This is a genomic window from Streptomyces cupreus (assembly GCF_014257025.1).
GTDB classification, from domain to species: Bacteria; Actinomycetota; Actinomycetes; order Streptomycetales; family Streptomycetaceae; genus Streptomyces; species Streptomyces cupreus.
In genome coordinates this window covers 115,344-173,014 of the sequence record NZ_JACMSF010000004.1, presented here as the reverse complement: position 1 = coordinate 173,014, position 57,671 = coordinate 115,344, and the positions used below count along the sequence as shown (strand labels likewise).

At 68.3% G+C, this 57,671-nt stretch carries 37 protein-coding genes, 1 tRNA gene and 2 pseudogenes (2 of these 40 cut by a window edge); 21 read left to right on the top strand and 19 right to left on the bottom strand.

What is annotated here, in order from left to right; all coding sequences use genetic code 11:
* Nucleotides 1–289, top strand: the 3' portion of a protein-coding gene (locus H4N64_RS05415; protein ID WP_186280941.1) for a serine hydrolase domain-containing protein. Its footprint begins 884 nt before the window's first position; 289 of the gene's 1,173 nt are visible here — the last part of the coding sequence; its start codon lies off the left edge, out of view; it ends in the stop codon at nt 287–289.
* A 371-nt stretch (nt 290–660) separates the two neighbouring features.
* Here H4N64_RS05415 and H4N64_RS05410 read toward each other — a convergent pair whose 3' ends face one another.
* Nucleotides 661–1,410, bottom strand: a complete 750-nt coding sequence (locus tag H4N64_RS05410) for a phytanoyl-CoA dioxygenase family protein (protein ID WP_186280940.1) — start codon at nt 1,408–1,410, stop codon at nt 661–663.
* Between the two features lie 240 nt (nt 1,411–1,650).
* Nucleotides 1,651–3,018, bottom strand: coding sequence for a glutamate--tRNA ligase (gene gltX, locus H4N64_RS05405; protein WP_222108568.1), 1,368 nt, complete (start codon nt 3,016–3,018; stop codon nt 1,651–1,653).
* 460 nt (nt 3,019–3,478) lie between these two features.
* Here gltX and H4N64_RS05400 point away from each other — a divergent pair, with 460 nt between their 5' ends.
* From H4N64_RS05400 to H4N64_RS44830, 3 genes are all read left to right on the top strand, one after another.
* Nucleotides 3,479–4,711, top strand: coding sequence for a helix-turn-helix domain-containing protein (locus H4N64_RS05400; RefSeq protein ID WP_186280938.1), 1,233 nt, complete (start codon nt 3,479–3,481; stop codon nt 4,709–4,711).
* 5 nt (nt 4,712–4,716) lie between these two features.
* Nucleotides 4,717–5,271, top strand: a complete 555-nt coding sequence (locus H4N64_RS05395) for a flavoprotein (RefSeq protein ID WP_186280937.1) — start codon at nt 4,717–4,719, stop codon at nt 5,269–5,271.
* A gap of 113 nt (nt 5,272–5,384) precedes the next feature.
* Nucleotides 5,385–5,990, top strand: a complete 606-nt coding sequence (locus H4N64_RS44830) for a helix-turn-helix domain-containing protein (RefSeq protein WP_336246637.1) — start codon at nt 5,385–5,387, stop codon at nt 5,988–5,990.
* A 219-nt stretch (nt 5,991–6,209) separates the two neighbouring features.
* On the opposite strand, the gene H4N64_RS05385 is transcribed toward H4N64_RS44830, so the two are convergent.
* Nucleotides 6,210–6,704 carry an L-asparaginase family protein gene (locus tag H4N64_RS05385; RefSeq protein ID WP_418896245.1) on the bottom strand — a complete coding sequence of 165 codons (495 nt, stop codon included), beginning with the start codon at nt 6,702–6,704 and terminating at the stop codon, nt 6,210–6,212.
* Between the two features lie 154 nt (nt 6,705–6,858).
* Here H4N64_RS05385 and H4N64_RS05380 point away from each other — a divergent pair, with 154 nt between their 5' ends.
* Nucleotides 6,859–7,842, top strand: coding sequence for a phosphotransferase family protein (locus tag H4N64_RS05380; RefSeq protein WP_186280936.1), 984 nt, complete (start codon nt 6,859–6,861; stop codon nt 7,840–7,842).
* Between the two features lie 45 nt (nt 7,843–7,887).
* On the opposite strand, the pseudogene serS reads toward H4N64_RS05380, so the two are convergent.
* Both serS and H4N64_RS46695 read right to left on the bottom strand, forming a co-directional pair.
* A pseudogene (gene serS, locus H4N64_RS05375) lies at nt 7,888–9,174 on the bottom strand (serine--tRNA ligase).
* Between the two features lie 553 nt (nt 9,175–9,727).
* Nucleotides 9,728–10,234: an ATP-binding protein gene (locus H4N64_RS46695; RefSeq protein ID WP_186280935.1), complete on the bottom strand. Its 507-nt coding sequence runs from the start codon at nt 10,232–10,234 to the stop codon at nt 9,728–9,730.
* Nucleotides 10,235–10,710: 476 nt separating this feature from the next.
* Between H4N64_RS46695 and H4N64_RS05365 the strand changes: the two genes are divergently transcribed.
* The 6 genes from H4N64_RS05365 (at nt 10,711) to mads8 (ending at nt 28,351) form a co-directional block, all read left to right on the top strand.
* Nucleotides 10,711–12,906, top strand: coding sequence for an AIPR family protein (locus tag H4N64_RS05365; protein WP_336246636.1), 2,196 nt, complete (start codon nt 10,711–10,713; stop codon nt 12,904–12,906).
* A gap of 275 nt (nt 12,907–13,181) precedes the next feature.
* Nucleotides 13,182–15,323: a methylation-associated defense system DNA methyltransferase MAD2 gene (gene mads2 / locus H4N64_RS05360; RefSeq protein ID WP_186280934.1), complete on the top strand. Its 2,142-nt coding sequence runs from the start codon at nt 13,182–13,184 to the stop codon at nt 15,321–15,323.
* Nucleotides 15,320–16,744 carry a methylation-associated defense system restriction endonuclease subunit S MAD5 gene (mads5, locus tag H4N64_RS05355; RefSeq protein WP_186280933.1) on the top strand — a complete coding sequence of 475 codons (1,425 nt, stop codon included), beginning with the start codon at nt 15,320–15,322 and terminating at the stop codon, nt 16,742–16,744. The genes mads2 and mads5 overlap by 4 nt, the downstream gene beginning before the upstream one ends.
* Nucleotides 16,744–21,051 carry a methylation-associated defense system protein kinase MAD6 gene (gene mads6, locus H4N64_RS05350; protein ID WP_186280932.1) on the top strand — a complete coding sequence of 1,436 codons (4,308 nt, stop codon included), beginning with the start codon at nt 16,744–16,746 and terminating at the stop codon, nt 21,049–21,051. The genes mads5 and mads6 overlap by 1 nt, the downstream gene beginning before the upstream one ends.
* The gene (gene mads7 / locus H4N64_RS05345) at nt 21,042–22,709 is read left to right on the top strand and encodes a methylation-associated defense system protein MAD7 (protein WP_186280931.1); all 1,668 of its coding nucleotides are present in this window, start codon (nt 21,042–21,044) and stop codon (nt 22,707–22,709) included. The genes mads6 and mads7 overlap by 10 nt, the downstream gene beginning before the upstream one ends.
* Nucleotides 22,706–28,351 (top strand): methylation-associated defense system ATP-binding protein MAD8, encoded by a 5,646-nt coding sequence (gene mads8, locus H4N64_RS44825; protein WP_186280930.1) that lies wholly within the window; start codon nt 22,706–22,708, stop codon nt 28,349–28,351. Before mads7 ends, mads8 begins: the two co-directional genes overlap by 4 nt.
* Nucleotides 28,352–28,431: 80 nt before the next feature.
* On the opposite strand, the gene H4N64_RS05335 is transcribed toward mads8, so the two are convergent.
* Entirely contained in the window at nt 28,432–29,214 is a 783-nt protein-coding gene (locus tag H4N64_RS05335) for a hypothetical protein (RefSeq protein ID WP_186280929.1), read from the bottom strand.
* A 1,174-nt stretch (nt 29,215–30,388) separates the two neighbouring features.
* On the opposite strand from H4N64_RS05335, the gene H4N64_RS05330 reads away from it, so the two are divergent.
* On the top strand, nt 30,389–30,586 hold the full coding sequence (locus H4N64_RS05330) for a helix-turn-helix transcriptional regulator (RefSeq protein WP_186280928.1): 198 nt from the start codon (nt 30,389–30,391) through the stop codon (nt 30,584–30,586).
* Entirely contained in the window at nt 30,583–31,986 is a 1,404-nt protein-coding gene (locus tag H4N64_RS05325; protein WP_260859542.1) for a tyrosine-type recombinase/integrase, read from the top strand. The genes H4N64_RS05330 and H4N64_RS05325 overlap by 4 nt, the downstream gene beginning before the upstream one ends.
* Before the next feature lie 250 nt (nt 31,987–32,236).
* Here the strand turns inward: H4N64_RS05325 and H4N64_RS05320 are convergent.
* Nucleotides 32,237–32,312 (bottom strand) — tRNA-Arg (locus H4N64_RS05320).
* 323 nt (nt 32,313–32,635) lie between these two features.
* Here H4N64_RS05320 and H4N64_RS05315 point away from each other — a divergent pair.
* The 7 genes and pseudogenes from H4N64_RS05315 (at nt 32,636) to H4N64_RS05285 (ending at nt 41,634) form a co-directional block, all read left to right on the top strand.
* Nucleotides 32,636–34,243, top strand: coding sequence for a dynamin family protein (locus H4N64_RS05315; RefSeq protein ID WP_186280927.1), 1,608 nt, complete (start codon nt 32,636–32,638; stop codon nt 34,241–34,243).
* Between the two features lie 3 nt (nt 34,244–34,246).
* Nucleotides 34,247–36,118 carry a GTPase gene (locus H4N64_RS05310; RefSeq protein WP_186280926.1) on the top strand — a complete coding sequence of 624 codons (1,872 nt, stop codon included), beginning with the start codon at nt 34,247–34,249 and terminating at the stop codon, nt 36,116–36,118.
* A gap of 200 nt (nt 36,119–36,318) precedes the next feature.
* Nucleotides 36,319–36,777 (top strand): annotated as a pseudogene (locus H4N64_RS05305) (single-stranded DNA-binding protein).
* Nucleotides 36,778–37,040: 263 nt separating this feature from the next.
* Entirely contained in the window at nt 37,041–38,468 is a 1,428-nt protein-coding gene (locus H4N64_RS05300) for a Cys-Gln thioester bond-forming surface protein (RefSeq protein WP_186280925.1), read from the top strand.
* 413 nt (nt 38,469–38,881) lie between these two features.
* Nucleotides 38,882–40,546: an energy-dependent translational throttle protein EttA gene (ettA, locus tag H4N64_RS05295; RefSeq protein ID WP_186280924.1), complete on the top strand. Its 1,665-nt coding sequence runs from the start codon at nt 38,882–38,884 to the stop codon at nt 40,544–40,546.
* A 6-nt stretch (nt 40,547–40,552) separates the two neighbouring features.
* A complete protein-coding gene (locus H4N64_RS05290; protein ID WP_186280923.1) occupies nt 40,553–40,966 on the top strand; it encodes an acyl-CoA thioesterase in 414 nt (137 codons plus the stop codon).
* A complete protein-coding gene (locus H4N64_RS05285) occupies nt 40,963–41,634 on the top strand; it encodes a DUF8185 domain-containing protein (protein ID WP_186280922.1) in 672 nt (223 codons plus the stop codon). The genes H4N64_RS05290 and H4N64_RS05285 overlap by 4 nt, the downstream gene beginning before the upstream one ends.
* A 50-nt stretch (nt 41,635–41,684) precedes the next feature.
* Here H4N64_RS05285 and H4N64_RS05280 read toward each other — a convergent pair whose 3' ends face one another.
* The gene (locus H4N64_RS05280; protein WP_186281046.1) at nt 41,685–42,098 is read right to left on the bottom strand and encodes a globin domain-containing protein; all 414 of its coding nucleotides are present in this window, start codon (nt 42,096–42,098) and stop codon (nt 41,685–41,687) included.
* Between the two features lie 84 nt (nt 42,099–42,182).
* Between H4N64_RS05280 and H4N64_RS05275 the strand changes: the two genes are divergently transcribed.
* On the top strand, nt 42,183–43,178 hold the full coding sequence (locus tag H4N64_RS05275; RefSeq protein WP_186280921.1) for a methyltransferase domain-containing protein: 996 nt from the start codon (nt 42,183–42,185) through the stop codon (nt 43,176–43,178).
* A gap of 9 nt (nt 43,179–43,187) precedes the next feature.
* Here H4N64_RS05275 and H4N64_RS05270 read toward each other — a convergent pair whose 3' ends face one another.
* The 11 genes from H4N64_RS05270 to H4N64_RS05220 form a co-directional block, all read right to left on the bottom strand.
* On the bottom strand, nt 43,188–44,687 hold the full coding sequence (locus tag H4N64_RS05270) for an FHA domain-containing protein (RefSeq protein ID WP_186280920.1): 1,500 nt from the start codon (nt 44,685–44,687) through the stop codon (nt 43,188–43,190).
* A gap of 94 nt (nt 44,688–44,781) precedes the next feature.
* The gene (locus tag H4N64_RS05265) at nt 44,782–46,128 is read right to left on the bottom strand and encodes a vWA domain-containing protein (protein ID WP_186280919.1); all 1,347 of its coding nucleotides are present in this window, start codon (nt 46,126–46,128) and stop codon (nt 44,782–44,784) included.
* A 102-nt stretch (nt 46,129–46,230) separates the two neighbouring features.
* Nucleotides 46,231–47,535: a PP2C family protein-serine/threonine phosphatase gene (locus H4N64_RS05260; protein ID WP_418896244.1), complete on the bottom strand. Its 1,305-nt coding sequence runs from the start codon at nt 47,533–47,535 to the stop codon at nt 46,231–46,233.
* Complete coding sequence (locus H4N64_RS05255) at nt 47,536–50,019, bottom strand: serine/threonine-protein kinase (RefSeq protein ID WP_186280917.1); 2,484 nt, start codon at nt 50,017–50,019, stop codon at nt 47,536–47,538.
* On the bottom strand, nt 50,016–51,350 hold the full coding sequence (locus H4N64_RS05250) for a hypothetical protein (RefSeq protein ID WP_186280916.1): 1,335 nt from the start codon (nt 51,348–51,350) through the stop codon (nt 50,016–50,018). The genes H4N64_RS05255 and H4N64_RS05250 overlap by 4 nt, the downstream gene beginning before the upstream one ends.
* Before the next feature lie 77 nt (nt 51,351–51,427).
* Nucleotides 51,428–52,471, bottom strand: a complete 1,044-nt coding sequence (locus H4N64_RS05245) for a glutamate ABC transporter substrate-binding protein (RefSeq protein WP_186280915.1) — start codon at nt 52,469–52,471, stop codon at nt 51,428–51,430.
* A 14-nt stretch (nt 52,472–52,485) separates the two neighbouring features.
* On the bottom strand, nt 52,486–53,856 hold the full coding sequence (locus H4N64_RS05240) for a hypothetical protein (RefSeq protein ID WP_186281045.1): 1,371 nt from the start codon (nt 53,854–53,856) through the stop codon (nt 52,486–52,488).
* A 261-nt stretch (nt 53,857–54,117) separates the two neighbouring features.
* On the bottom strand, nt 54,118–55,089 hold the full coding sequence (locus H4N64_RS05235) for a BadF/BadG/BcrA/BcrD ATPase family protein (RefSeq protein ID WP_186280914.1): 972 nt from the start codon (nt 55,087–55,089) through the stop codon (nt 54,118–54,120).
* Entirely contained in the window at nt 55,080–56,345 is a 1,266-nt protein-coding gene (locus H4N64_RS05230) for a 6-phospho-beta-glucosidase (protein ID WP_186280913.1), read from the bottom strand. The genes H4N64_RS05235 and H4N64_RS05230 overlap by 10 nt, the downstream gene beginning before the upstream one ends.
* Nucleotides 56,346–56,353: 8 nt before the next feature.
* Nucleotides 56,354–57,244: a carbohydrate ABC transporter permease gene (locus tag H4N64_RS05225; RefSeq protein ID WP_186280912.1), complete on the bottom strand. Its 891-nt coding sequence runs from the start codon at nt 57,242–57,244 to the stop codon at nt 56,354–56,356.
* Nucleotides 57,244–57,671, bottom strand: the final stretch of a protein-coding gene (locus H4N64_RS05220; protein ID WP_186280911.1) for a carbohydrate ABC transporter permease. Its footprint extends 508 nt past the window's final position; the window shows 428 of its 936 coding nt (coding positions 509–936); its start codon lies beyond the right edge, outside the window — the gene reads right to left on this strand; its stop codon occupies nt 57,244–57,246. The genes H4N64_RS05225 and H4N64_RS05220 overlap by 1 nt, the downstream gene beginning before the upstream one ends.

The window sequence follows — 57,671 nt, the reverse complement described above, 5'->3', positions numbered from 1 at the left end:
CCTGCTCACTCCGGAGACCCTCGCATCGGCGACCAAGGAGCAGGCAAGCGGTGCGGACCAGGTGATGGTGGCGCCGAGCCGGTTCAGCTCCGGATACATGCTGTCGACCGAGACCAACCCCATGACCGGGCCCAATGCTTTCGGCCACACCGGTCGTGGGGGCTCACTCGGCTTCGCCGACCCGGAGCACGGGATCGCGTTCGGCTACGCGATGAACCACATCATCGGGGGCCCCGACGATGTGCGTGCAACGTCGCTGGTCGACGCGGTGCGAAGGTCGCTGGGGTGAGAGTTACGGGGATCTTCCCCTCAGGAAGGCAGACCCTCAACCCGCCTGAACCTCCGCCACGATAAAGAGAAGGTAGCCAGCTGCCACCGACAGCATTATCACACGCGTGATGTGCCAAGTCCCCTTCTGCTAATGCAGAGTTGGGAAACGACAGGCACTCCTGTGCTCACCATCGCGTAGCCAGCGCGCGACTACCTGCCTCGCCATGGCCTTTCGCGGCTGGCCTGGTGAAGAGCCGCCCTGTCCCTCGGCTCCCCCCGTAGCTGAGGGACAGGGCTTCATCGCGGTTGCTGCCGGACTTGGTGGGTATGGCCGACCGGCCCTGGTCGGTCGATACTATGCACAGACCCGGCTCCTCATGTCGTTCCCTATCAGCGGAATTCGGCGAGCGGATCAGTGACGGCCTCGCGCCACCGATCACGGTGGCCGCTCGCATGGAGCCGGTAGTACACCGTCTCGCGCCGCTCCTCGTCAGCCGCACCGTCGTGGTCACCGATGTTGTGGGCGAGCAGGTAGTGCGCGAACAGCACACTGCCCGCACTGCCGACGGCTTGTCTCGGCTCTCCGAGCTCGATCTTTGGATAGGGCCCCGGATTCATGTCCTCGACGGAAGCCAGGGCGTCTGCGCCGCGTTCGGCGAGGTATTGCCCGAACCGCAGGTGGGTGCCCGGCCAGACCCACAGGTTCCCCCGATGCCGCCGGTCATGATCGGTGAGCCATACGCCAGCCAGCAGCGAGAACGTCCCAGGACGTCCGTCCGCTTCCCCTGGCGTCAGGCCATCGACGTGCGGCCCACCCGGCCGATGCGGCCAGGGCGGGATCGTTGTGGCCACCTGTGCGAAAACGGGGTCCTGCGTGGCCAGATCGGTACGCAGTAGCTGGGTGGCGAGCTCCCCGATGCCCGTCTCCCGATAGAAGTCGAGCAGCGGATGGCCGGTTGAGGGGAAGGACGGCCACAGGAAATACGGTCCGACGTGGTCGTCGGCGGGGGGCTGCCGCTCCAGCATGGCAGCGACCACCCTGCGGCCTGTGTCGATCTGTTCGCCGCGGAGCACGTCGGGAATCACTATGAATCCCTGCTGACCGAACGTGGTCCTCATCTCGCCAGTGATGGACGCCATGCCGTTCAGTGCATCAGGCAGCGTATTCCCGAGCAACCAAATAACTCTTGCGGTCCACGCGCAGATGCCGTCCCAGCAGCACCGGTACGGTTACAAGATCTCCCATAGAGCGTGCAATTCCCGCAGCATCGGAGGGATCGAAGATCGTGCATGAGGCGCTGGCCCGCTTTGTCACGACATACTTCCGCGTCGTCGGGCCCGCCTCCCCACACGGGCGACGGGACCTTGATCGCGAAGTGGTCAGCCAGCGAGCTTCGCCAGGGCCGCGTCGATTCGCGCCAGCGTGCGGTCCTTGCCGAGGACCTCCAGGGACTCGAAGAGGGGCAAGCCGACCGTGCGGCCCGTGACGGCGACACGCACCGGCGCCTGGGCCTTGCCCAACTTCAGGCTGTGCTCCTCGCCGGCGGCCAGGACCGCCTCCTTGAGAGACTCGGGGCTGGTCCAGTCGGCCGTCTCCAGCTTGGCGCGGGCCGTGGCCAGGAGGGCCGCAGGGTCGCCCTTCATTGCTTTGGTCCAGGAGGCCTCGTCCTCCACCGGTTCCTTCAGGAACAGGAAGTCGACGTTGGCCGTGATGTCCGACAGGACGGCCACGCGGGTCTGGGCATGCGGGGCGATCGCCTCCCAGGCCACCTGGTCGAAGTCCTCGGGCGCCCAGATGGCGTACGGGGCCAGCAGCCACAGCTCACAGGCTTCGATGAACTTCCCCACCGGCAGCGCGCGGATGTACTCGCCGTTGAACGCGGTCAGCTTCTTGATGTCGAAGAAGGCCGGGGAGGTGTTCACGTCCTCGACGCGGAACTTCTGCTCCAGCTCCTCGTACGGGCGGAGCTCAACGTCGTCGCCGGGGCCCCAACCGAGCAGCATCAGATAGTTGGTCATTGCCTCCGGCAGGTAGCCCTCGGCGAGGTAGTCCTCAAGAGCGACCTTGTCGCGGCGCTTGGACAGCTTCTGCCGCTTCTCGTTCACGATCACCGGCAGGTGCGCCCACACCGGGGGCTTCGCGCCGAGCGCCTCCCACAGCAGCTGCTGCTTCGGCGTGTTCGACAGGTGCTCGTCGCCACGGATGACCAGGGTGATCCCCTCGTCAAGGTCGTCGACGACGTTGGCGATCAGGAAGACCGGAGAGCCGTCGCCGCGGGCGATGACGAAGTCCTCGATCGCCGAGTTCGGGAAGGACGGCTCACCGCGGACCAGGTCCACGACCACCGTCTCGCCCTGGGTGGGCGTACGGAACCGCAGAGCCCGGCCCTCCAGGTACTCGAGGCCCCGGTCCCGGCAGAAACCGTCGTAGCCGAGGTGCTGCGAACCGGTCCGCTCCTGAACCTGCTCACGGGTGCAGTCGCAGTAGTACGCGCGGCCTTGCGCGTAGAGCTTCTGGGCGGCCTCGCGGTGCCGGTCGGCGTTCTTTGACTGGAAGTAGGGGCCCTCGAACGTGGGATCGTCCTTGGAGATCCCGATGGACGCGAGGGCGCTGATGATGCCGTCGATCCACTCGGGCTTGTTGCGGGCCGCGTCGGTGTCCTCGATACGCAGGACGAACTTGCCCCCAGACTGTCGTGCGACGGCCCAGTTGTAGAGAGCCGACCGAGCCCCGCCAACATGGAACATTCCAGTCGGAGATGGGGCGAAACGCACGCGTGTGGAGGCATCAGACACACAGGCAGCCTACCGATTCCCAGCGGGCGCTCGGGTCACTGTGGACGATCACATTGTTCAACTCTACCGAGAGATCTTGCGATGCCTTCTGGCTGAGGGCAAGGAGCTGTTGTGCGGCGGAGTGCCCAACGAGTTCGCTGGGGGCCTCTTCACGATCCTGCGGCTCGGAGACTCCATTGCGTTGCGCTACCGCGCAAGTAATCCCCGGGGCGTCGAGGCGAAGGCAGGGTGGCGGACATGCAAAGCTCTGGCACCTCTTGGACTCGTGGGTGTAGCCGGACAAAGTGTCCGGCCTGTTATAGGCCTGCGAGCGGATGTTGAACATGGCACTGCAGCCTGAATCGCTGCCTGATCTAGCGGCCTGCTCGGCCGCTACCGTGAATGACGGACCAAAGTTGGGGAGGCAGCGCGCATGCGTGGTCTTGGTGATCACCTCAGCATAGGAGAGCGGATCGCGTTCTACCGCGAGCGCCGGGGCTACACGCAGCCCGTCCTCGCCGGCCTCGTCGGGCACAGCACCGACTGGCTGTCGAAGATTGAGCGAGGAGTACGAAAGCCGCCGAGAATCGACAAGCTCGCTGAGCTCGCTCGCGTACTGCGTGTCCCGCTCGGCGACTTGATGGGGCAGCCCGTCCTCTTGGAGGACGAGGAAAAGCACATGGACGACGTTCCAGCAGTCCGGGATGCGCTGATGAGCCCTCGACGGCTCTCCAAGCAGCTGTTCGGTCCCACGGCGGAGCGGCAGTTGCCGAGGCCGGAGCAGGTGCAGGTCTTCGTCGAGCGCAGCTGGGGTGACTATCAGGCTGGCCTTCTTGGCGACGTCATTGCCGCCCTGCCCGGTCTGCTGAGGGCGGCCCAGGAGCTGGAAGACCTTCCGCCTGGCGATCAGCGGCGATGCGGCCTCGCTGTCTCGGCCCGCACGCATCACCTGGCGGCAACCACCCTCGCCAAGGTGGGCGAGTCCGACTTGTCGTGGCTCGCGGCCGAGCGCGCCATGCGGGCCGCCGACGAATCCGAGGACCCGTTGTCGCTCGTCTCCGCCGCCCGCTCCGGTACGCACGCACTGCTGGCCAACGGACGATACGAGGACGCTCTCGAACTGGGCGATACCGCGGCGGCCTGGCTCGCCAGTCAGGTTCGCGACGACGACCCGGCCGCCTTGAGCCTGCTTGGCATGATTCATCTGCGAGCCGCTGTGGCCGCTGCACGGCACCAGGATCGGCACACCACCAACTCTCTGATGGAGAAGGCGAAGCGCCTCGCTGACCGGCTCGGTTCCGACGAGAACCACTGGCAAACGTGCTTCGGTCCGACGAACGTCGAGCTACACCGCCTGTCGATCGAGCTTGACCTGGAGAACATCCCGTACGTCGTCGAGCATGGCGGCATCGACGTCTCCCACATGCCGGCGGAACGCGCCGTGTCTCATCGCATCGACTATGCCCGCGGCCTCTGTCTCAAGGGTCGCGTCGACGAGTCCTTCAGGGAACTGGAGGAGGCCGAACGCACCTCGCCCCAGCTCGTGCGGAACAATCCACGTGTACGCGAGACCCTTCGCGACCTGAGGAAGCAGTCCCCGGTCACGGGCGGCAGCCACTCGTCCGGGCTGCTGGCCATGGCCCAACGATGCAGGGCGGTGCAGTGACTTCGATGCAGGGCAAGGTATTGGGCGTCATCGGATCGAGCGCCGGCGGGATTGAGGAACTGCGCACAAGGCTCGTGGTCCCGGCGCTCGAGCGGGGCTGGACGGTTGCGGTCACGCTCACACCGACCGCAGGTCAGTGGCTCCGCACGAGCGGGGAAATGGCGGAGATCGAGGGGCTGACCGGCCTTCCCGTACGGTCCGAATCACGTCTGCCCGGTGACTCCCGGCCGCATCCGCCGGTGGACTGCTACGTCGTGGCCCCGGCAAGTGCCAACACCGTCGCCAAGCTCGCCCTGGGGATCTCAGACAACCAGGCGTTGACACAGGTCAACGAAGCCATCGGAACACTGGACCTCCCGGTAGTCGTCTGGCCCCGGGTCAATGCCGCGCACGCTCGCCACCCCGCATGGGAAGGGCACATCAAAGCCCTTCACGATTCAGGGGTGCGGTTGATCTACGGAGACGAGGTATGGCCGCTCGCCGAGCCACGGGCTGGAATGCCGGGGCGCCGGTACCCGTGGGAAGCCGTACTAGGCGAGGCCAACGTGGCAGTCTCCTGACGAACCATCAACAAGGCCTAAAAATAAGAAGAATTGGACCCGGACAGTCTGTCCGGGCTCTTCGTCCTGACTGGCGCCAGTCTGAGGGCATCACCGGCTAACGGAGGAACCGGATGCCCGATCAGGGATTGGGTGCGGCGCTCCCCGGCGCAACGACCTGGGGCGACGCATCCAAGAGCTGCCCGAACGCAGGTACGGATGCGATGGGCGGCAACGACTACTCATCTCGACGCTCGTCTGATGCCGTTCCGACGCCGTCGGGCATGGAGCGCATTGCCGTGAGCACCGCAAGAAGCACCCCCGCGCCAACCAGCCGCACCCGGCTCTGCAGCCTCTGCCGATGTCGCCTCAGTCGGTACAACAGGGAAGACATCTGTTCCGGCTGCGCTCGGAGTGGGACAGCCGTACAGCCTGCGAGCCCCGTTCCATCCCATGTATGGGCTCGCCAGGACGTCAGAGACGCCCTGTTGCACAAGGACTTCGGCAGGCTGTGCCAACTCGTGCGAGAGTACGGCCACCTCCGCCAGGAGGACATGGCCCTCCTCACGGGGCTGAGCCAGGCTTTTCTGTCGATGCTGGAATCTGGGCAGCGACGCCTCACCAACATCGACCGGATCGTCGTGCTCCTAGACGGCTTGAACGCACCCGTCGACATCACGGGGCCGATGCTCCGCCCCGTAGCTGCCGCTCCAGGCCCACCTCTGCGGACAGTCTCCTGATGCTCCACTTCAGCTCGTGATCTTGTCGTCAGCCTGCGGTGGCGAGTAATCGCATCTGCCGCAACGAACTGGGACTTGGCCTGCTCGGTATCGAGTCACCCGATCAGTGGTGATCCCCTAAAAGGTCGGCTGCCGAACTGCTGGACCTCTGGTGCCTTGGTCCTCCTGATCCTCGGGAATGGCACCGTTGGCCCCCTCGGACGGGCTGAGGTGCGCAGGTCAGCGTGCGAAGAGGGAGAATTTCTCCGTGAGCATCTCGCGGTCCGCGTCTTGTGCCAGCAGCCCATGGAGTAGGAGGCGTGCTTGGTAGGGGCCAAGATTGCCAGCTGGGATGAGGCCACGGCTGATCAGATCCTTCTCGGATCCAGGAAAGCCGTACGTCCTGGTCAAGACAGGGCCATTCCCGATGCGCGATGAGAGGACCGCGGGGATCCGTGCGGCGAGCCGTTCGAGGCTCTCGACGAGTCGCTGAGGAACGTGGCCGACACCGAAAGCGGCGACGACGAGCCCATCAGAGCGTCGGCAAGGCGCTGCGGCTCCTGGACCTGCGGGCCGTCGCAGATACCGTGCGGGTGGTGACGGACGGACGACCTGTCGTGGACATCGCGCGGGAGGTGGTGGCCGCCACCGGTTGGAACAAGCCTCATCCCGCCTGCAGTTCGTGATAGTGCCAGCTGGCCGGCTCGCGAGCGGGTGCGGCCCACCGATGATCATCAGAGCGAGGGACAGAGGATCAGGCGGTGGCAGCAGCGACCAGGACGCTCCCCGTCCCGACGCAGCCCACACGGCTCAGTGAGCGCATGGAACGGCACTCGTCCACGCGACAACTGCGTGGCGCCGGAGAATGCGGTTCCCTCATCCTGACGGCATGCCTCACATCATCACCCCCCGCCTTCGGTACGACTCCACGGCGGTACGCCCACACTGGCAGGACCTTCCCCAGGACGTTCGCCAACTCATCGCACAGCATCTCGGGGGCGAGGTACAGGCCGCGCTCAGCAGCGGGAGCGGATTCACCAGCGGCTTCGCCGCAGTACTCCGTGGCACGTCCGGACCTCAGTTCATCAAAGCGGTCAACAGCACGGACAATGCGGTGGTCGCCGACTGCTACCGCCGGGAAGCGTTGATCAACCAGGCGCTCCCCGCACAGATTCCGGCACCACGCCTGCAGTGGATTGAGGAGCACGACGGATGGGTCGTCCTCGGCATCGATGCCGTCGACGGCGGCGGCTTGCCGGCCACGCCATGGAAACCCGACGAGCTCACGGCCGTCCTCGACGCCTACACGATCACTGCAGAGGCACTCGCCACCCCACCCGCACGACTCCAGCACATCGGCCTCAAGCCAGTGGGCGCAGGTGGGGACTTCGCCGACTGGCGCAACGTTGCCCGTGGCGCCACACCCACGAACGTCCTCCCCTCTTGGATGCCACTCGACCTCCTAGACGGGCTGGCCGGCTTGGAGAGCGGATGGCGGGAGGCCGTCGCAGGAAATGCCGTCCTCCACCACGACCTGCGCCAGGACAACGTGCTGATCGACACATACGGCACCGCGTGGATCTGTGACTGGAACTGGCCATGCCTGGGGGCGAGCTGGTTCGACCTGGTGCTGCTCCTAGCCACCGCCTTCGCCGACGGCCACGATGCCACGTCTCTCTTCATCCAGCACCCCACCGCCCGTGGAGTCGCCGACGAACAACTTGATGCGGCGCTGGCCGCACTCTCGGGTTTCTTCCTGACCTCTGGCGGACAGCCCCCAACAGAGTGGTCCCCGCACATTCGCCAGCACCAGACGTGGTGCGGAGAGGTCACCCTGCGATGGCTGGCCGACCGGCGTGGCTGGGCATTCTGACCCGCGGGACATCCGTTCGGTGCTCGACGCACAGCCCGCTCAGCGTCAGGCCAGCACCGGTGCTGCCAGGACACCGCTCGGAATCCATTTCCGCAGGACGTCCGGGACCGCCACGGTGCCGTCGGTCTGCTGGTGCTGTTCCAGCAGCGCGGGCACCAGACGGCTGGTGGCCAGACCTGAGGCGTTCAGCGTGTGCACGTACGCCGACTTGCCCTGCCGGGGCCGGTAGCGGATGTTGCCGCGCCTCGCCTGGTAGTCGCGGGCGTTCGACACCGAGCTGACCTCGACGTAGGCCCCGACACTGGGCAGCCACACCTCGACGTCGTAGGTCTTGGCCATTGCCGGGCTCGTGTCCCCGGCCGCGAGCCGTGTGATCCGATAGTGCAGATCCAACTCCTGCACCAACGCCTAGGCCTTACCGAGGAGTTCTTCATGCGCGGCGTCCGAAGCGTTGGGGTGGGTGAACTGGAACAGTTCGACCTTGTTGAACTGGTGCCCGCGCAGGGTCCCCCGCTCGGCCGTGCGGTAGCCGCCGGCCTCCTTGCGATAGCACGGCGTGTAGGCGACGTACCGCATCGGCAGCTCGGCCTCGGGCAGCGTCTCGTCCCGGTGCAGGTTGACCAGCGCCGTCTCCGCGGTCGGCAGCAGGAACCGTGCCGGGCCTTGCTCGCCCCCCTCCAGGGCGAAGACCTCGTCGGCGAACTTCGGGAACTGGCCCGCCGTGTACCCGGCTGCGAAGGTCAGCACGTGCGGCGGCAGCACGAACTCGTAGCCATCCCGCACGTGGGCCTCGACGAAGTAGTTCAATAGCGCCCACTCAAGGAGCGCGCCGTTTCCCCGGTAGAGCCAGAATCCGCTGCCGCCGAGCTTCGTTCCCCGTTCGTAGTCGACCAGGCCGAGGTGCCGAGCGAGATCCACGTGGTCCTTCGGTGCGAAGCCGAACTCCGGGCGCCGGCCGACTTCGCGGACGACCTCGTTGTTCTCCTTGCCCCCGGCCGGCACCTCCGCGTCGGGCAGGTTCGGCAACGGATCAAGGAAGGCTCGACGCGCTTGTTCCAGTTCGGCCAGCTTCGTCTCGGCGGCGGTCAGATTGTCGCCGACGGCCGTCGCCTCCGAGCGCAGGTCTGCCGCGTCCTCGCCTGCCCGTTGCCGCTTCGCGATCTCGCCCGAGATCCTCTTCCGCTCCCCGCGGAGGCGCTCTGCCTCAGCTCGCGTATGCCGGTAGCCGTCGTCCAGCCGCAGAAACCCATCGAGGTCGACGTGGACGTCCCGCTTGGCCAGTGCCTGCTGGACGTGGGCCGGATTGTCGCGGATCAGAATGACATCGATCATCGTGCCGATGCTCCGTTCGATCAGTCGTTACGACGTGATCCCTTGGGAGCGCGGGCGAGAAGGGGCGACTCGCGGTGCCACCGCGCCTTCGCCACCACAGGGTGGTGGCCTCGTTCACGACCCGGTCACGGGGGTCATCCGGCAGGGCATTGGGCCTTCGCTTAGGCCGTTCCTCCCCGCACTCGGGAGCGGATTCGCCGCAGGGCGCGAGGCTGCCTTCCCAGCTACCGACAGCTCTCTCGGCTCGCGTGGACCCGGGCTACTTGTCTCCGTCATCGCGTTAGTGGAGAGGTTAGGACGAGAGCTCTCGCAGCGACACCGAATATCGCCGAAGACATCCCACACGGTTGGCCGGCTCAGCAGGTGCACCTTGAGTGAGAGGCGTGAGCAGGGCTGGAAGCAGACCTGATCAAGGTGGGACCCGTTCAGTGATGGGGATGGCGGCGCCAGCCAGGTGGAAACCCCGAAAGGCGACGAGACGTGTCCGCTCGTTAGGCCGCAGGCGTGCCAACAGCGGCTCGCAAGGGGGGGATGGCGGCCGGGCGCGAGCAGCTCAGGCCGCTTGATGTTCGATTTGCGCAGGTGCACAGATAATTGGCACGGGCTCCTCTGCAGCGGCGTCAGCATGTGAGGCGGTCACGGCTACGGTGCCCTCTGAGGAAGGGGGGACTGCCAATTCGAACCATGTTTTCTTCCCCGCCGTACAAGGCTGTGAGCCCCACTCGGTTGCCAATGCGTCAACGAGGAAGAGACCTCGCCCGCTTTCGTCCATCGCCTCGGCTTGGGACGGACGCACCAAGGTGGGGTCAACGTCGGTGACTTCCACCCGCAGCCGCTCTCCGGTCCACTGCACGGACACCACGCACGCGGCCTGCGTGTGCGTGACCGAGTTCGCGACTACTTCTCCGGTGAGCAACCGCAAGTCGTTGGTCAGTTCCGCATCCAAGGCCAGCCCAAGCCGCTGGGCACGGTTGACAACACGTTCTCGCGCGGCTGGCACTGCGGCGACCGAGGACAGGACGGTGAACGCATAGGGTGAATCTCCGGGCAACCGGGGCATGGCTGTGACCTCTCGCGGGGCGGGAGCGCTAGGGCATCGACGCGATCTTCCATAACTGAACGGATCGCTCACCGACTTCGCCGGGCGCGTCCACGGGTACCCAAGCAATCCGACAGCAGCCCAGCAGGTGGCGGACGACCACCATGGACCGCAGGCGGCCTGACTCCCTATTCCTGAGGTGATATCACCGCCGCAATTGGAAGCACCCAGGCCCTAACAGGCGAAATGGCTCGCCCGCTTGGGAAGCGCCGGCTCCCCCTCAGCGCGGGGAGCGCCGCGGGTGCCGATCCGGCGTTGGTCGACCCGTCTGCCGTGTGAGGCTCTGGGGCACGAGCCTCGTGAGCCCTACCTGTATCTATGGATGATGCCGCCGTACCGAGCGCTGGTGCGAGCTGCCCTGTTGCGCATGAGCCCAGGTATGTCACCTAATGCCTAATCTTGCTGATTTGGGTGGGGATCATCTACTTGGTCAAGGCGTGAAGCACGAGGAACACCAAGGTTCTTCGCCCGATAGAGTCTCGATAGCCAGGAGCATTGACGGGAGTGGGGGCATGAGCAAACTGCACGTCGGGTACGTCCGTAAGGCGATCGAAGAGCGCTTCACCGGCCTAATCGACATTACGGACCAAGCGCGGTTTTCCGACGAGAAACGCCATCAAGCTTTCCTTAGCCGCGGGTTAGCCGCACTCGCCGTGCAGATCGAGCACCCGTGTAGCGACCGTGCCGCGGCACTCAGTGTCTTCGACGGTCAGGACGACCGCGGCCTGGACTCCATCGCCGTGGAGCTCAGGTCCGCCCAGCCGCGAATCTGCCTGGTGCAGGCCAAGTGGAGCGACCAGGGCAAGGGCGGGTTCGGCGAGGCCGAGGTTCACAAGATGATCCAGGGGCTGAACTTGATGCTCGACCGCCACTTCACGAAGTTCAACAGCCGGTTTCAGCCATTTGTCCCCGATATTGAGCGGGCATACGAGGTCGGGACGCCCAAGATCACACTCGTCCTCGCGTTAATGCGGACCGCTCCGATCAACGAGGACGTCCGCGAGCTCCTGGAGGAGAAGGTCGCGGAGCTGAACCAGGTCGAGGAGATGGTCGAGTACAAGATCCTCGACCTTCGCGACTTCCATCGTGCCATCCTCGGCGACGCCGCGGCGCCGAGGATCGACGCCAAGGTCCGATTGGACGGCTTCGTGCAGGAGTCGACTCCGTACAAGGCCCTGTACGGCACCATGACCGTTCCCGACCTCGCGGACCTCTACGGCGAGCACCGGCGCGGCCTCTTCGCGCGGAACATCCGTGACTCCCTGGATCTGACCGACGTCAACATCAAGATCAGGAACACGCTGCTTGAGCAGCCGGAGCACTTCTGGTACTTCAGCAACGGCATCACCATGCTCTGCGAGACGATCAAGCCGGTCGGCAAGGCGGTGCCCGGCAAGGTGGGGGACTTCCAGCTCACTGGGGCCAGCGTGGTCAACGGTGCCCAGACGGTGAGTGCCATCCACCGGGCGTACACCGCCGACCCCGACACCGCACAGTACGGCCGGGTGATGGTGCGTCTGATCTCCCTGGAAGACTGCCCTCCCGGTTTCGGCGATCATGTGACCACGACTACGAATACGCAGAACCCGATCGAGGAACGCGACTTTAAGTCCCTTGACAGCGGACAGGTCCAGCTTCGCGACGACTTCGCCCTCCTGCTGCACCTCAGCTACGTGATCAAGCGGGGTGAGACGACGCCGGAGCCGGAGCACGGTTGCTCGATGGCGGAGGCCGCTGAGGCTCTGGCCGCCACGAGCCCGAACGCCCAACTCGCTGCCGTGGCCAAGCGTGATCAGAACCTCGCCGGCCTGTGGGAGGACGAGACCTACCAGGAGATCTTCGGTCAGACCCCGAATGCCTTCCGCGTCTGGCGCTGCGTCCAGCTCCTCCGCGAGGTCCGCACTCAGCTGCAAGCATTGCGAGACGGACTGCTCTGGCGCGCCGATGCAGCCGCCTTCTACGGAGACCTCCTGGTCACCCACATTGTCTTCCGCCGTCTGAACACTCGCTCTATCGAGGACCCGGAATACGACTGGTCGGCAGAGCTCGCGAAGGTCCCCGACCTGGTACGGGACACACTCGCCTGGTCGCTGACCGCGATCGACGAGGAGTACGGCAAGAGCAGCCACATCATCGCCGCAGTGCGGAACACTGAGCGGATTGAGCGGGTCGTAAGGGCTGCCCTGCGTGGCCTGGACTCAGGTCGTAACGCGCCTGCACTGGAAGACAATTATCAGGTCACTGAGGTCGAGACCCGCGGACGTCAGGTCAACGCCGTCACCACGCTGATCGCCAAGGGACGTATTCCGGAGGGCACGGTCCTCGAGTACCGGCCGTACAGCAAGCCCGAGCGCCGCGACATGACGGAGTGGCTGGCGGAGGACCCCAAGCGTTCGCTCGCGACCTGGAGCAACGACGGTGGTCGCTACCCACTGCAGTGGCACGCGGACGAGGAATGGTACTCGCCCAGCGGCCTCGCTCGGGAGATGCGTCACCGCGCCTCAGGGGTGACCTCCTCGGTGCAGGGCACCCTCCGTTGGTTTGTGCCCGGTGAGGGGTCACTTGATGAACTGGCGCTGGCCGTGCGCCTGGAGGAAGGGCTGGACACGGAGGACGGGGCGGCCGGCGGCTGACCCTGGGCGTGGACGGTGGCTGCCGAGCCCGAGCGGCGGGTCTCTGGGACTGTGCTGGGTCTGCTGCCCGAGGCTGACATAGGGGGCATTGTCAGTGGTCCGCTGTAGGCTCGCGCCGCACCGCATGGCAGAGGGCCCGCAGCCTAGCGGGAAGCGCCGCAGATGATACCGCTGCGGCCGTAGAATCGCAGGCTGCGGGTTGCGATGGGTGCGGACCAGTCAGGTCCCACAAGCACCGCCAGCACCACCGAGCACAGGGAAGAAGTAGCACGCTGATGGAGGAACTGACCTTGGACCTGGACATCCCGCAGCAGCTCGGGGATGGCGCCGATCCAGCGGCGGAGGACACCCAGCCCAGGGTGACCGCCCTGGAGGAGGGCCAGGTCGTCGACTACATCACCGGCGAGGCGATCAAGGAGACCCCGAAGGAGAAGGTCCGGCAGAGGATCGTTCGTGCACTGGTACACGAGCACGGCATCGACCCTCACGACATGTCGCGCGACTTCTCGGTCACTGTCAGTGAAGAAGGGGCTCCCCGTAAGCGGACGAAGAAGGCCGACATCGCGATCTTCGAGTCGGGTGCCCAGCACACCACGGCGAACCTACGGCGCGTGGTGATCTGCAAGCCTGAGCCGAAGCGCGGCAAGAACGTGGTCAAGCTCCGCGAGCCGCGGCAGGCGGAGAAGGATCTTGCCGAGCTACAGGAACTGATGGGCAACGAAGATCGTCCCGAATGCGCGGACGGCATGTGGACGGACGGGGTCGACTTCTTCTTCCTCAAGAAGGTGATCGGCGACTTTGGCGCGACTTTCGAGGACCGCAGCGACTGGGAGGTCGCCGAGGGGACTAAAGGCAGCCGGACCGTGGCTTCGCATCAGCGGCTGCGGCGAGCTGAACCGGAGATGCTCAAGACGACCTTCCGACGTTGCCACAACTACATCCACGGCAACGAGGGCATGCCGAAGGATGCTGCCTTCTGGCAGTTCCTTTACCTCCTGTTCGCGAAGATGTACGACGAGCGGGTCAGCCGGGGAAGCAGTCACGGACGGTTCCGTACGGGCCTAAAGGAGATGTTCGACCCGGCAGGCCGTGCAGCCATCAGCACCCGGGTCAAGGAACTGTTCGAGGACGTCAAGCGTGAGTACAAAGACGTCTTCAAGCCCACCGACGAAATCACCTTGTCCGACGGAGCTCTCGCCTTCATCGTCAGCGAGCTTGCGCCCTACGACCTGAGCGGCACGGACGTCGATGCCAAGGGCATCGCCTACCAGGAGCTCGTCGGCATTAACCTGCGCGGTGACCGGGGGCAGTACTTCACGCCGCGCGGCGCGGTCAACCTGATGGTCGAGATCCTCAATCCCCAGGAGGATGAGACCGTCCTTGACCCGACCTGCGGTACCGGCGGCTTCCTCCAGGCGACGCTTAACCATCTGCATCACACCTGGCAGAAGCAGGAAGGGACCTTTGGCTTCCCCGACGATGACGAGCAGCGCGAGCGCTTCCGGGATCGGTTGAAAGCGTACGCAGAGAAGCACCTGTTCGGCGCGGACTTCGACCGTTTCTTGGTCCGGGCGACCACCATGAACATCATGACGCTCGCGGAGACCACCGGGAATGTTTTCCACATGGACTCCTTGGCCTTCCCCCGAGGGCACCTGCCTGACGTCGAGCTGGCGAAGAAGCAAATTCCGCTCGGCGAGGAAGTGGACGTGCTTCTCACTAACCCCCCGTTCGGCGCCGACATCCCTGTCAGCGACGAGTCGGTCCTCGCGTCGTTCCGTGACGGCATCGCCAAGTCGTGGGGGCGGAACAAGGAGACCGGCAAGGTCGAGGCCAGCGGGACCAGTACGCCGGCGAGCATGGCGCCCGAGCAGTTGTTCATCCAGCGCGCCATCGAGTGGGTTAAGCCCGGTGGCCGTATCGGCATCGTCCTACCCAACGGCATCCTGTCGAACCCTGGGCCGACCGACGAGGCGATCCGCCGGTACATCCTGGAGCACTGCTGGGTGCTCGCGAGCATCGAACTGCCGGTGGAAACCTTCATCGTCGACGCGAACGTCAACATCCTCACCACACTTCTCTTCCTGAAGCGGAAGACCGACCGGGAGGTGCGCAACCACAGGCTGGGGACGGAGAAGCCGTATCCGGTCTTCATGGCGGTCGCCGAGAAGGTCGGATTTGACCGCCGGGGGAACGATCTCTACAAGCGCAAGCCCAATGGGGACATCGTGGTGGAGACGAAGGTCGACATGGAGCGGCTCCGCATCCGGGGCAAGGTGGTGACTCGGCCGCTGAAGCGTAGCCAGCCGGTCATTGACAACGACCTGCCGGTGATCGCGGAGAAATACCGGGAGTTCCGGGCCAAACACCCGGTGCCGGGCGTGGACCCGCGCAAGGGCACGGAGGCGGGCGCGTGAAGGTCGCCAGCCTTTCCAACCCGGTGATGTCCGACTGGCTGGCGGATCAGGGGCTCCGGCTCGACGCATCGCCATACATCGCGGGCTCCCTGGAAGCGAAGAAGATGCTGGAGCGCCTGCCAGACACGGTGCCACTGGCGAGCGTGACCTCCGGCCACAACGGGGGCATCTTCAACGGGCCCATGTTTCGCCGGGTCTATCTCACCGACCCGGAGCACAGCGTGCCGTTCGTCGGTACGAAGGACATGATGGCGGCCGACCTCACGGCGCTGCCCCGGCTACGGAAGTCCGACGCCACGTCGGCGGCCTTGTCCTACCTTCAGGTCAAGCCCGGGATGACCTTGATCTCATGCTCAGGCTTCAATGCCGGCAGGAGGGCGTACGTCCGCCCTGACATGGGCGACTGCTGGTCTTCGCAGGACACACTCAAGGTTGAACCTGACCCAGAGGAGATCAAGTCCGGGTATCTGTACGCCTTCCTGCTCAGCCGGTTCGGGGAGTCACTCGTCCGCGGATCGGTCTACGGGTCGGCCGTGAAGCACATCGAGCCGCACCACATCACAGGGCTTCCCGTACCTCGGTTCGATGAAGGGCTGGAGGGGCGCATTCACCAACTGGTGGAGTACAGCGCCCGATTGCGCGCGCAGTACCAGGCCGGGCTTGTCGCTGCGACGAAGGACTTCTTCGACAGTGTCGGGCTTCCGGAGCTGAATAAGTTCCGTTGGCATCAGCAGGAGCGGGACCTCGGTTTTGAGATTTCGACCGCGGAGCCGATCTCTCTACGAGCGCTGAACTTTGCGCCGAGGGCAAGGCGACTGATCGAAAAGCTCGCTTCGGTTCAAGGAGCGACACTCGGTGATATCTGCGCCGGGGGGTCGCTGCGGACTGGTGCGCGCTTCAAGCGAATTGACGCTGATCCTTCTCATGGTGTGCGTCTGATCGGCCAAAGGCAAGCCTTTTGGATTCGCCCTGAAGGTCGATGGATTAGCGCTGCTCAGGCGCCGGAGGACATTCGTCTGCAGGACGAGACGATTCTCGTGGCGGCGCGTGGAACTTTCGGCGAAAATGAGGTGTACAGCCGCTCGGTTCTTGTCACTGGGGCCTGGCTTGAGCATGCTTACAGCCAGGACTTCGTTCGACTCCTGAGCGGGGACCCTGACGTCCCCGGCGCATACTTGTTTGCCTTCTTTCGGTCAGATGTGGCATTCCGAATTCTGCGTTCACTCAGTGTGGGTGGAAAACAGCAGGAATACCATCCCCGTTTGCTCCGAGAGATGCCGATCCCGCTCGCGCCGCCCGCGGACCGGGCTCGCATCGCCCAGACTGTCCGCTATGCCTACCAGTGCCGCGACCGCGCCGACATCCTGGAAGACAAGGCGCTCGCGCTGCTCACCGCCGCCATCGAGGAGGCCGCCGGCTGATGGGTGCCAGGATCGTTGCTGTTGGGGAGGCCGTCAACGATGCCGAGCGGAGGGTGATCGCGCACTTGCGTGATCACGCCCCGGACGACTGGACGGTCCTGCACTCCATCGAAATCCCGTACCGGAACGAGCTGTTCGAGGTCGACCTTGTCGTGGTCACCGGACATGCTGTGTTCGTCATCGACGTCAAGGGCACCCGCGGCCGTATTGAGGTCGCTGGCAACCGGTGGCATCCGGCGAGACGGGCCCCGTTCCGGAGCCCGCTGCCGAAATTGCGCGGGCACGCCAAGCAGCTCAAGACGATCCTGGAGACGGCCCATCCGCCGTTGTCCCGGCTCTACACCGACGCGCTTGTGGTGCTGACCGCGCGGGATGCCCTGCTCATCGATCGCACGCCGCGACAGCAGGATGCCAGGGACACCGTCACGCTGCCCGACCTGATCGGACGGCTTGCTGATGTGACCCGTGTCCCCACGGTCTCGGGGCGGTTCGACACAGACATCGCGGCGCATCACGAGTTGATCGTGCGTACGGTCCAGGGGTCCTCCCGACCGCCGGCCGGGCCGCTGCGATTCGGCAGCTGGGAGGTCATCGAGCGGCTCAGTGAGACGGCACCCGATGACGGCGCCGACATCCACAACGAGTACCGAGCGAAGAATGCGCTGGCCGTGCAGGGGTCGGGCACGGTCCGGCTCTCCGTTCGCAAGGCCGATCCGTACGCTCCGGAGGCCGATCGGCTGCTGCAGCAAAAGCGGATAGGCATCGCCTACGAGGCGCTGGGCAAGCTGCCTTCGCACCCGAACATCGTCGGGGTGCGGGACTTCTTCGCGGACGAGGACAAGGACGTCTTCGTCACCGTCTTCGACGACGTACCCGGCCACGCTCTGAAGCTGCATCTGACCGGGTCCGAGGATCCGCTCACCGCCGACGCGAAACTGCGGATCATCCGGCATGTCCTGATGGGCCTCGCCCATGCCCACCAACGGCGTATCGCGCACCGAGAGCTGAATCCGTCGACCATCCTGATCGCGCAGGACGGCCGGGCGATGCTGACCGGCTTCGAGTACGCGAAGACCGCGCAGCGGCGCGTCCACACGGTGATGCAGGAAGCCCACCAGGTTGCCGACCGGTCCTATCTGGCGCCCGAATGCCATGCGGACCCCGCCGCGATGGGCATGAAGTCGGACATCTATGCGGTTGGCGTCATCGGCTACCAGCTCCTCACTGGCGAGCTCCCCTTCAGTTCGGCCACGGAGCAGGTAAGCGTGGCCGGGCAGCTCCCGGTCAGCGGCCTGGAGGGTGCCGGTGTCCGGGTCGAGCTTGCCCACTGGCTGCAGAAGCTCTGCGCGACGGACCCGGCCGACCGGCCGACCGCGCTCGACGCGCTGCGGCGACTCGATCTCGCTATGGGCGCGCGAAACATCCCGTCCAAGCGCATTGGCTCCTCCGCCGCGCCTCAGTCCGCCTCTGCGGCGGGGGTGGATGGACCGCGCGGCCCTGAGTTTTTCAAGGACCTGCCCGCCGACTTCCAGCTCGGAACGAAGTACCTGGTGCGGCATCGGCTGGGCCGCCCCGGATCGTTCGGCGTGGCCTACCGGGTGTACGACACCATCAGGAGCGTTGACCGCGCGGTGAAGCTGGTCCTTCGTGACCGGGACTCCGTCCTGGAGCGGCTGCGCCGTGAAGCGGACGTACTGCAGCGACTCCAACACGCGCCGCATCGCAACGTGGTGTCGATGGTGGACGCGGACAGGCTGCTGCCCCCGGACGAATACCCCTACCTGGTCTTCGAGTTCATTGACGGCAAGGACGTCGCCGAGGTGGTCCGCGGCGGGCGGATGGGCGCGGCGGACGTCCTGCGGCTCGCGATCGACACGGCCCGCGGGCTGCGGCATATCCACGAACTCGGGGTATGGCACTGCGACGTCAAGCCGAGCAACCTGCTCTGGACCGACGACGGGGTAAAGTTGATCGACTTCGGGATATCCAAGACCTCGGACTCCTCCGAAGGGCACACCTACACCAGTCCGCGCTACACCCCGCCCGATCTGGACCAGGTCCCCGCTGACGGCACCGGATACACCGACCGCGACTTGTTCGGGCTCGGCGTCACCCTGTACGAGGCGCTGACCGGTGGACAGTACCCGTGGGAAGGCGTCGAGTATCCGCCGCCCGGAGTGCGCCCGATCGATCCGCGCACCGCCTACAGCGGCTTCGGAGACCTCTCACCGGGCCTAGTTGAGATCATGCTGCGGGCCATTTCCCCCTACCGTGGCGAGCGGTTCACCACGGCTGAAGAGCTGCTGCGCGCACTTGAGGCCCTGGAGTCCGCGCGCATCGCGCCCATACCGCCGCCGCTGCCCGCGCGCTCCGAACTGTCGCCCGCTCCACCGGCCACCAGCAGCGGTGACGAGTCACTGCGGCCCGAGCCGAACAGCAATCCCTTCGTCGCGCACCTCCAGACGCTGTACAGCCAGAGCCGCCGCAGTAACCGAGGCACTCGCGGACTCGACCCGCACAGTATGTCCGTGTATGTCGAGACGGCCCTGGACCGTGAGCTCGTACCGGCGCTCCGCGAAGGTCGGCACGCGCTCGTCGTGGTCACCGGCAACGCGGGCGACGGCAAGACCGCATTTCTGGAGAGCTTCGAACGGCAGGCCCGCGATCTCGGGGCCACGTTCGGGCCGCGGCGGCCCAACGGCACCGACTTCACCCTGGATGGTCACCGCTTCCGCACCAACCACGATGGAAGCCAGGACGAGGGCGAGACCAGCGGCGACGAGGTCTTGGAGGAGTTCTTCGCGCCGTTCACCGGTGCGGACGACTCGTCGTGGCCCGTTCAAGGCGAGACCAGACTGATCGCCATCAACGAGGGGCGCCTGGTCGACTTCCTCAGCCATCACCACGACCGCTTTCAACACCTTGCCAAGCTCGTCAACCTGGGCTTGGCGGGCCGGCCAACCGGACAGGCCGCCGCTGTGGTGAATCTCAACGCGCGTGACGTGGCGGCCCGTCCTCTCGACACCGATGGGACGCCCCAAGACGGCGAGTCGCTGCTTGAGCGCATGCTCGACCGGATGACGCACAGCCGGTTTTGGGAGGACTGCAAGAGCTGTGACCTCGCCGCGACCTGTTACGCACGGCACAACGCCCAAACCTTCCAGCACCCAGCGGCCGGCCTGCAGGTCAAGCGGCGGCTGCGGCGCATCTACGAACTGACCCAGCTACGTGGCAAGTTGCACATCACCCTCCGGGACCTGAGGTCGGCCCTCGCCTTCACCCTCACTTCGGGCCGCGACTGCGCCGAGATCCACCAGCTGTATGCGGCCGGCGACGCTCGGGAGATCCTGGACAGCTTCTATTTCTCCGCGCACCTTGGCACCCCGCCCGCAGCCGACGGGACCCCACGGGAACGGGACCGGCTGCTCTCCCTGTTGCGGGAGGCCGATGTGGCGTCGGTTCCCCAGCCACAGCTCGACCGGCGGCTCGACTATGCGGGACTCCTCGAGGACCGTGCACTGGTCACGGTCGACGGCCGCAGCGACCACGGCCGCACACTGCTGGGCCAGCAGTTCCAGCAGCTGGGCCGGTCGGCTGCCGCCCGTACCTCCCAGGCGGCGGCGCACCGCCGCTACGTGGACGCGGGCCGCCGGCTGCTCTACTTCGAGCTCCACGACGAGGAGCGAGCAGAGCGGATGTTGCCGTTCCCCTCGGTGCTGCGCTTCATGGACCTACTCTCGGCCCGGAGCTCCCTTGCAGAGGAGCGGGACGACATCCTGCGTGCGCTCAACCGCGGCGAAGGACTGGTTGCCCCCGAGCGGATCGGTGACGCCCTCGCGCTGAAGGTGCGCGACGTGCAGGGGGGAACCATCCGCAGCTTCCGCCGATTCCCTGCCGCGGGGTTCCGCCTCGAACCCGGAGAAGCTCCGGACTCGACATACATCGAGTCCGGGCGCACCTCGTTGCGCCTCAGCTACCGCGACCCGGCCGGCAGTCGGGGCGGGACAGCCGAGTTGGACATCCGGCTCGACCTGTTCGAGCTTCTGCAGCGGTTCGAGCGCGGCTACCGGCCGTCTGTCGCCGACCTCCAAGGACAGCAGCTCGCCCTCGCCGTGTTCAAGAACAGGCTGGCCGCAGTCCCGTATCAGGAAGTGCTGCTAACGACACACGGACACGACCTGCGTCGTATCCACCGCACCGAGGACTCTGTACTGCACATGGAAGAGCTGACGGCACGGCAGCCGGACAGCGAAGATGAGCCGCTCGCCGAGGGCGCCGACCGGGTGGAGGAGACGACATGGCGCTGACCGGGTCCCTGGGCACCTTCCACCATCCCGGCATCAGCCGGATCGACTACAAGGCGCTGGACATGGACCGTGTCCTCACCGCGCTCCTGGCCCGGCTTTGGCACCAGGGACTGCCCAGCAAGATCAGCCGGTCTAAGACCCTCGAAGTCGACATGTTCGTCAAGCTGTTCCTGCAGCACCCCGAGGTGTTTGACGGCTTTGACCGGGAGACCACCACCCGCTGGACGGCCACCCATCTCCTGGATCTGGTCAACCGGGGCAAGGCTTCCGAGGCGGTGGCGAGCCCCCGGCCTCTGCACGGATTCACCTACCGCTTCCGCAATAGCCGGAAGTCTCGCCCGTACGGGGCCGACGAGCAGCTGTACGAGATGCTCGCCGAGGACCCGGGTGCCCTGGCCGGCCTGCGTGAGTTCTTCTTCTCCGACGTGGACCGGGCCACCGGGGCGATCACTCCCGGCCCGGGCACCGACGTGGAGACGCAGGCCCTGCTCCACCTGGTGGAGCAGGCCGGAGCCCAGATGCAGGACCGGCCGGACACCAGCAAGCCCCGCACGCCCTACCCGCCGCTCTGCGCCGAGCCAGCGCGGCAGCTGTGCCAGGACGTCATGCGGTTGCTGTACCACCAGGACCACATGCCACGCACCGTGCTCGTGGACTATCTGAAAATCCTCTTCGCCTTCCATCTGTCCCTCTACCACCTGCGCATGATGAAGCTGCTGCCCGCCGTCGTCGAGGCGGGCGCGGCTCCTGTGTCCTGCCGCAAGGGACACGCGGGAGAGGACGCGGCGGACCGCTGCCCGTACAGGGCGCGGCTCTTCCTCGACGTCGAAGGGACACCGGGGACCCCGGCCGCTGTGCTGGCCGAACGCAGCGCGGAGATCTGGTACCGGCGGATTCCCCGTTTCATCCAGGCGACCTACCAGGTGAAGAAGCTCGACGACTTCGCCGAGCATCTCGCCGTCAAGACAGACAAACTCAGCCGCCCTCGCGGGAGGAACTACTTCACCCCGGAAGAGGCTCTGCGGCTGCTCGGCAAGTCGTACCGCAAGGACCGCGACGCGTTCTTCCTACAGCGGACCAACCGGGTGCGCGACGAGGAGGAGGACACTCCCGCAGAGCTGAAGCAGATCACCCAGCTGGATCTTGACCCTTTCGACGAGTACATCGAGATGCTGATGCACTACAAGGGGCGCTACTACCGCCGCTATTTCGTCGAGTGCCTCGACACGATGCTGCTCAAGCACCGGCCCGGCGCCTTGCTCGCACAGCCGCGAGGCGGCCGCAGCGGTGGCGAGAACTCCACCCGCCGCTTCGTGCTGGACGCGCGGCTCCTGGAAGTGCTCCTTCAGGTGTCGTTGCTCCGGGAAGACAACGATTCGTCCGGCGATCTGAAGACGTCGCCGATGCGTGTGGATGAGTTCCTCGCCCTCCTGCAGGATCGCTACGGGCTCTACATCGACCAGCTGCCCGACTCCGACGGTTTCTCAGGCGCACACCTCGACGACCAGGCAGCACTGCGCGCCAACTCGGCGGCATTCCTCAACCGGCTTCGCGAGATCGGCTACTACCAGGACATGTCGGACGCCTATCTGACACAGACCATCACTCCCCGGTACGCCATCGGCGCAGCGGCGAAGACGGGAGTGGCGGCCCGATGAGCACAATCGGATTGGCGGAGATCACCCCCAAAGATCTCCGCGAGGCCCTCGAAGGCGTCCTCGTTCCCCGGCTGGCCAAGCTCGTCGGTGAGCGGACCGCCGGGCACTGCATGCGCGTCACCGAGGTGGAGGCCGAACTCGCGGCGCCGCTTGTGCGCCGGCTCCGGGGAGCGCTCGGCCCCGACGCCACAGTCTGTGTCCTCGGCACGGCCGACGACCTGGCCCCTGACCGGTCGTTCCATGACGTCACTGTCACCAGCACCAAGCTGGTCGAGCTCCGCAACCGCACGGAGGACGAAGTCCTCCCGGGCCCTCTGTTGGTCTTCGTCCCGCCGGGGATGCGGGTGAGCGCCGAAGACTCCTTCGGGATCGCGACGTTCGAAGAGGTACCTCTAGGCGATGCATACGGGCAGCTGGCGGAGCACCTTCTCGACCAGGTACCGGACCAACTGCGTCAAGGCGTGGACGAGTTGCTCGCCGCTCTCCGGGACGGCTCGGACCGTCGCATGGGTGATCGCGCTGTCGCTACGTATCTGCTGACACTTCAGGCCAACGCGTACCGTGAGCAGGTGGCCGGCGCAGCCGTCTTCCACTTCGGGCTCGTGCCCGACTTCGACCTGTTCGCCGACCCCACCCTTGTCAGGGAACGCGTCGAGCGGAACCGCGGGCTGGTCGACAAGCTGACCGGATCGACTCGATCGGAACGTCAGCGCGTCCTGGACCTCGGACTCAGCGACGCGGACTTCGCTGCCCGGCTCGCCGGCTTTGCCACCCGCTGCGGACTGGAAGACCCGGTGGCCTGGACCCGCCGCATCGTCGTCGAGCGGGAGAACTGGGGGCTGTCCTTCGGTAACTGGCACATCGACGAGCAACGGCGCGCCACCGTCTCCATCGAAGTGCGAGAGCTCGGACTGCCGGCCGCCGGAGACAACCCTGCGGACCTGCGCGCCTATCCGGCGCTGGAGGCCATGGCGGGGCAGCCTTACCTGCTCGCCGGCGAGAAGGGCGTACGCGAGGTGACGGCACGGTTCTCCGTGCAGCCGGACCCCCGCAAGGTGGACGGGCTCGAACGCTTCCGGGTGGAGATCGTCTCTGAGAACGGCGGACCGATCGGACGGATCGCTTACCGCGGCAAGGGAAAGACAGCGATAGCCGAGTTCAAGGCCCCGCTGCGCCGTCTGAACAAGATCGACTGGGAGGAGGGGTGGCACTACGTGCGCGTCACCCCACTCGACGCGTCGGACGTCGCGCTCGACGTCGCTCCCAGCGCCCACGACCAACCCGGCGGCGAGAGCGAACGCTTCTACGTCATCCCCGATGCGGAGACCGAGGAACCGCCCGAGCGGAGCGCTGGGCGTTACGAAGGCGTCGTCCAGGCACTGCGGTCCCTGCAATTCGAAGCGCTGGCCGCCGGCGACGACCCGTCGCGTGTAACAGTCAATGGCATCCGCTGGAAGGCGACCACCCCGCGCAGCCCGCAGCGCGTCCTCAACGCCAGAATCCACACGGTCGGCAGCGCCGAGATCCGCCTCGCCCCTCTGCTGGTACAGATCCAGCAGGACCTGCTGGCGCGGCCCAGCGACACCACGCTGCGCCGCTTGGTGCTGAACTCGAACGGCACAGCCGAATCGCCCACCGGCACCGACGAAAACCTGGAATGCGAACTGAGCGGGCGGGCAGCCGAGGCGTACGGCACCTTCCTCGCCGCGCGGCACGCCTACTTCACCGCAGTGAGCGGTCAGGGCGACGAAAGAGCAGGCGGGGCGGGCACCGGGGACCTCCTGGTGAGCGAGGCGATCGACTTCGAGCCCGTACGAGAAGTCCTAGTTGCCTATGCCGAGGCGTACGCCGAGCTGGTGGCAGCTCAATCGCTCCAGGTCGAGCGGTCCACAGACGACACCCGAGGCGCCGCACTCGTGACACTTGCGCGGCTTCAGCAGATCGACTGTGCCGCAATCACCCTGACCGACGGCCTCGGGCAGCGCGACACGATCCTGCTCGTCTCGCCCACGCATCCCCTGCGCGCGCTCTGGCTGGCGACCTGGTCTGCCATGGGCCAGGAGTGGGTCGGGCGACTCGGCGACGCAGACAAACGCCAGATCATCGCGGCCCGGGAATCGCTCCTTGACGCCCTGTCCCCACTGGGCTTCCCGTTCGCCGTTCCCCGCCAGGACGGGCGACTCATGGCCGCCGCGGACAACCTCACCCCGTACTGGGGCGTCTACCTCCCCAGTGAGACCGCGGACCCGCGTGGCCTGCTCGGCCGCTTGTCCACCGCCCTGAACCTCCCCACCGTAAGTTCACGCACCTCGAACGGCGCGAGCGCACTGTCCGGGACCGCGCTGGCTGACCGCATCGAAAGGTACGTCCGCCTCCACCCGTACGTCCGCACCCTCGTGTTGAACGTCGTCAACGCGGGCCGCGGCGAGATCGTCGCCGACGCGCTCCTCGAACTGCAGCAACGCACGGCCACCCGCGACCTCACGTACGACATTCGCCTGTGCGCGACCGACCCGGAAGCACAAGAGACCGGAGCGGCACTAGGCAAACTGCTCAGCGCCCAGAACCAGATCGCCTCCGCCGAGGCTGAAGCTTTTCTGCACACAGCGGGGGGCACACGGACCGCGAAGCTCGTCTACTCCGTCCGCTCCGTACGGGAGTTCAACCAACGCCCTGCCGAGTTCGACGCCCACCTGACCATCCTGATCGACGCCTTCGGCGGCGAACAGTACAGCTCCGTTGTACGTCAGGACATCGTCAACGCGCCGGTACACGGACTCGTCCAAACAACAGCCTCCACCTACGAAGACAACGAACAGCAGATCGTCTGGCGTATCGCCCCGCGTCACGGTACCGCCCTGGCCACAGAGGACGCCGAAGACCTCGCCACACTCATGAGCAGGATGCCCGGGCTGCTCGCCAGCGCGGCTGCCAATGTCGCCACCGCCGGACAGGCGCCGCGCAACGTCCCGTGCACCGTCCTGTCGCTCGACAACGCGGGCCGGGCTCTGCTCTACCAGGCGCATCAGGCCGGCGATTGGGTCGTCACCATCGACCGAACCCTTGGCCTGGAGTACTTCGACCATGCCGGACAGCACGGTAGGCCCGAATACGTCATCGACTACGCGCCCTCTCTCGCCGGCGGGCTGGGCCACCAGATCATGGTGAGCTCGAACTCGGTCGACGAACTACGCACCCTGCTCGGCCCCACGGCGGAGCAACACGGACTCGACGTCGAAGAACGCCATCTCAACACCTTCTTCGAGCAGCTGCGTCTGCTCTCCGGAAACCTCGCCTTCAAACTGGCCTCCACCGCACCCAACCAGCGCACCGAAGTCCTCGGCCTCTCCCTGGCCCGCCTCTACCTGGACTACCAGGACGTCCTCCAAAACCAGATCGTCGTCCCTCTCGACGCCCACCCTGAGCTGTACAGCGAAGCAAGGCGCCTGGCCCGAGAGCTTGGCGACGCCTCCTCCTTCCAGCGCAGCGACCTGGCCCTCTTCCACCTCAATGCCAGGGAACGGACCGTCGTCTGTCACCTCATCGAGGTGAAGTGCTACACCGCCCTTGACGACATCAGCGCCTACCAGAGACTGAAGACGAAGGTTGCCCAGCAGCTGGAGCGCAGCGAAACCGTCCTAGCCGAGTCCTTCGACCCGGCGCGTACCACTCCTGACCGTGTCGACCGCACGGTCAAGAACCTTGTGCTTGGCTCCATGCTGCGCTTCTACCTGGAGCGAGCAGCACGCCACGGCACGATGGGCCACAAACCCCGCGAGGCAGCACACGCTCTGCTCGACAGCCTCGACAAGGGGTACAAACTGAGCTTCACCCGCAGCGGCCTGATCTTCGACCTCGCCCGCAGCGGCACCGACCGGGAGCTCGACGATGGTGTGCACTTCCACCGGATCGGCAGCGACCTGATCACCGAACTGATCAACGCCATCCCCACCGTACGGCCGGGACTGCCCGAGCTCGGGGACACCCCTGTGGAGGACCAGGCCTCGGAGCCGGACGGCGAAGCCACGGCGCCCACCCTGGCGCTGCTGCAGCTGTCGGTGCCACGCCTGGCCGACGCGGAATTCCGTGCGCAGGACGCAGAGGCTCCCCCGGAGAGCAACAGCGAGGACGCTCCGGTGTCGGAGTCGGCCGTCACCGAGCCGGACGAAGCTGATGTCCGGGCACCTACCGACGCCCCGAGTGCATCGTCGGACCAGCAGGACCGCACGGACTCCGTAACTCCTCCGTCGGGACCGGATCCGGTGGCCTCGGAGCCTGGCCCGGAGCGGGGTGACGTGCAGGATAGTGCACACGATGTCCCTGCTCACGGTGACACCGATTTGCCTCCCCGCTCAGCCACCGTGCCCGCCCCACAGAGCTTCCCAGACGCTGTCACCGTCGATGCTCCCTTGGCTCCTTCAGCTGCGGCGCCTGCTTCGTCGGCCCCTGGAGTTTTTCTCGGTGTCGTCCACCCCTCGCCGCAGCACGGCGTGCTGGGCGAGGTGGCAGGCAGAACGGTCGCGCTCGACCTCAACGAGACACACACGATTAGCTTGTTCGGGGTCCAGGGAGGCGGGAAGAGCTACACCCTTGGCAGCATCATCGAGATGGCCTCCCTACCGTCACCGCCGGTAAACGAGCTCCCGCACCCGCTGGCAACCGTGGTCTTCCACTACAGCCAGACCATGGACTACGCCCCGGAATTCACCTCGATGGCGCGCCCCAACGACGACAAGGCTCAGCTGAGGGTCCTCAAGGAGCGTTACGGGGCCGAGCCGCGAGCCCTTGAGGACGTCCTGCTGCTCGCGCCGGCCGACCAAGTCGTCGATCGGCAGCGGCAGTTCCCCGATATTGCGATCCAGCCGCTGGCCTTCTCCTCCGCCGAGCTGCAGGCTTCCCACTGGCGGTTCCTCATGGGGGCCGTGGGCAACCAGTCCACCTACATCCGCCAGCTCACGCGGATCATGCGAGCGCATCGCAACGACCTGAGGCTCGACGTCATCCGACAGGGCGTGGCCGACTCGGGCATGCCGGACCATGTCAAGCAGCTTGCCCAGGAGCGACTCAACCTCGCCAGTGACTACATCGACGACAACGCCCAGCTCACCAGCCTCATCCGCCCGGGACGTCTGATCATCGTCGACCTTCGTGACGAGTTCATCGAGAAGGACGAGGCGCTCGGCCTCTTCGTCGTTCTGATGCAGCTGTTCGCCGAGGCACGCAGCGGCGGTGAGCATTTCAACAAGCTGGTCGTGTTCGACGAGGCGCACAAGTACATCGACAGCCCCGACCTCGTCGCAGGACTCGTCGAGACGGTCCGAGAGATGCGGCATAAGGGCATGAGCGTTCTGGTTGCCAGCCAGGACCCACCGTCAGTACCGATCTCCCTGATCGAGCTCTCGGATCACGTCATCTTGCACAAGTTCACGTCGCCCGCCTGGCTGAAGCACCTTCAGAAAGCCAACGCCGCCTTCTCCGGGCTGCGTTCCGAGCAGATGTCGCAGTTGCAGCCCGGAGAAGCGTACGTATGGGCAAGCAAGGCAACAGATAAGGCTTTTACCCATGGCGCGGTCCGCGTCCGGTGCCGTCCCAGAGTGACGAAGCATGGAGGCGCGACCAAGACGGCGTCCGGAGAAGCCTGAGTGAGGCCCCCCGCTGTGCGGGAGGTGCTGACTAGCTGGTCAGGGCGACGACCTACCCGCGCCCTGACCGGCAGCCAGGCTCAAGTGTTGCCATCGAGATGCGAGCGAGCCGCTTGAACGAAGTCTGTTCGCACTTCGTGGAAACGCTGCCACCGCCCGTGGGGGTAGCGCTCCACAGCCTCGCTCAGTGACAGCTGGTGTGCGTACGTGAAAACGAGGGCCGTGGTGTCAGAGGCAGATAGCAAGTCCAAGGCGAGGATCTGGAGGCCGAGGCGCTGTCCGTACTCCGTTCGGCCCGGATCGTCGGATTCCATGCCCCGCAGCTCGCGTAGCGAGCTGAGAACCGCCGCGATCGGCCGATGCTGATCGGAGGGAACTTCGCGCTGCTCGCGCTGCCCGGCTTGTTCGAGTACTCCCATCGCTCGCGCGGCGGTGAGTGCCTGCTCCAGCTCGAAGATCGTCTGGACCATGACGCCCTGCAAGGCGTAGCCCTTGGAGACGATCTGCTCAGGTCCTTCGAGCTCGATCTTGCGATATGCGTCGGTTGCGCCCACAGACCGAGAGTGAGCCGCTTCGAGTCCCAGCTCGGCCTCTGGCAAATCTTCGTCAGCGAGATGTCCTGCTACCTCTCCGGCAGCCAGCCTGAACTCATCCACGGCGCCGAGATATTCGACCCAGACGTCGCGCCTTACGGTCCGACGCCACTGTGCATTTTGGTCTCGCCCCTGCGCCTTGACCGCTTCGATGGCTGCGTTCGCCTGCTCCTGCATGCCGCGTGCCTGCCAGCGGGCCCCAAACAGGCCAAGCGCCACACCTGCCACCGCGATCAGCGCCGCGAGTACGGCAGCTGCCCCCTCATCCATCCCGGCATTGTTTCACGCCGAAGATCACGCCAGAGGGGAACCCGGCCGCGCCGACCGGTGGCTGCGAATGCGACGGGGTAGCCGGCCAGTCTCACGACTGCGGCCAACTGGCCACTGAGTGGCCATGGTTCGTGAAATTCGGCCACGGGGCCTGAGATCCCACAGGGCTCCTGGGGCGGATTCGCCCACGGCAGACGAGAAAGAGCGCCAAAGGACTGGAACCTCCTGCGGGACCATGTCAACGTACAACGTCCCGTAAAGAACCAGGTCAGCGTATAAACGCGGGCCTCCGGGGCGACCGCAGCATGCCGACCGCCCCGGCAGCCCGTACCCGCGTCCTACTCGGTCTTGTCGCCGAGGCCCCCAAGGAGGCCCACCTGTCGAATCCCGCTCTCCGATCGGCTTGCTTCACTGCTGCCACCCTCTTGGCGCTTTGCGCCCCGACGCGTGGACTGCACAGGAGTGAGAGGACTACGGCGCCCTCTGCACGGCGCTGTGTTTCTGCGTCTGTGCGGCTGGGCTGTTCAGTGAGGACTTGCTGCAACACGGCTACCGCTGGGACGGAGCGGCACTCGTGCACACCGCAACACACCCTGGAGTCGCTACCTGGCAGGTCGCCCGAGCCGTCGGCGCTGCCGAGCACATCGTGGCACCCCCTCCTCGACCGGCTGACTGACGATGGGCTCCAAGTGCTCGTGACAGGCGACACGACCCCCGGGCTCCAGTCGCGCCGGCTGGCCTCCTGAGCTTCGTCCGTTGGGAACTGTCCGGGGACTTCCCTGTGGCGGGGCGAAACATAGACCACGATCGCCGGTTAGCCAAACCGGCGATCGTGACGACCATTGAGGGTGTTCGCAGCGGCTGTGCTTGGCGGTGGAGCCGTGGCGGACGCAGTAGGCAGTGCCGCAAAGACGCAAGGGGAAAGTGATCGGCTCCCGCCTGCTGCTGCCCTGAAATCCGCAGCGCCTGTTCGCTGAAATACAGCGATGCCTCCGCCGATTAAGCGTGGGCTCCCGGCGTTGTTGATTCCGCTCTGTCGCCCCGCGCGCTCCATCGCAAGGAACCACCTCATGTGTCGATCCGCGATACCCCCTGCCCTTTTCCACCCCGGGCTGGCGGGCCCGCCCGCGTTGTTCGCCGCCTCCGCATCCATCCGCAATCGCGAGGTGGCGCCATGACGGTAGCGGTGCGACCTGGGCAGAAGCTGACAGTCGACGAGGTCTGCGCCGAGCTGCGGATCTCCCGATCGACCTTCTACGACTGGCGCCAGAAGGGGCGCGGCCCGCGCTGCATTCGACTGCCCAACGGCTCCCTCCGAATACGGCGCGGTGACTTGGAAGACTGGCTTATGGATTGCGAGGACCACTCTTGACGGACACGAGCTCGTTGGACGTTCGCTTCTACCCCATAGAGACGAACAAGCGGGCCAAGGGAAACACCTACACCGTCCGTTGGAAGGTGGCCCACAAGAAGCACAGCAAGACCTATAAGAAGAGCGCGGTAGCCGACGACGAGCGCGCGAAGCTGATGTCCGCGCACAGGAAGCGCGAGCCGTTCGACATCGAAACCGGGCGGCCGATCTCCTGGATGTCCAAGGCCGCCGAGGTGAACTGGTACGACTTCGCGGTCGAGTACGTCGACTGGAAGTGGCCCGACGCCTCCAGCAACACCCGGAAGAACATGGCGAAGGCTCTCACACCCGTGACCATCACCCTGCTGCGCACGCCGCCGCCCCAGCACTTCGAACCCGTGAAGGTCCGCAGAGCGCTACGGGAATACGCGTTCAGCGTCCGACAGCGTACGGACCCGGAGAAGCCCATACCGGCCGAGGTACAGACGATCCTCAACTGGGTCAAGCGCAACTCTCTCCCCATGAGTGCGTGGGAGAAGACCGAGCACGTTGACAAGGTCGTAACAGCCCTCAGCACGCGCCTTGACGGTACTGCCGCAGCCGCCAGCTCCGTCAGGCGCCACGCCCGCATCATGAATCTGGTCATGGCCTATGCGATCAGGCATAACTACCTGAAGGCCAACCCTCTGCCGAAAGGCAAGGGGCAGGGCGAGCGCACCGCTCCGAAAGTGGCCCAGGCCATCGACAAGCGATGCCTGCTGAACGGAGACCAGGTCGCGAAGATGCTGGAATGGATAGGCCGGCGCCCGCGTCGCGGTCCCATCTACCGGGCCTTCTTCGCCACCCTCTACTACGCCGGCCTCCGGCCTGAGGAGGCGGTCGCCCTCCGTGTGGGGGACGCCACGCTGCCGGAGTCGGGGTGGGGCGAGTTCCTGGTCCATGAGGCTCAGCCGGAGGTCGGCCGGCAGTGGACCGACACCGGGGAGGTCCATGAGAAGCGGCACCTCAAGGGACGGGCAGAGGGCGACACGCGTCTAGTCCCCATCCACCCGCGTCTCGTCGTGATTCTTCGCGAGATCATCGAGAAGTATGACCTCGGGTCGGCCGACCTTCTCTTCCCAGGAGAGAGGGGGGACATGCTCGCGGGGTCCGTGTTTCGGCGCGTCTGGGCCAAGGCGCGCGAGGAGGTCCTTTCCGAGCACGAGTTCAAGTCGCCGACTGGCAAGCGCGTGTACGACCTGCGTCACACCTGCCTGACGGCCTGGATGAACGAGGGCATCCCGCATTCAGAGGTCGCCGAGATGGCCGGCAACAGTGTGCCGGTTCTGCAGGCCATCTATGCGCGCTGCGTCATCGGCCAGCGCGAGGTCTACCTGAAACGCGCCGAAGCCGCTCTGGAGCTCCCAGAGGTGGCGGCGTGAAGAGCGGCCTCGGAACCCCATGAAGAGGGGGGCCGAGGCCGCTCTGCTTTGTGCTCGCAGGGGGGGTGTCGGGGAGTCCCGCCCCCCCGATTTTGTGGGACGCATGTGGGACGGACACCCGTAGAAGCCCGGTTTTGACCGGTGCCAGCCGGACTCGCCCCCTGGCGGAGGCGAAGAATCCGATTAACGTGGAAGACCAGGAAAACGCAGTCTGACCTGCGAAAACGTCGCCAGCCAGACCGACGGTCAGTGGCGCCCCCGGCAGGACTCGAACCTGCGGCCAAGCGCTTAGAAGGTGCCTGCTCTATCCACTGAGCTACGGGGGCCGGTGTGGTGGCCTCTGTCGTGGTGCTGCCCGGGTGTGGGCTGATCCGTGACGTTGCCGGGGACAAGGATAGGGCTCCCGCATCCTCGTCCCTGCTGCTTCGCCTCCGTGGCTCAATGTGGAGGTTCGGTGAAGCGGTCCTGATAATCGCAGGCAGGTACGAATCGTGCACCGCTTTTGGCGTCTCGCGCACCGGGTGTTGTGCACTCGTTATGCCTGGACCATGCCGGTGTCCCAGTCATCCCTTCCATCCCTTGTGTTCCGTCGGCGCGCAGACATGCTCATATGCTTCAGAATTCCCCTAAAATTGGGCATTCTTCGCATGTGGTGACCTTGGACGTACGGCCTCAGCTGATCGACGCACTCTCCGCTCTGCGCGACCGTGTCGCAGCCGCACGCTTTCCGCTTCCCCTGGCGGGGGCGCCACGCGCGCGTGCCAACCGCGACGAACTGCTCGCCCAGCTCGACGACTACTTGGTGCCCCGGTTGAGAGAGCCTGAAGCGCCCTTGCTGGCCGTCGTGGGAGGTTCCACCGGGGCCGGAAAGTCGACGCTGGTCAACTCCCTGGTGGGCCGGCGGGTCAGCGAGGCGGGGGTGCTGCGGCCCACGACCCGGACCCCGGTGCTGGTGTGCCATCCGGAGGATCATCACTGGTTCAGCGGGATGCGGGTACTGCCCGACCTCACGCGCGTGTGGGTGCCCCAGCAGGATCCCGGCGACGAGCTCCTGCTGCCCGGCGAGGACCCCGCGCGCGTGCTGCGCGTCGAGACCACCGAAACGCTCCCGCGCGGTCTCGCCCTGCTGGACGCGCCCGACATCGACTCCCTGGTCGCCGACAACCGCGTCCTCGCCGCCGAGCTGATCTGCGCGGCCGACATCTGGATCATGGTCACCACCGCCGCCCGCTACGCCGATGCCGTCCCCTGGCACCTGCTGCGCACCGCCAAGGAGTACGACGTCACCCTCGTCACCGTCCTCGACCGCGTACCCCACCAGGTCGTCTCCGAGGTCTCCCGGCAGTACGGCGCCCTGCTCACCAAGGCCGGCCTCGGCCACGTACCCCGCTTCACCGTCCCCGAGCTGCCCGAGTCGGCCTGGGGCGGCGGCCTCCTCCCGGCCAGCGCCGTGGCGCCGCTGCGCACCTGGCTCGTCCACCAGGCCCAGGACCCGGCCGCCCGCCAGCACGTCATGGCCCGCACGGCCTACGGCGTCCTCGACTCCCTCAAGGCCCGGATGCCCGGGCTGGCCAGCGCCGCCGCCGCCCAGTACGCCGCCGCGCTCCGGCTCACCTCCGCCGTCGAGTCGGCGTACGACAGCGAGCACGCGCGCGTACGCGGCCGCCTCCAGTCCGGCGCCGTCCTCGCCGGCGACGCCCTCAAGCGCTGGCGCGCCTTCCCCCTCGACTGCTCGGCCGGCGAACTGCTGGACGCCCTCGCGGAAAGCCTCGCGGCCCTGCTGCTGTGCGCCGTCACGGCCGCCGACGAGCGCGTCGACGAGGCCTGGCGCCGCGAACCGGCGGCGGCCGCCCCCAGCCTCCGGGACCGCGACCCCACCACGGAGAGCGCCGAGCACCGCATCGGCCTGGCCGTACGGCGGTGGCGGCGCGAGCTGGAGGAGTACGCCGAGGACGAGGTGCGCAATCTCGACCGGAGCGCCGCGCCCGACCCCGACGTGGTCGCCGCACTGGTCGCGACCGCGCTTCTGGGCGGCCGTAGGGCCCGTTCCGCGGGCGAGCGGCTCGCCGAGCGTGTCGGAGCCCACGGCGCGCTGCGGCTGCGCGACCGGGGTGAGCGGCTGCTCGCCGATCACCTGAACCGGGTCATGCACAGCGAACGCGAGCGCCGGCTCGCCCCCCTCGACGCCCTCGACGTCCACCCCGAGCCACAGGCCGAACTCATCGCCGCGCTGTCCGTACTGCAGAAGGAGAGGTGACCGGTGACCGCCATCACTGACCAGGACCACGACCAGGGACACACGGAACCCGCCGAGGACGGCGCCGCCGAGAGCGTTCCCGAGGAGGCCGAGGCGTCCGGCGGGGGTTCCGACGAAGCCGTAGAACCTGAGGAGGGCGAGCACGCGCGTGTGGACGATGACACGGCCGGTGCCGACTCCGGGACCGGCTGGGACGACGGGCTGATCGCGCGGCGGGTGAACGAGGCCGCTGGGGAGCAGCCCGTACCCGCCGTGGAGAGCCAGGCCTCTGTCCCGCAGACGGCGACCACCCTGGCGTACGACGGCGCCCTGCGGTCGCGGCTCGACGCGCTGCGCGAGCTGGTGGGGCTGTCCCGGACCCGGCTCGACAGCCGGACCCTCGCCGAGGCCGGACGGGTGCTCGACGAGGCCGCCGCGCGGCGCCGACTCTCCGGGCAGCACACCGTGGTCGCCCTCGCGGGCGCCACCGGCAGCGGCAAGTCGCAGCTGTTCAACGCGCTGGCCGGGGTGACGATCTCGGAGACGGGCGTACGCCGGCCGACCACCGCCGCGCCCATCGCGTGCAGTTGGAGCGACGGCGCGGCAAGCCTCATCGACCGGCTCGGTATCCCGCCCCGGCTGCGCAGGCGCCCCGCCCAGCACGCCGACGCCGAGGGGCAGCTGCGCGGCCTCGTCCTGGTCGACCTGCCCGACCACGACTCGGCGGCCTTGCAGCATCGCGAGCAGGTGGACCGGGTGCTGGCCCTTGTCGACGCCGTCATCTGGGTCGTGGACCCCGAGAAGTACGCGGACGCCATGCTCCATGAGCGCTATCTGCGGCCCATGGCGGGCCACGCCGAGGTCATGTTCGTCGTCCTCAACCAGACCGACCGGCTCCCCGGGGAGGCGACCGATCAGGTCCTCGACGATCTGCGGCGGCTGCTGGACGAGGACGGCATCGCGCTCGGCGAGTACGGCGAACCGGGCGCGACCGTGCTCGCGTTGTCCGCGCTCACCGGGGACGGCGTCGGTGAACTGCGCGAGGCGCTCGGCCAGTTCGTGGCGGAGCGCGGGGCCGCCGCGCGCCGGATCTCGGCCGACATCGATGCCGCCGCGTGGTGGCTGCGGCCCGTCTACGCCACCTCCCGGCGGACCGGGCTGAGCGAGGAGGCCCGGGACGAGTTCGCGGCTCGGCTCGCGGACGCGGTCGGCGCCACGGCGGCGGGCGAGGCCGCCGAGCGCGCGTGGCTGCGCAACGCCAATCGCGCGTGCGGGACGCCCTGGCTACGGCTGTGGCGGTGGTGCCAGGACCGGCATGAACCCCCCACGGGACGGCTCCCGTTGCGGGCCCAGGCCGACGAGGAGGCCACCGCGCGTCAGCGCGTCGAGCAGGCGGTGCGTACGGTCGCCGAGCGGGCGTCCGGCGGGCTGCCGACGCCGTGGGCCCAGGCGGTGCGCGAGGCGGCCGTACGCGGTTCTCAGGGGCTGTCCGAGGCGCTGGACGAGCTGGCCGCGCGCGCGGGCCTGCCGCCGGGGCGGCCGCCTCGGCCCGGCTGGTGGCCGGCGGCGGTACTGGTGCAGGCGTCGATGACGCTGCTTCAGGTGGTGGGCGGGCTGTGGTTGGTGGGGCAGATCGTGGGCGTCATGGCGCCGAATCTGGGTGTGCCGGTGCTGTTGATGGTGGCCGGGATCATCGGGGGGCCGCTGGTGGAGTGGAGCTGTCGGATGGCGGCGCGGGGGCCGGCGCGGCGGTACGGCATGGAGGCGGAACGGCGATTGCGGGAGGCGGCCGCCGGGTGCGGGAGGGCGCGGGTGCTGGATCCGGTGGCTGCGGAGTTGTTGCGGTATCGGGAGGTTCGGGAGCAGTACGGGCGGGTGACGGGGGTGGGGGTGTGAGCCGTGGCCGGGGAGTGGCGCGGAACGCCTCGTTCGAGTGGCGGGGTTTTCCACAGCCCCGGGCTGATCCACAGCGCGCGGCGGGCTCGGTCCGGCGGAGGCAGTCTGGCTTCACGGCGATTCGCGAGGGACGCGATCGCCATTGCGAAAGACGCAGCCGTACGGGACGGGCCCGTAGGCGTATCCGGGAGGGGTGCAGGATGAACGACACGATCATCTCGGTCGTGGGGAACGTGGCGACGCAGCCGGTGTACCGGGAGGTCGCGACGGGACCGTCCGCGCGGTTCCGGCTGGCGGTGACCGCGCGCTATCTGGACCGGGAGAAGAACGAGTGGACGGACGGGCACACCAACTTCTTCACGGTGTGGGCCAATCGGCAGCTCGCCACGAACGCGGCGGCGTCGCTGACCGTGGGCGACCCCGTCCTGGTGCAGGGCAGGCTGAAGGTCCGTTCGGAGGTGCGCTAGCAGCAGAACTGGACCTCGGCCGATATCGAGGCGGTGGCGATCGGCCACGATCTCGCGCGGGGCACCTCCGCCTTCCGCCGCCCGGGCAGGCCGGAGCCGGCGGTGAGCGGTCCGCCCCCGCGTCCGGAGCCGGACTGGGAGACGCCGGAGACAGCGGGTCAACGGACTCCGGAACCCGTGGCGATGACGTGACATCAGTACGGAAGTGATCGTTGACCGAACTGCGGCTTATCGGCGAGTGCGTGCCGAACGACCCTCGGTGGATTTGTCGATAAGCCCTGTTCGCAGTGGATCCCCGCGATAACGATTCCGAGTCGGATCGCTGGTCCCACGGGATCCCTGGGAAGCGTGGTGCGCCTGGTCCTTAGGATGCCGAACAAGGCTCTCGGGGCTTGTAGTTCTGCTGGTGGGACCGTACCCCCCACATCAACGGGTCCTGCTCGAAGGGGAATTCTGTGCTTTCTTCTTTCGCCGCGCCGTCCGGGCGTGGCCGAGGGGCGGCCCGACTCGCCGCCGCGACGCTGGTGTCCGGCCTGCTCGCTGCCGGTGTGCTGGTGGCCGGTGCCGGCCAGGCCGCCGCCACCGACGGCACGACACAGAACCAGGGCGGGGCGACCGCGACGATAGGCGGCCTGAAGACCTACGGCGCGGCGGTCATACACGACGAGGCCGGCGACCAGGAGATCTCGGCGGGCCTGTTCGAGATGTCCGTGGACGGCGGCGGGACCCTGCAGACGTACTGTGTGGACCTGTACAACCCCACGCAGAAGGATGCCAAGTACCACGAGACGCCGTGGAGCGGGACCTCGCTCGGCGTCAACGAGAACTCGGGCAGGATCCGTTGGATCCTGCAGAACTCCTACCCGCAGGTGAACGATCTGGCTGCGCTGGCCAAGAAGGCGGGCCTGCGGGGCGGACTCACCGAGCAGGACGCGGCGGCCGGCACGCAGGTGGCCGTGTGGCGCTACTCGGACGACGCGGACGTCGACGCCGTCGATCCGCAGGCCGAGAAGCTCGCCGACTACCTGGAGAAGAGCGCCCGTGACGTGGCCGAGCCGGCGGCGTCGCTGACCCTCGACCCGCCCGCGCTGTCCGGGCGCCCGGGCGAGCGGCTCGGGCCGGTGACGGTACACACGGGGGCGTCCGCCGTGACGGTGACGCCTCCGGCGGACGCGGCCACGAGCGGCGTACGGATCGTCGACAAGACAGGCAAGCCCGTCACCTCGACCGCCGATGGCGGTCAGATCTACGTCGACGTGCCCGCGGACGCGGCGGCCGGCACGGCGGAGCTCACGGTGCAGGCCTCGACGACGGTCCCCGTGGGCCGCGCCTTCACCTCCGAGAGCCGCAGCCAGACGCAGATCCTGGCCGGCTCCAGCGAGTCGACGGTGTCGGCGACGGCGCGGGCGACGTGGGCGAAGCAGGGCCCGATACCGGCACTGTCCGCGACGAAGAACTGCGCGAAGGGCGGCGTGGACATCACGGCCGCCAACGAGGGCGACGAGAGCTTCTCCTTCGAGCTGCTGGGCGCCGAGTACACCATCGGTGCGGGCGAGTCCCGAACGGTGACGATCCCGCTCCAGGAGGACCAGGCCTACGACTTCACCATCGAGGGCCCCGGCGGCTTCGCCCAGCGCTTCACCGGCGTCCTGGACTGCATGACCCAGGCGGCGGAGGCCGCGGAGGCGGACAACACCTCCACCCAGACCCTGACGGAGCCGAGCCCCGCGACGGTGGGCGGCACGTCCCGCGACACCAACCTCGCGGCGACGGGCAGCTCCGACGCGACGCCGGTGATCGCGGGGGTGGCGATCGGGCTGGTGTTGATCGGCGGGGCGGCTTTGATCGTGGTCCGCAGGAAGAAGACCTCTGAGCAGGACTGACCGCTGGAGCCAGAAGTCGTCCGCGTCGATGTCGTCCGCCTCAGGGGCCCCTCCTGAATGAACCCGCAGATCGTCCGCAACGCGTCTTCGCCGAGATCCAAGGGCGGAAGGGCAGCGCGTAAGGCTCTGCGTCGATCCCGCTGTCCGGGGTGCGAGACCGAGGGCACGCCTCGGTCTCGCACCCCGGACAGAGCCGCCGCACCATGCCGACAGTCCGCCCAAGATCCGCCGCCCCCACCTGCCGCAGCAACCCTGGCACCTCCCCCTCGGCGTACACCGGCAGTCCCGTCTTGGCTTTAGGAAAGGCCAGGTCAGGGGGATCGGGGGTAACGGGTTTCCTCCCAAGGGTGGCGGTACGGCAAGATGGGGTGTATCTGCCCACTGCCAGATTTCAAGCTGCCGGACGGTTTCTCTTGGCTGAGTTCATTTACACCATGCGCAAGGCGCGCAAGGCGCACGGCGACAAGGTGATCCTCGATGACGTCACCCTGAACTTCCTCCCCGGGGCGAAGATCGGCGTCGTCGGCCCGAACGGTGCCGGTAAGTCGACCGTGCTGAAGATCATGGCGGGGCTTGAGCAGCCCTCCAACGGGGACGCCTTCCTGTCGCCCGGTTACAGCGTCGGCATCCTGCTTCAGGAGCCCCCGCTGAACGAGGAGAAGACCGTCCTGGAGAACGTCCAGGAGGGTGTCGCCGAGATCAAGGGCAAGCTCGATCGGTTCAACGAGATCGCCGAGCTCATGGCGACCGACTACTCCGACGCGCTCCTCGACGAGATGGGCAAGCTTCAGGAGGAGCTCGACCACGCCAACGCGTGGGACCTCGACGCTCAGCTGGAGCAGGCCATGGACGCCCTCGGGTGCCCGCCCGGCGACTGGCCCGTCACCACCCTCTCCGGTGGTGAGCGGCGCCGCGTCGCGCTCTGCAAGCTGCTGCTCGAGGCCCCCGACCTGCTGCTGCTCGACGAGCCCACCAACCACCTCGACGCCGAGTCCGTGAACTGGCTGGAGCAGCACCTCGCCAAGTACGCGGGCACCGTCGTGGCCATCACCCACGACCGGTACTTCCTGGACAACGTCGCCCAGTGGATCCTTGAGCTCGACCGCGGCCGCGCCTACCCCTACGAGGGCAACTACTCCACGTACCTGGAGACCAAGCAGACCCGTCTCAAGGTCGAGGGGCAGAAGGACGCCAAGCGGGCCAAGCGGCTCAAGGAAGAGCTTGAGTGGGTTCGCTCCAACGCCAAGGGGCGGCAGGCGAAGTCCAAGGCACGTCTCGCCCGGTACGAGGAGATGGCCGCCGAGGCCGAGAAGATGCGGAAGCTGGACTTCGAGGAGATCCAGATCCCGCCGGGGCCGAGGCTCGGCAGCGTCGTCGTCGAGGTCGCCAACCTCAACAAGGCCTTCGGGGAGAAGGTGCTGATCGACGATCTTTCGTTCACGCTTCCTCGTAATGGCATCGTCGGTGTCATCGGTCCCAACGGCGCCGGCAAGACCACCCTCTTCAAGATGATCCAGGGTCTGGAGACCCCCGACTCCGGTTCCATCAAGGTCGGCGAGACCGTCAAGATCTCCTACGTCGACCAGAGCCGCGAGAACATCGACCCGAAGAAGACCCTGTGGGCCGTTGTCTCCGACGAGCTCGACTACATCAATGTCGGGCAGGTCGAGATGCCCTCCCGGGCGTATGTCTCTGCCTTCGGGTTCAAGGGGCCCGACCAGCAGAAGCCGGCCGGAGTGCTCTCCGGTGGTGAGCGCAACCGGCTCAACCTCGCGCTCACCCTCAAGCAGGGCGGCAACCTGCTGCTCCTCGACGAGCCGACCAACGACCTCGATGTCGAGACGCTCTCCAGCCTGGAGAACGCGCTGCTGGAGTTCCCCGGCTGCGCCGTCGTCGTCTCCCACGACCGGTGGTTCCTCGACCGGGTCGCCACGCACATCCTCGCCTACGAGGGTGACTCCAAGTGGTTCTGGTTCGAGGGCAACTTCGAGTCGTACGAGAAGAACAAGATCGACCGGCTCGGTCCGGACGCCGCGCGTCCGCACCGCGCCACCTACAAGAAGCTGACCCGGGGCTGATCGATCTTGCGGCACATCTACCGCTGCCCGCTGCGCTGGGCGGACATGGACGCGTACGGCCACGTCAACAACGTGGTCTTCCTCCGGTACCTGGAGGAAGCCCGTATCGACTTCCTGTTCCGCCCGGACAAGGATTTCCAGCAGGGGTCCGTGGTGGCGCGCCATGAGATCGACTACAAGCGGCAGCTCGTGCACCGGCACCACCCGGTGGACATCGAGCTGTGGGTCACGGAGATAAGGGCCGCCTCCTTCACCCTCTCCTACGAGGTGAAGGACGGCGACCAGGTCTATGTCCGGGCGTCGACGGTGATAGTGCCGTTCGACTTCGAGGCCCAGCGGCCTCGCCGGATCACCTCCGAGGAACGGGAGTTCCTCCAGGAGTACACGGACGACGACGAGGAGGAGGCCGTCGCCGCATGACGGTGCTCCACCTCGCCGACGAGGGGGAGGCGGCGGATCTCGCCGCTTTCCTCTCCCGGCTGCTCCACTACGACCGTTCAGCCGCGGTGCGCCTCCAGGCGGCCGGCACCGCACTCGCCGTCTTCGGACGCCCGCCGTCCTTCGAGGTGCTGGCGATCCGTACGGCGCGGCTGGCCAAGCCCTACGAGAACGGGCTCGATGTCACGCTGGACGTGACCGTGTCCGCGGGTGAACTGCTGGAAGCGGTGGACGAGTCGGCGGCTACGGCTGTCGTTCCCGGCGCTGTCACCGGGCCGCCCTGGGCGGGGGTGCTGCCGCCGCGGGGTGGGTGGCGTCCCGAGCCGGGGTTGCCGGGGCCGGATGCGCTGCGGGCCATGGTCGGGGCGGCGGTGGCCGAATTCCGGGCTCGTACCGAGGAGCTGGGTCCTGAGGGGCGTACGCGGGCCGAACTCGACAGGATCGGGCGGGACATCTGGTCGAGGGCCGTCGGTGACACGCACCTGCCGGTGCGGGCCGTGCACGCGGCGCAGTCGCTGGGCTTTCTGCGGGCCGCTGGGGAATTGGCGTTGTTCTCGTCGGGCGTGTGGCTGCGGCTACGGACGCCGTACGGGTCGATCGCGGTCCGTCGGGCGGGGCTCGGGGGGCTGGACGTGAGCGTGTCCCGCTGATCCCTGGCGGGCCGGGCCGACGCGGGGGTGGGCTTCGCTCACGTTGCCGCTCAGCCCTGTGTGTTCACCATCGACGCCGCCGCGTATGTCAGGTAGTTCCACAGAGTGCGCTCGTGTTCCTCGGAGAGGGCGAGTTCGTCGACCGCGTCGCGCATGTGCTTCAGCCAGGCGTCGTGGGCCGCGCGGTCGACCGTGAAGGGGGCGTGGCGCATGCGGAGGCGGGGGTGGCCGCGGTTCTCGCTGTAGGTCGTGGGGCCGCCCCAGTACTGGATCAGGAAGAGCGTGAGGCGCTCCTCGGCCGGGCCCAGGTCCTCCTCGGGGTACATGGGCCGCAGGATCGGGTCCTCGGCGACGCCCTCGTAGAAACGGTGGACGAGGCGCCGGAAGGTCTCCTCCCCGCCGACCTGCTCGTAGAAGGTCTGCTCCTGAAGCGTGCCGCGCCGAATCTCATTCACATCCCCTATGGTCTCAGACGCCACGACCCAGGACGGAAGACTTAGGACCCTCCGGCACTCGCCCCGCGCCGCGTGCCGCAGGACAGTGGAGACATGAGCGCGCACGATCTCGACCGGGACGACAAGGAGCTCGCCGACCTCGCCGCCACGGCGCGGGCGGAACTCGTGCGTGAGATCGACCGGAGCGGGGCCTGGGACGAGGATCCGGTGTGGCGGGAAGTGTTCGCGGACGTGCCGCGTCATCTCTTCGTCCCCTACTACTACTACGTCGGCGCCGTCGGCGGCTACGAGCGGCGCTGGGGCGAGAGCCCCGAACCCGGTGCACGGGAGCGCTGGATGCGCGGCGCCTACGCGGACGTACCGCTGGCCACCCGGCTGCGCGACGGGGAGCTGCTCTCCTCCAGCAGCCAGCCCTCGCTGATGGCGATGATGCTGGTCGCGCTGGGTGTGGAGGACGGGGACCGGGTGCTGGAGATCGGCGCGGGGAGCGGGTACAACGCCGCTCTGCTCGCCCGGCGGCTCGGCGACGACGATCTCGTCACCACCGTCGATCTGGAGCCGGAGATCACCGAGTGCGCGCGGCAGCATCTGGCGGCCGCCGGGTACCACCCCGTCGTCCTGACGGGCGACGGCGCGCGGGGTGCTCCGGAGCGGGCGCCGTTCGACCGGATCATCGCGACCTGCACCCTGCCGTCGATCCCGCCCGCCTGGCTCGCCCAGTGCCGGGAGGGCGCCCGGATCCTGACCCCGATGGCCACCGGCCTGGTCGCCCTGACCGTGCAGGACGGCAAGCATGCCGAGGGGCGGTTCCTGCACACGCCCGCCTACTTCGTCCCGCTGCGCGGCGGCGACCGGTCCGAAACCGAACCGGCGCCCCTCGGCGGAGTGCCGCGCCCGGCCAGGGATCACGACCTGTTCCGCTTCCTGCTGGCGCTCAGCCGCGAGGGCCTGGACCCGCAGGAGGCGTACGCGCTGTGGGGCCGCGAGGGCGCACCGCAGCGTCAGCGTTACGGCATCACGGTCAGCGGCGAGAGCCAGTGGGCCTGGCTGGACGATCCGGAGGGGCCGTACTCCTGGCCCCTCCGTTGAGGAGCGGACTCAGCCCCTGCGGATGGTGATCGTCGTCCACGCGCCGACGTGGACCCGGTCGCCGTCCTGGAGCGGTACCGGGACGAAGGGCTGGATCGGGTCCTCGGAGCCGTTCACCGTCGTGCCGTTCGTCGAGTTCTGGTCGACGACCGCCCAGGAACCGTCCGGCTGCTGGACCAGCACCGCGTGCTGGTGCGAGACGCCCGGGTCCTCCGGCGGCACCGACAGGTCGATGTCGGGGGTGTCACCGGTGGAGTGCCGACGGCGGCCGATGGTGAGCTGGTTGCCGGTGAGGGTGCGCTGCTGCTCGGGCGAGTACGCGGGCAGGTTCAGGCCCGCGGCCTCGGGGCCCGAGCGCTGCATCATCGCCATGAAGTACTCGCGGTCCGGGCCGATCGTCGCCGTCCAGGTGGCCGGCTGCTGCGGGTACGCCGGGCCGGGCGGGGGCGGGGCCTGACCGGAGCCGGGCTGGGGGTAGCCGTAGCCGCCGCTCTGGGGGCCGGGGCCGCCGGGCGCGGTGGAGGACGGGGGCGAGATCACCCAGTCGTCCTCGCCGCCGCCGAAGGACGGGCCGCCGGGCTGGGGGCGGTTCGACTCCTGCGGGAAGGCCGGCGGGGCGGGCGGGCCGGAGTGGAAGGCCTGCGGGGCGCCGGGGGCGCCAGGTCCACCGGGACCTCCGGGGCCTCCCGGGCCTCCGGGACCGGCGGGCGGTGTGGGACCGGGCGGCGGCGGGACCGGCCGCGAGGGGTCACCACCGAAGCCGGACGGGCCGCCGGGGCCACCCGGGCCGCCGAAGGCTCCGGGACCGCCTGGTCCGGAGGGGCCGCCAGGTCCGGCAGGTCCGCCAGGTCCGCCCGGGCCGCCGAAGGCGCCGGGACCACCGGGCCCCCCGGGTGCGGACGGGCTGCCAGGTCCGCCCGGACCGCCGAAGGCACCAGGCCCTCCGGGGGCGCCGGGCCCACCGGGACCGCCAGGGCCGTTGAACGTACCGGGGCCGCCAGGTGCGCCGGGTCCACCGGGACCACCAGCCCCACCCGGCCCCGAAGACGGATCCGCCCCGAACGGCGGAATCGGCTCGGCCGGCCGGTTCATCTGCGAAGGCCGCGAGCTCTGGTAGTCGTACGAGTCACCCCCGCCGTAGGACGGTCCGGGCGGCGGCTGCTGGAAGCGGGCCGCGGGGCTGGGGCCTGCGCCGGGCGCCGGCGGGCGTGGGGCGGCAGGGGTGTACGAGGTCGCCGTGTTGGTCAGGAAGTTCCACCGGCACTCCTCGCAGAATGGCGCACCGCCCTCACGCGGCGTACGGCACTGCGGGCAGAGCTCCGGCTCGGGGTCCGGTACGGCGGACAGATGCGGCGGCCGGGCACCGGCGGCCGGCGGCGGGAAGCCGTAGCCACCGCCGGGCGGGGGCGGCGGGGGAGGGGGCGGAGGTACGGCACCGGCCATGCGGTGACCGCAGACCTCGCACCAGTCGTCGGAACCCGACTGGTGTCCGTTCGGGCAGGTCGGCATGTCGGCGCTTCCCCCTCTCCTTTCCGGCCGTCACGACCGGATTTCTCCAACCCCGAGGGGTCAGGCTCGCGTTATTGCTCGGGTACTTCTTGTGTCACTTCTTTACACGAACAGTCTTTGTCGACCGGGTTTCGAGAGTCATCTCGTCGGCCTCCGCGACCTTCGCCTTCAGTCGCACAGTACCTGCCGCGGCGTCGACCACGTCCACCACCTTCGCAAGGAGTTTCGCCGTATCGGCGTTTCCGGAGGCGCTGGCGAGCTGAACGGCCCGGCCCAGTTTGGCCGTTGCGCCATCCATATCGCCCGCTTTGCGCAGATCAAGCCCTTGTTGGATGGCTTGTGCCAGTTCCGCTTGCCCGGTGTAGTGGGCTACTTGGGGGTTGATCGAGGTGGACGCGACCATGTCGTCGGTCCACACGGCCCGTACCAGGCCCTGGGTGCCGAGGTTCTGGACGCCGCCGTCCGGCTGCGGGATGACCAGCGAGACCCGGGCGGCCAGCATCTCCTGGCCCAGGTCGGCGGCCGGTACCTCGACACAGACGTGGTAGTCACGGGACTCGTCTCCCCAGGAGCCGGTGGGATAGTCCCCGGAGCGCGGGCCCGATTCGGTGCGGCGGTCGGTCAACTCCTCGACCGTCGGCGCGACTTGCTTGACGAATTTGATGGTCGTGCCCACCGGTGTCCACACCCTGAGGGCGACGTCCGCGACCTCTTTGCCCATCGCCGTCTCCATCATCTGCGTGAAGTCGGCGGCGAGGCCCGCCGGGTCGGCGACGATGTCGGCGGTGCCGAGCAGGGCGGAGGCGATTGCTGTGACTTCTTTCACTTCCCAGTCGGTGCCCACACCGCGTGCGTCACAGGTGAAACGTCCGGCGCAGGAGTTCAGCGCGGCCCGCAGATCCTCAGGTGACTCGTGTTCATTGCGGCCGTCGGTGAGCAGGATTCCGTGGCGGATGGCGACGTCCGCGGAGGACAGCAGCCGGTCCGCGAGCCTGAGCCAGGTGCCGATCGCCGTACCGCCGCCCGCGCTGAGCCCCCGCAGCGCCTGCTTGGCCCGGTCACGGGTGGTGGCGTCGGCGACCGCGAGGCGCCCCGCGCCCGGGTAGACCTCCTTGGCGACATGCGTGCCGCCGATCACCGCGAAGTGCACACCGTCGCGCAGGGTGTCGATGGCCGCGGCCGTCGCGTCCCGGGCGTTGCGCATCTTGGTCGGCGGATAGTCCATCGAACCCGAGCAGTCGACCATGATCGCCACCGCGGCGGACGGGCCCTGCCCCGATGTGAAGAGGTGGGGTGCCGCGACCGCGCTTCCGATCGTGCCGCCGCCGGTCGCGGTGACCGTCACGATCGCGTTGACCTCGCGGCCCCCCTCGGGGAGGTACTCGTTCTGGTACACGTCCATCGAGAACTGCGGCACGTGCGACTTCGAGAAATTGGCCATGCCTTCTCTGATCCCCCTAGGTCACCCCACCACCGGGGTGGGGCGATGTCTGATGGCGGACCGGTCCCCTCCGGTCCGTCGAGGCTTCCCCGCTGCGTGGCCTCAGGCCGATCCTGCCCCCATCGGCGGGGCCGGGAACGGCAGCACGGCCACTGTTACGTTGTCGTGGCCCCCGCCGTCGAGCGCGTGACCGACCAGCACCTGGGCGCTGTGCAGGGGGCGTACGGCCGCGTCGAGGGGCACCACGTCCGCCATCTCCTCGGCCGCCTCGGCGTAGTTCCACAGACCGTCGGTGCACACCACCACCACACCCGGCCGGTCCGGCTTGAAGGAAGCGGTGTGCGGCTCCAGTTCGTAGGCGTCCGCGCCGAGCCAGCCGGTGATCGCGTGGGCGCGCTCGTCGGCGTACGCCTCGGCCTCGTTCATCAGGCCCGCGGCGACCATCTGCGCGGCCCAGGAGTCGTCCTCGGTGAGCCGGGCCGGGGGCGCGCTGCGGTCCACCGGGACCCAGTAGACGCGGCTGTCGCCGACCCAGCCGACGACCAGCAGCCCGGAGGTGATCACGGCGCCGACGAGGGTGCAGGCGGGCGCGTTCTGGTGCGGGGCGTGCTCGCGGGCGGTGGCGGGCTCGCCGGCCAGCGCGTTGACCGCGCGGGAGGCGGCGACGATCGCCTCGTGCATGGCCTGCTGCGGGTGTGTGCCGTGCGGCAGGGCCGCCAGCAGTGTGTCGCTCGCCGCGCGGGACGCGGCCAGCGAGGCGTCGTCGGGGCGGGTCGCCGAGGAGACGCCGTCGCAGACGATCGCCAGGACCGCGGGGGAGCCGTCGGCGAGGGCCGTGCACCCTACGGCGAAGGCGTCCTCGTTGCGGTGGTGGCGCAGTCCGCGGTCGCTGACGGCGGCGATCGGGCCGCACTCCTGTTCCATGTGGTCGCGCTCGCGGGGCTGGGCGTGGCCGCAGTTCTCGCAGTAGCCGTCGTGGTCGACCCGGCCGGCCCGGCAGGCCACGCACACCTTGGCGGCCTCGGCGGGGGCGGGCTGCTCGGCGGCGATCCGCGGGTCCGGCGCCTGGAGCGGGTACTCGTCGGGCTCGGGTGCGCGGTCGAACCGTACGCCCCCGTGATCGGCAGGCGGCCGGCCGCGGCCGTCGGACGCCGATCCCTGGAGGTCGGCCGGCAGATGAACCGCTGCCGGGGTGTCCGAGCTGTCCGGCTCCGAGGCGCCCGGCCAGGCCACGTCGGCGGCGCCGGGCGGCGGGGGCGGGGCCGTGCCGTTGACGGCGGCCGGTGTGTCGGCGAGGGCGGACAGGTCGTATCCGCACTTCTCACAGAAACGGTCACCCGACTGCAGCGGTTCCGCGCAGCTCGGGCACTTCGACAGAGCGGCCTGCTGGGGCATCTGCGACATCAACTACACCCACGTCCGGGGGCGGTAACGGTTGGCACGTTCCACCAGGTCGATCCTCTCCTCGCCGCCCTGCGCGAGCCGGGCCAGCGTGCGGTACGAACGCTCCAGGCCGAACCGCAGTCCCCGCTCGTCCAGGCCGCTGCCGAGCAGCAACCGTCCCCCGGCGGCGGTGGGGACGGAACCTTGGCCACCGGAGAGTATCCAGTCCAGCGCACAGCCGAGCACCTCCGCCGCCAACTGCTCGCGGCGCGCCGGGTCCAGACCGTAAGCCTGAAGCGCCTCCACCTGGCCCGCGGCCGCGGTCAGGTCGTCCAGGAACGGTACGTCACTGCCGACGACGGTGCGCTGCCGCAGCCGCGCCCGTACGGCGGCCACGCGCGCGGCCGTGTAGTGGATGGAGCTCTCCGGCACCGACTCCAGCGTTCTGACGGCGCCGAGCCGGTCACTGCCGGCGAGCTGGACGCGAGCCAGGCCGAACGCGGCGCTCACATAGCTCGGGTCGGTCGACCAGACCAGGCGGTAGTACTCGGCGGCGTTGTCCAACTGCCCGAGCACCTCCGCGCACAGGCCGAGGGCCAGCTTGGGCGCGGGCTCGCCGGGGAAGGCGTCGTAGATCGCGTCGAAGGCGAGCGCGGCGCCCTCCTGATCGCCGGTCACCAGCGCGGCCACGCCCCGGTACCAGACCACCCGCCAGTCGTCCGGCCGTTCGGCCTCCAACTGGAGCAGGGTCTGGTGGGCGGTGCCCGCGTCGCCGTTCTCCAGCCAGGCCCGCACCTGTCGCAGCCGGGTCTCGGTGGAGGGCGCCGGGGCGGCGGCGAGCGCGCTGACGAGTTCGGCGGGCGCGGAGGTCATCAGGCCCGCGAGGAAACCGGCGTTGGGATCACCCGGGTCCACGTGCGGCACGGGCAGGGCGAGGGCCGCGGCGGGGGTGGGGACGGGCCTGACCATGCTGCCGGACAGGGCGGGGGCGGGGGCAGTGGCTGCGGTTCGGCCGCGTGCCCCCAGCCGGGAGACCTCACCGTCGAGCTTCGGGAACAACTCCGTGTCCGTGACCTTCACTTCGGGCCCGAACAGTGTCGACAGCGCGGGCCGCGCCCGGCCCGTCTGAAGCGATACGACCTCCCGGAGCACGCCCGTCAGCTGCTCCGCCATCTCCTGCGCGGAGGCGAACCGGCGGGCCGGGTCCGGGTCCGTCGCCCGGACCAGGAGCCGGTAGAAGGACTCGTACTGCCGGAAGACCTCGATGTTGTCCGGGTCGGGAAGGGAGTCCACGAAGACGTTCGTGTAGCCCTGGAAGTCGAAGGTGAGCACGGCCAGGGTGCGGGCGACCGTGTAGAGGTCGCTGGCCACCGAGGGGCCGACCTCGGCGACCTCTGGCGCCTGGTAGCCCACCGTGCCGTAGATGGCCGACTCCTCGTCGTCCATCCTGCGCACGGCGCCCATGTCGATGAGCTTGAGCTGGCTCTCGGTCTGGATGGCGTTGTCGACCTTGAAGTCGCAGTACAGCAGGTTGCGGCTGTGCAGATGGCCGAGCGCCTCCAGGGCCTCGATGCCGTAGGCGCATGCCTGCTCCACCGGCAGCGGATCGCGCTTGCCGGTCGTGGTGCGGCGGTCGTTGGCGATCTCCTTGAGGGACTTGCCGCCGACGTACTCCATCACGATGTAGCCGTCGAGGGAGCCCGTGCGCTGGTCCAGGTGCTCGACGAAGTTGTAGATCCGCACGATGTTGGCGTGCTCGATCTCCGCGAGGAAGCGCCGCTCGGAGATCGCGGCGGCCATGGCGTCCTGGTCGCCGGTGTCCAGCAGGCCCTTGAGGACCACCCAGCGGTCGGAGACGGCGCGGTCCACGGCGAGGTAGATCCAGCCGAGACCGCCGTGCGCCAGACAGCCCACGACCTCGTACTGGCCGTGCACCACATCGCCCGACTTCAGCTTCGGGATGAAGGAGTACGGGTGGCCGCACTTGGTGCAGAAGCCCTCCGTACGGCCCGGCCTCTCACCGCGCGCCCGGCCCACCGGCGCCCCGCAGTCCGAGCGGGAGCAGAACCGCTTGCGCTCGGGCACCTCGGGGTTGTCCAGCACCATCGCGCGCGGGTCGGGCCGCGGCACGTCCGGCACATCCACCAGACCGACGCCGAGCCGGCCACGCCCGGAGCTGCCGGCGGCGGAGCCGGAGCTGCGCACCGACACCGAGCGGCCGGTGGAACGGCCCGACAGGGAGCGGGAGAGCCGCCCGGACACCGAGCGGCGCGACTTCGACGACTGCGAGGACGTACGAGAGCTGCTGCGGCTGCTGGAGCGGGAACTGCCGCTGCCCGAGCCGCCCTTGCCGCCGCCCGTCACCCCGGTGGGTGTGGAGCCGACGATGCCCGAGGTGGAGACGACCGGGGCCAGACCGCAGGTGTCGCAGTACAGCTCGCCGCCGCCCACGTCCTCGTACGTACCGCCGCAGCCGGGCCGCTGGCAGGTCTGCTGTGCCTGACTCATGACCTCGTCTCCCCCCGACGATCCTCCGGACCGCCCTGCTCCGGCACGCGCGGGGCACCCAGCAGTTCGGCGGCCGCCCGCTGGTAGCGCAGGACGGCCTGTTCCGCGACGCGCAGGTCGCAGGGCGCGCTCCACAGCATGCGGCGGGCCGCGTCGTACCGCTCGATGAGGAACGGGTCCTCGGCGAGGCCGTGCCGGGCGACCTTCGCCTTGTACGCGTCCAGACGGCCGCGCAGCTCGGCGCGGACCGCGAGCGGCGCGGTGACCGCGGTCAACGACTCGCGGGCGCGCAGCAGTTCGTCCTCCGCCTTCTGCTCCAACGACTCGAGCAGCGGGGACAGCCGGTGCCACTGGGCGTGTCTGCGGTACTCGGCGGCCGTCGCCAACTGCTCCTGGAGCACGGTCGGCGGGCCGCTGACGACCGGCACCTCGGTGGCGGCGATCTTCGCCAGCACCTCGCCGCGCGCGGTGCGTGCCTCGGCGAGGGTGCGGTCCGCGCGGGAGAGCACGTCCCGCAGCTTCACCAGACGGGCCTCGGCGTCCTGGCGGACGGTGAGCACGGCGTCGATCTCCCGGCGCACGTCCTCCAGGGCGCGCGCCTCACGGTCGTAGACCGTGGTGTCCGGCTTGCCGCCACCGGGGGCCGAACTCCCGGGCGCGGGGCGCCAGAAGGCCAGCGGGTCGGACACCACCTGCTCGCGCAGGTTCGTCAGCGTGCGCGTGATGCGCTCCAGGTCGTCGCCCGCCGGGTGCTCGCCCGGGCGTACGCCCACGGAGTGCGCGAGCCTGCGGGTGCGCTGGAGCTCCGCGGCCAGTAAATCGATCCGGGCGGGCAGCGCCGACCACACCGCGTCGGCGGCGACGACCATGTCCAGGCTCGTCGCGTACAGCTCGTTCATCCGGTCCACCAGCGTGACCAGCGAGAAACGCTCGCTCAGCTTGCCCGAACCGCCGTGCAGCGTCGGCGCGTTGGCGGTCGCCGTGGCGGAACCGGCGACCGTGACGGACTCGCCGCGCAGCAGCTCGGTCAGCTCCACCAGGTCCTCGCGGCTGGACCAGCGGCGCCGGGAGCGGATCTCACGGGCGCCGCGCAGGGCCGCCGTGTAGGCGTCGAAGTAGGCCCACAGCAGCGTGATCGAGGCCTCCGCGGCCGTCCAGCGCTCCTTGGTGACGCCGGTGAGTTCGGCGCCTTCGAGGAGTCTGCGGCCCGCGTGGTCCTGGAGGGCGAGCAGCGAGGTCTCGATCGCCTCGTGCTCCGCGCCGAGCCGCGCCAGCGCACGGTCCACCTCGTCCCGGTCCATCACCGGCCCGGGGGGTCCCGTGACGCCCATCGATCACCTCTCGCTGCTGTGTTGTGTGGCTGGGGGTGTTGTTTCTCAGTGAATCCGGTGAATCCGGTGAGTCCGGTTCAGCTCTTGCGGAGGTACTGCGGTGCGGGCGGCTCCGAATCCGCAGCCTCCGTTCCCAGTGTCGCCGATAGCCACTTGTCGTACGACGCCTGCCAGCCGCCGGAGGTGTCCTTGCGGTAGTCCACCAGGATCTGGTTGACCCGGCGTACCAGATCATCGGCGTCCTTCTTCATCGCCACGCCGTAGTACTCGGTGGTGAACGCCGCGCCCTTCAGCTCGACCGTCGGGTCCTGCGCGGCCTGGCTCGCGGCGAGGGCGCCGTCGGTCACCACCGCGTCCACCTCGCCGAGTTGGAGCCGGACCAGGCAGTCGAGCTGGTTGGGGACGGTGTTGGAGATGTCGGCGGAGGCGGGCAGGTCGCCGTCCTTCTGGCCCTGCTCCAGCGTGGAGTACGCCGTCGAACCCTCCGCGGTGCATATCTTCCGCTCGGCGAGGGTGTCGTCGTAGCCCTTGATGTCCGAGGACTTGGGGGCGAGGACCTGCTGGCCGGTCTTGAAGTAGGGAGCGGAGAAGGCGACGTCGGTGAGCCGGTCGCAGTTGATCGTCATGGTGCGGACCACCATGTCGACCCGGCCCTCCTGGATCGCCGGGATGCGCTGGTTGGTGGGGATCGCCTTGAACTGCACGGCGTTCGGGTCGCCGAGGATGTCCTCGGCGATGCGGTGCACCAGGTCGATGTCGAAGCCCTCCAGCTCTGCGGTGCCGGTGCTGTTGGGGTTGCGGTAGCCCCAGCGGTAGCTGTTCTGGTCGACGCCGACGATCAGTTTGCGCTTCTCGCCCTGCCGGTTCTTGATCGCCTCGATGGTGGGGCCGTCGGCGCCGGACGGGGAGAGCGTCTGCTTCTCCGGGTCCGTGCACTCCTCCTCGGCGCGGGCGTGGGTGCCCTTGGCGATCCCCGGGCCGCCGGTGCCGGTGCTGCCGTCGCCGGAGGCCTGGGTGAGCGGCAGCAGCAGCGCGAGCACCACCGCCAGGGCGCACACGGCCGTCATCGCTCCCACTCCGCCCCAGCCCCTCAGGCTGGCCCGCAGACGTCGTGCGTGCATCGTCATGCCCCCTCTCACCGGTACTCCGACAGCCTGCGGCCGATGCCCAGGACCGCGCCGGCCGCGCCCAGGACGGCGAGGACCGCGGCGCCGATGGACAGCCCCGACATCGCGTCCAGGCCGTCGCCGGCCGCCGCCTTGAACTCGGTCGTCTCGTGCTTCAGCGCGGTGGCGAGGTTGGCGTCGACGCTGTCGAAGCACTCGCCGGTCGTGCCCTTGGCGCCGATCACCTTGTCCAGCGCCTGCTGGTACTCGCCGTTCTCGTCCTCCGCGCGGGCGGCCGAGTGGCGCTTCTTCCACTCCGTCATGTTCCCCACGGCCGCGGTGACCGGCTGCTCGCCCGCCTCGTCGTCGGCGAGCTGCTCCGCGAGGGCGAGGCCCTTGCCGAGGGTGTCCATGTCCTGCTGGAAGTCGTAGTCGTAGGCGTCGTACGTCTCCTCGCCGACCTTCTTCGTCTCGGCGCCGCGGGAGACCAGCGTCAGGTTCTCGTTGCCGCGGGCCTTCAGGGAGGCGATCCGGGCGTCGTGCAGGACGTTCAACGAGCGGACGCCGTGGTCGTAGGAGTCGTTCAGGCTCGCGCGGGCCACGCTGTGGCCGACGACCAGCCACAGCAGGACCACCGTAGCGGTGGCCGTGGCGGCGACCAGGCCGTGGTTCAGGACGCGGTTGGTGCGGCGGTAGTTGCGGTGCTGGGCCCAGGCGAGGGCGGCGAGCGCGAGGACGCCGAGGGCTATCGCGGCCCAGGGGTACGGGGTGGCGCCGTCGTAGTCGTCGCGCAGCCGCTGGTTCTCCTTCTTGTAGAGATCCTCCGCGGCCGGGAGCATCTCCTGCTGCATCTTCTCGTTGGCGTACCGCAGATAGGCGCCGCCGACCGGGAAGCCCTGGCGGTTGTACGTCCGGGCCTGCTCGACCAGGCCCTTGTACTCCGGCAGCAGGCGGTTGAGCTCGGCGATCGTCGCGGCGGACGGGGAGTCGGGGTCGGAGTTGGCCGCGGCGTTGACGAGTTTCTCCGCGGCTGTGCTGATGCCCTTCTCGTAGCGGACGCGGTTGACGCCGGTCTCCGCGCGGCCGGCCAGGAAGCCGCTGGAGGCGGCGGTGTTGGCGTCGGCGAGCGAGCGGTAGATGTCGGCGGCGTCGTTGCTCAGGGGCTGGCTGCTGTGCAGGACGTCGTCGGCGGCTGCCGTGCGGTCGGTGACCTGCCAGGCGGTGACGGCGCCGAAGGCTACGACCAGCAGGGCGAGTACGGCGCCGATGATGCGGAGCCGGCCTGGTTCCGTGGTGGCGGCGGCGCGGAGTCGGTCGAGGCCCTCGGCGAAGGCGGTGCGACGTGTTTCCGGGGGTGTGGGGGGTGTCGGCCGGGCCTGCTGTGGCGGTACCGACGGCATGGTGGGTACGCCGGGGCCCGGTGGTGCTGTGCTGCTCTTCGTCGGCTGTGTCACTTCGACCTCCCCCATGGTCATCCGTCGCCCGCAAGTATCACTGGCGGGACTGACATTCGTCACGGTGGGTCCGCCGGCGGCCTTGCAGTATCCCGGATCACCCCCTGCCCATGAATACGCCCAGCGAATCGGTTCGGTTCCGGTGGGGGGTGCGTTGGGGGTACGCCGGGTCCTGGTTCGCCCCCGCCGGACGGGCTGAAGGGAGTTTTACCGCTCGTAGTACGCCCTCACCCTTCTCTCCGCCCCCACCTTCGCCCCCACCCGGTCCAACCCCAGCAGCACGGCGCCCACCACCGGAGGTGCCGTCACCACTCGGGGTACTGCCTTTGGGGCTCGTGATGTCAGCAAGTTCCGTATGGCGTCGTCCAGTTGGGGGTGGTGGGCCGCCAGGACGCTGCCGCCCAGGATCACCGGGGTCTCCTCCGTCAGGAGGTCCAGTCTCGTCAGGGCCACCGTTGCCATCGCGACCACCTCCTCCGCCAGGCGGTCGACCAGGGAGCGGGCCACCGGGTCGCCCTCCGTGGCCGTCGTGAAGAGGACCGGGGTCAGTTCGTGGCGGCGGGACTGGGGGATGTGTTCCAGGTGCAGGGCCTCTATCAGGGCCTGCATCGACCCCAGGCCGAAGTGGGCCGGTAGTGCGGACGCCAGTGCCGTCGGCGCGCCCCGGCCGTCCTCCGCCCTTGCCGCGTGCCACAGGGCCTCCTCCGCCAGGCCCCAACCCCCGCCCCAGTCACCGGAGATGCGACCCAGCGCGGGGAAGCGGGCCGTGCGGCCGTTCGGGAGCATGCCTACGCAGTTGATGCCTGCCCCGCAGACGACGGCCACGCCTCGTGGCTCGGCCACCCCCGCCCGCAGGATCGCGAACGTGTCGTTGCGGACGCCGACCGTCGTTCCCCACGCGCGCGCGTGCAGCGCGGCCGCCAGCTGTTCCTCCTCCACCGGGAGGTCCGCGTTGGCCAGGCATGCTGACACATGGGTCACCGAGTCCACACCTGCCTCGGCGAAGGCCCGCCCCACCGCGTCCGCGACCTTGTCCACCGCCGCCGTCACCCCGACCGCCGGCGGCCGGAACCCGCCTCCTCGTGCCGTTCCGATGACCTCCCCGTCGGCCGTGACCACCGCCACGTCGGTCTTGCTGTTCCCCGCGTCGACGGCGAGAACAGTGCCCGTCACGCCCACGCGAGGTGCTCCCGGTTGTGCGCGATCAGCCGGTCGGTGAGGACCTCGGCGTACTCGTACTGGCCGATCAGCGGGTGCGCGAGCAGTGCCCGGAACACCCGGTCCCGGCCGCCCCGCAGCGCCGCCTCCAGCGCCAGGTGCTCGTAGGCCGTCACGTTCGCCATCAGCCCCGCGTACAGCGGATCCACCTCCGGCACCGGCAATGGCGCCGCGCCCTGCGGGCCCATCGCGGCCTGCACCTCCACCACCGCGTCGTCCGGGAGGAAGGGCAGCGTGCCGTTGTTGTACGTGTTCACCACCTGGTACGGACTCCCGCCCCCGCCCAGCAGCGCCGCCGCCAGATCCACCGCGGCCTCCGAGTAGTACGCCCCGCCCCGGCGGGCCAGCAGCTCCGGCTTCTCGTCCAGCGCCGGGTCGGCGTACAGCTTCAGCAACTGCCGTTCCATCTCCGCCACTTCGACCGCCCGCGAGGGCTTCGTACGCAGTTCTCGTACGACCTCGTCGTGGGCGTAGTAGTAGCGCAGGTAGTAGGAGGGGACCACGCCGAGGCGGTCCAGTACCGCGCGTGGGAGATGGAGGGCGTCCGCTATGCCCTCGCCGTGCTCGGCCAGCAGTTTGGGCAGGACGTTCTCGCCCTCCGGGCCGCCCAGCCGTACGGCCGTCTCCCAGGTGAGGTGGTTCAGACCCACGTGGTCCAGATGGACGTCCACCGGGGCGACCCCGAGCAGGTCCGCGAACCTGCGCTGGAATCCGATCGCCACGTTGCACAGCCCGACCGCCCGGTGCCCCGCCTGGAGCAGGGCCCGGGTCACGATCCCCACCGGGTTGGTGAAGTCGATGATCCACGCGCGCGGGTTGGCCCGCCGGACCCGTTCGGCGATGTCCAGCACCACCGGCACCGTCCGCAGCGCCTTCGCCAGGCCGCCCGCGCCGGTCGTCTCCTGGCCGACGCAGCCGCACTCCAGCGGCCAGGTCTCGTCCTCGTTCCGGGCCGCCTGGCCGCCGACGCGGAGCTGGAGCAGCACGGCGTCGGCGTCCTCCACCGCCCGGTCCAGGTCGTCCGTCGTGACCACCCGTCCCGGGTGGCCCTGTCGGGCGAAGATCCGGCGGGCCAGGCCGCCGACCAGTTCGAGGCGCTCGGCCGCCAGGTCCACCAGGACCAGCTCCCGCACCGGCAGGGTGTCCCTCAACCGGGCGAAGCCGTCCACGAGTTCGGGGGTGTAGGTCGAGCCTCCGCCGACCACCGTCAGTTTCATCGTGCGGGTCAACCCTTCACTCCGGTCAGCGTGACACCCTCGACGAACGCCTTCTGAGCGAAGAAGAACACGAGGATCACGGGGGCCATGACCAGCACGGTCGCGGCCATGGTCAGATTCCAGTCGGTGTGGTGCGCGCCCTTGAAGGACTCCAGGCCGTAACTGAGCGTCCAGGCACCGGGGTTCTCGGAGGCGTAGATCTGCGGGCCGAAGTAGTCGTTCCAGGCGTAGAAGAACTGGAACAGCGCCACGGCGGCGATACCGGGCTTCGCCATCGGCACCACGACCCTCAGCATCGTCCTGAGCTCCCCGCAGCCGTCCACGCGGGCCGCGTCCAGGTATTCGTTGGGGATCGTCAGCAGGAACTGGCGCAGCAGGAAGATGGAGAACGCGTCCCCGAACGCCATCGGGATGATCAGCGGCCACAGGGTGCCCGACAGATCCAGCTGCTTCGCCCAGAACAGGTACATCGGGATGATCACCACCTGCGGTGGCAGCATCATCATCGCGATGACCAGCATCAGCGACAGATTGCGGCCCCTGAAGCGGAACTTGGCCAGCGCGTACGCCACCGGGAGCGACGACACCACCGTGAGAACCGTGCCGAGGCCGGCGTACAGGAGCGTGTTGCGCCACCAGGTGAGGAAGCCGGGGGTGTCGAGGACCCTGCGGTAGTTGTCCCACTGCCAGGTGTCGGGGACGAGGTCGCGGGTGAGCGCCTGCTCGTCGCTCATCAGCGAGGTCAGGACCACGAAGACGAAGGGGAGCGTGAAGAAGAGCGCGGCGGCCACGCCGAGGGCGTGCACGGCGATCCACTCCAGCAGAGCCCTTCGGCGGGCGATGCGCACGGCCTCGCCCACCGGGCCCAACTCCACGGGTCTTTCCAGTACTTGAGTCATCAGTCACCTGCCTGGAGCAGCCCGCCCCGGCGGCGCATCAGCAGCGCCGTGAAGGCCATGGCGAGGGCGAAGAGAACCAGCGCGACCACACAGGCGCCGCCGTAGTCGAAGCGTTGGAAGCCGAGGTTGTAGACGAGTTGGGGGAGTGTCAGGGTCGACTTGTCGGGGTAGCCGGGCTCGAAGTGCTGCCCCGAGCCGCCGATGACGCCCGAGGCGACCTTCCCGGCCACCAGCGGCTGGGTGTAGTACTGCATGGTCTGGATCACGCCCGTGACCACCGCGAACAGCACGATCGGCGAGATGTTCGGCAGCGTCACATACCGGAACCGCTGCCACGCCGAGGTCCCGTCGAGCTCGGCGGCCTCGTACTGCTCCTTCGGTACGTCCAGCAGCGCGGCCATGAAGATGACCATCAGGTCGCCCACGC

What these genes read in the sequence shown, in the direction of transcription:
- H4N64_RS46695 (WP_186280935.1), bottom strand. Translation starts at nt 10,234, where the DNA reads ATGCCCCGGTTGCCCGGAGATTCACCCTATGCGTTCACCGTCCTGTCC.
- H4N64_RS44830 (WP_336246637.1), top strand. Translation starts at nt 5,385, where the DNA reads ATGCCCGATCAGGGATTGGGTGCGGCGCTCCCCGGCGCAACGACCTGG.
- H4N64_RS05240 (WP_186281045.1), bottom strand. Translation starts at nt 53,856, where the DNA reads ATGCCGTCGGTACCGCCACAGCAGGCCCGGCCGACACCCCCCACACCC.
- H4N64_RS05335 (WP_186280929.1), bottom strand. Translation starts at nt 29,214, where the DNA reads ATGGATGAGGGGGCAGCTGCCGTACTCGCGGCGCTGATCGCGGTGGCA.
- H4N64_RS05230 (WP_186280913.1), bottom strand. Translation starts at nt 56,345, where the DNA reads ATGAAACTGACGGTGGTCGGCGGAGGCTCGACCTACACCCCCGAACTC.
- gltX (WP_222108568.1), bottom strand. Translation starts at nt 3,018, where the DNA reads ATGTTCCATGTTGGCGGGGCTCGGTCGGCTCTCTACAACTGGGCCGTC.
- H4N64_RS05265 (WP_186280919.1), bottom strand. Translation starts at nt 46,128, where the DNA reads ATGGCCAATTTCTCGAAGTCGCACGTGCCGCAGTTCTCGATGGACGTG.
- H4N64_RS05410 (WP_186280940.1), bottom strand. Translation starts at nt 1,410, where the DNA reads ATGGCGTCCATCACTGGCGAGATGAGGACCACGTTCGGTCAGCAGGGA.
- H4N64_RS05245 (WP_186280915.1), bottom strand. Translation starts at nt 52,471, where the DNA reads ATGCACGCACGACGTCTGCGGGCCAGCCTGAGGGGCTGGGGCGGAGTG.
- H4N64_RS05395 (WP_186280937.1), top strand. Translation starts at nt 4,717, where the DNA reads ATGCAGGGCAAGGTATTGGGCGTCATCGGATCGAGCGCCGGCGGGATT.
- mads8 (WP_186280930.1), top strand. Translation starts at nt 22,706, where the DNA reads ATGAGCACAATCGGATTGGCGGAGATCACCCCCAAAGATCTCCGCGAG.
- H4N64_RS05400 (WP_186280938.1), top strand. Translation starts at nt 3,479, where the DNA reads ATGCGTGGTCTTGGTGATCACCTCAGCATAGGAGAGCGGATCGCGTTC.
- mads6 (WP_186280932.1), top strand. Translation starts at nt 16,744, where the DNA reads ATGGGTGCCAGGATCGTTGCTGTTGGGGAGGCCGTCAACGATGCCGAG.
- mads2 (WP_186280934.1), top strand. Translation starts at nt 13,182, where the DNA reads ATGGAGGAACTGACCTTGGACCTGGACATCCCGCAGCAGCTCGGGGAT.
- H4N64_RS05250 (WP_186280916.1), bottom strand. Translation starts at nt 51,350, where the DNA reads ATGGGCGTCACGGGACCCCCCGGGCCGGTGATGGACCGGGACGAGGTG.
- H4N64_RS05255 (WP_186280917.1), bottom strand. Translation starts at nt 50,019, where the DNA reads ATGAGTCAGGCACAGCAGACCTGCCAGCGGCCCGGCTGCGGCGGTACG.
- H4N64_RS05270 (WP_186280920.1), bottom strand. Translation starts at nt 44,687, where the DNA reads ATGCCGACCTGCCCGAACGGACACCAGTCGGGTTCCGACGACTGGTGC.
- H4N64_RS05380 (WP_186280936.1), top strand. Translation starts at nt 6,859, where the DNA reads ATGCCTCACATCATCACCCCCCGCCTTCGGTACGACTCCACGGCGGTA.
- H4N64_RS05225 (WP_186280912.1), bottom strand. Translation starts at nt 57,244, where the DNA reads ATGACTCAAGTACTGGAAAGACCCGTGGAGTTGGGCCCGGTGGGCGAG.
- mads7 (WP_186280931.1), top strand. Translation starts at nt 21,042, where the DNA reads ATGGCGCTGACCGGGTCCCTGGGCACCTTCCACCATCCCGGCATCAGC.
- H4N64_RS05385 (WP_418896245.1), bottom strand. Translation starts at nt 6,704, where the DNA reads ATGATCATCGGTGGGCCGCACCCGCTCGCGAGCCGGCCAGCTGGCACT.
- H4N64_RS05285 (WP_186280922.1), top strand. Translation starts at nt 40,963, where the DNA reads ATGACGGTGCTCCACCTCGCCGACGAGGGGGAGGCGGCGGATCTCGCC.
- H4N64_RS05330 (WP_186280928.1), top strand. Translation starts at nt 30,389, where the DNA reads ATGACGGTAGCGGTGCGACCTGGGCAGAAGCTGACAGTCGACGAGGTC.
- H4N64_RS05275 (WP_186280921.1), top strand. Translation starts at nt 42,183, where the DNA reads ATGAGCGCGCACGATCTCGACCGGGACGACAAGGAGCTCGCCGACCTC.